Genomic DNA, 57,671 nt, shown 5'->3' on the forward strand with positions numbered 1-57,671 from the left:
TCACCGTCGCCGGCCCGGCCGTCAGGACATAGACCTTGTCGGCGAGCGCGACAGCCTCTTCGAGATCGTGTGTCACGAAGACGACCGAGGCCTGGCGCTCGGCCCAGAGCTTCAGCAGCTCCTCATGCATGACCGTGCGCGTCTGTACGTCAAGCGCCGAGAAAGGCTCGTCCATCAGCAGGATTTCCGGCTCATTGATGAAGGTCTGCGCCAGCGAGACGCGCTTGCGCATGCCGCCCGACAGCTGATGCGGATAGTGGTGCAGGAACTTTGAAAGGCCGACGCGGGCGAGCCAGTCCTTGGCCATCTTCTCAGCCTCGGCCTTCGACTTGCCGCGGAACAGCGGGCCGGCCATGACGTTTTCGATGACATTCTGCCAGGGAAAGAGCGCATCCGTCTGGAAGGCGAAACCGACGCGCCGGTCGATGCCGTCGACCGGGCCGCCCATCAGGCGGACTTCGCCCGCGCTCGGCTTGGCAAGGCCAGTGACGAGATTGAGCGTCGTCGACTTGCCGCAGCCCGTCGGCCCGACAACCGCGACGAATTCGCCGCGCTCGACGGTCATATTGAAATCGCGCAGTGCGGTCAGCGACTTGCCGGTCGGCGATACGAAACGGCGGCTGACATTGATGAGTTCGATCGCCGGGGTACGGCGTTCATCCTGTTGCATGGTGCTGATCCTGACGCGTGCCTTTAGGGCGTGCACGCAAAGCCCAGTGAACTGCGAAGTCTCTTAGACCGCCGCTTCCGGAAACTGCCGGAAGCGGCGTCATGACTGCTTACTTGACGTTCTTCACGAATTCCGTCGTGTAGGTCTTCGACAGGTCGATCGTCTTGCCCTTGACGTTCTTGGAGAACTGCGAGAGCACGGCGAGAACCGTCTTCGGACCATCTTCCGGCATCACGCCGTCGGCCGTAAACATTTCCTTGCCGGCGTCGAGAGCCTTGATGTAGCCTTCCTTGTCGCCGACGTAGAAGTCCTTCGGCATCTTCTCGGCAATTTCAGCGGCGGAATGCGAATGGATGAAGCGCAGCGTCTTGACGAAGGCGTTCGCAAGCTTCTGCACTTCTTCCTTATGGGCGTCGACCCATGCGGCATCCATATAGAGCGAAGCAGCCGGATAGGTACCGCCGAGCGCTTCCTCGGTACCCTTCAGCGTGCGCAGATCAACGAGGATCTTGGCTTCGCCGGTCTTCAGCAGGCGCGAGATCGTCGGCTCGGTGGTCATGCCCACCTGGATGGCATCCTGCTGCATGGCGGCGATGAAGGTCTGGCCGGCACCGACCGGAACCGGCGTGATGTCAGCCGGGGAGAGGCCCGCCTTCGACGCCATATAGAGCGTCAGGAAGTTGGTGGACGAGCCGAGGCCGGTGACGCCAGCACGCTTGCCCTTCAGGTCGGCGAAGGACTTGATATCCGGATATTTGGCCGAAACCAGCTCGACTTCGCCCGGTGCCTGGCTGAACTGCACGACGGACTTGATGAACTTGCCCTTGGCCTGCAGGTCGACACAGTGATCGTAGAAGCCGACGACGCCCTGAACGGCACCTGCCAGCAGCTGGTTTTCGGCGTCGACGCCGGCGGATTCGTTGAGAAGCTCGACCTCGAGGCCTTCATCCTTGAAGTAGCCGAGGGATTCGGCGAGCTTGGCCGGCAGATAGATCTGCTTTTCGTAGCCGCCCACCATGATGGAAATCTTGTCGGCAGCATTGGCGGCCGTGGCTGCAAGCGAAGCAGCAGTCATGACGAGGGAAAGGGCTACGGTATGAAAAAAGGTGCGCGATGGACGCATCAATGTCTCCTCCTGTTTTATTCTTGCGCCACACGACGCTCTGGAAAGGCGCTTCCTCCACGAAGCTCAGCGAGACTAGCGCGGGCAACCTTTCAGTCAGCTTTCAGTGCGCAACCCTGCGAGGGAACATTGTGATTTTATGAACGCGGATGCCGGCGGCTGGACTATACCGCCGGCGCCGGAAACGCTATCGCGCGCTATTTAGCGTTCTTGACGAACTCGGTCGTATAGGTCTTCGACAGATCGATCGACTTGCCCTGCACATTCTTCGAGAATTCGGAAAGTACAGCAAGAACGGTTTTCGGGCCATCTTCGGGCATCACACCATCGGCGGTGAACATGGCCTTGCCGTTTTCGAGCGCCTTCACATAGCCGTCCTTATCGCCGACATAGAAATCTTTCGGCATCTTGTCGGCGATCTCAGCGGCCGAATGGGTGTTGATGAAATGCAGCGTCTTGACGAAAGCGTTCGCAAGCTTCTGCACCTCCGCCTTGTGATCCTTGACCCACGACTCCTGCATATAGAGGGACGCGGCAGGATAGGTCCCACCCAGAGCGGCTCTTGTTCCGCCCATCGTGCGCATATCGATCAAAACCTTGGCCTCGCCGGTCTTCAAGAGACGCGAGACCGTCGGCTCGGTCGTCATGCCGGCCTGAATGGCATCCTGCTGCATGGCAGCGATGAAGGTCTGACCGGCACCGACCGGAACGGAGGTGAATTCGCCCAGCTTTAGGCCGGCCTTGATGGCCAGATACTGCGTCAGGAAATTGGTCGACGAACCGAGGCCGGTGACGCCCAGACTCTTGCCCTTGAAATCGGCGGCAGATTTGATTTCCGGATGCTTGGCCGACACCAGCTCGACTTCGCCCGGTGCCTGGCTGAACTGCACGACGGATTCGACGAATTTGCCCTTGCCCTGAAGGTCGATGCAATGATCGTAGAAGCCGACGACGCCCTGAACGGCGCCTGCCAGCATTTCGTTTTCCGCATCGACGCCTGCAGGCTCATTGAGAAGTTCGACGGTCAGCCCCTGTTCCTTGAAATAGCCAAGCCCTTCGGCAAGCTTGGCCGGCAGATAGATCTGCTTCTCATAGCCGCCCACCATGATGGAAATCTTGTCAGCGGCATTGGCCACAGTGGCAGCAAATCCGGCTGCAGCTATCGCAAGGGAAAAAATCGCGGAATATCTGAGAATGCTGGATGCACGCATGAAGTCCTCCTCTCCATTTGTGTACCGGCGCCGATTGATAACGGCACGGCACGCGCTTCCTCCTGAAGCGGAAAAGACATGCACGCCCAACCTTTCATTGAGCTGAAAGCAACTCGTCGCCCCATTTGGCAATTTACTTCAGGACGGCTGCGACTGTCGGCACCAGAACAATGTAAAAGCAGACAGCCGCACAACGGGAAGCGTCATTGCATCTTGGCATTTCTCGTATCGCGACTATTTTAGGTTCAGCGCTTTCGCTGAGAGGAACCATCGATGAGGATCATTGCCGCAGCCCTTATTCCGACGGTGATGGCGATAGCCGGGCCGGCATCGGCAATTTCCCGCTATGAGTCGCTCGGCAAGACTTGCGCATCGGTGCAGCAACTGATTGCCGCCGAACGCGCGGTGATATTGCGCTATCCATCGTCCCGTGGCGGCCCCGTTCTCTACGACCGCTATGTGGCTGGCCGCGGGCAATGCGACATCTCCGACTATGCCAGCCGCAGCTACGTCCCGACGAAAGATAACCCGGCCTGTCCTGTCTATAATTGCAAGCCGTCCTCGGTCTTCAATCCGCATTGACGCGAATCAGCTTTTCTGCGGTTTATGCGTGTACGGAGTCACAAAACGTAATATAAAAAGACTTTTAGTTGAGCTCCACCCACATTTAACGCACATTTCGCGGGCAGATAGAGCACGCGCCCTTTGTCGTTAAGGGCCAAAGTATGGTGTAATCCGCCAGCCCTATTTGAATAAGGAGATTGCGCAGTGAGTGCAAAAGTACCGAACCCGATCGACGCCTATGTAGGCTCTCGCGTCCGCACGCGCCGTCTTATGCTTGGCATGAGCCAGGAGCGGCTTGCCGAACAGATCGGCGTGACGTTTCAGCAGGTGCAAAAATACGAAAAAGGCACCAATCGCATCGGTGCCAGCCGACTGCAGGCCATTGCCGGCGTGCTCGCCGTACCGGTTGCCTTCTTCTTCCAGCAAGACAATTCGCAGCCGCTGAACACCGACGGCCTCGGCGCAATCAATGGGCTGGAGGATCTGTCGGATTTCCTGACGTCCAAAGAAGGCCTGAGCCTCAACAAGGCGTTCATGAAAATCAACGATCCAAGCATTCGCCAGTCCGTGCTGACATTGATCAAATCGCTGGCAAGTACTTCCGATGCGCTGCCGGACCACCTTCCGCGCGCAACGAACGCATCGGTCGGCTTGCGCAACTAAAGCATTTTGCGCAAAAGTGCGCAGCGGTTTTGCGAGGACGACATGCGCGAGATCAAGGCCCTTAAGCGCAAGGAGCGAATCCGAAGGATCGCGACTCTCTTTGGGTCCTGAACTCTCCCCGAAAATTCCAGTCCGTCTAGCCTGGCATCGGCGCGAAGCGGGCCGCCAAGATTGACATCCAGGCGGCACCAAAATCACGCTGATGGTGGAAGCATAGCGGATTTTGCGCGCAAATGGTCGACGCGAAGCGCCCTCCTACTCCTTGCATGCCGTATTTCACGCCTTGAAATTGCAAAAGCAAAATTTTGCAGCAATCACGCATCGTGTCACGCTGCATGTCACGCGCCAAGCTGCAAAACATCCGTTACGGTTTGCTCATGTTTCCGGCCAGACACGATTCGTCTGCCGGGAACGGGGGCAATAGAGGGTACGAAATGACAGCAGCACTTCCGATCGACGCAGCATACCAGGATCCCGACTCGCTCAAGGAACTGGCCTCAATCGCTCGGCTCATCACTTATGCACGGCAAAGCGCCAAAAACCTGAATGCGGAATTCCCGGTCTGGTGCCTGGACTTGGCGCTTGGGGCCGTGCTGCAGGAAATGTATGAAAATGGCTTGCCCAATCCCTTGTTCGAAGAGGGAACGGACACGGCAAACGTGGTGGCACACTGAATTAAAGTAATCCCGGCCTTTGCCGGATACGGAATGATGCCGGTATGGCTCAGCAGGCCATGTCGGCATTTTTCTTCGTGAACCAAGATCGTCGGGGACAGCCGACCAAAAGCATGTCGCGCAGAAGCCTGCAGCGGCTTTGCAACAATGACCTCCATAAAATCAAAACCCCACGAAAGAAGCGAATTCAAAAGATCGCGGCGCTTCAGCAGCCACCTTTGCGCGGCTGGACGCCAGCGGTAAAAATCCCGATGCAATGGCGCAAATGGCGCAACCGCGTTTCGCGATCCGGCCAATCCTTCGGACGACCCGGCCTCGAAATCATCGCATCGAAGATCATGCTCATAAGCATGCGCGCTCCGCTTGCCGCATCGGCAATTTCGATCAAGCCGCGCCGCTGCTGCTCGATAAGCCAATCCGCCAGCAACTGCTGTGATTGTCTGGCGCCATAAGTATGTAGCAGCCTGGCGATTTCCGGAGATTGCTGCGACTCACTGATGGCAAGTTGAATGAAGGCGTCCCGTTCGCGCTCCTGATCTTCATCGATGTCGATCATGAATATCAGTTCGAGCGCCTTGTCGAACGGCAAATTCTCGTCTGCAGGCCGCGGCAGGGCCAGCATCGATGCGCGATGCTCGGCGATGATGGCCGCGAAGAGATCGGTCTTGCTCGGAAACAACCTGTAGAGGGTCTGCTTCGAAATCCGGCACCGGGCAGCAACCAGATCCATGGTTGTGCCGCCGTAACCCAGCTCATAGAAGGTTGCGCGCGCCTCCGCGACGATCTCCGCGCGGCGCGCATCGTCGTTCACGGTTTTCGGCCGGCCGCGCGGGCGGCGCTTGGCAACCTGGTCGGCCTTGGCTGCTCGTTCCTTTGTCAGCACACCGTCTTGACCCCAACAGTCGAATACGATTGACATTTGAAGCAGTACAAATATTTTCTGTACGACTTGGTACTATAAATAAGGCAACAGGAAATAGCAACGTGCGAAAGCTCGCCCCTCCCACTTCTGTACCCGCATATCCGGTGATATCAGCCCGCCTTCCGGTTGGCCGCGGCTCGCTGACCGCCGTCGGAATTGTCGCCGCGATGTTGCTGGTGGGCTGCAACCAGCAGAATTCCGCCCAGAGCACTGCTCCCGCCGTCAAGACGGAAGTGAGCGCGATGTCGCTGCATCCGCAATCCGTTGCCATCACCGCCGAACTGCCTGGCCGCACCAGCGCCTACCTCGTCGCCGAAGTGCGGCCGCAGGTTGGCGGCATCATCCGCAGCCGCAACTTCAAGGAGGGCAGCGAGGTCCGGGAAGGCGATGTGCTCTATGAGATCGATCCGTCCTCTTATCAGGCATCGTATGACAGCGCCGCAGCCTCGTTGCAGAAGGCAGAGGGCGCCGTGCCCAGCGCCCAGGCCAAGCTCGACCGCTACAAGGGCCTGAGCGCCCAGAACGCGGTCAGCAAGCAGGATTTCGATGACGCGCAGTCCACGCTCGTCCAGGCACAGGCCGATGTCGCCTCTGCCAAGGCGGCGCTCGAGACCGCACGGATCAATCTCGATTATACCAAGATGAGAGCGCCGATCTCCGGCCGCGTCGATGCCTCCACCGTCACCGTCGGCGCGCTCGTCACTGCCGATCAGACCACGGCGCTGACCACCATTCGCCAGCTCGATCCAATCAATGTCGATGTCACGCAGTCGAGCACCAACCTGCTCGAATTCCGCCGCGCCGTCGCGGACGGCCGGCTGAAAACGAGCGGCGACAACGTTTCCGTGCATCTGACGCTTGAGGACGGCAGCCAATACAAGGAAAGCGGCAAACTGGAATTTGCCGAATCCTCCGTTGCGGAAACGGTCGGCACCATCACCGTGCGCGCCGTCTTCCCCAATCCGGATCGCATCCTGCTGCCGGGCATGTATGTGCGCGCCACCATTCAGGAAGGCATTGCCGAAAACAGCTTCCTCGTGCCGCAGCGTGCCGTGACCCGCAACACGAAGGGCGAGCCGATCGCCATGTTCGTGACCGCCGAGGGCAAGGTGCAGCAGCGGGTGTTGAAGGTGGAACGCAGCATCGGCAACAGCTGGCTTGTCAACCAGGGCGTTGCCGATGGCGATCGCGTGATCGTCGAAGGCGTCCAGCGTGTTCGCGACGGTCAGGAAGTCACCGTTTCTCCGGTAACGATTGACGATGCGACCGGCGAAGTGAAGCAGGCTGCCGCCGATAGCAAGCCGTCCGCGGAGCAGGCCGGCCTGGAAAAGACCGATATGAAAGCCGCCTCCGGCGTCCAGAAGTGAGGTTAGACGATGTCTCGTTTTTTCATCGACAGGCCGATCTTCGCCTGGGTGATCGCTATCGTCATCATGCTGGCGGGCACACTTTCGATCTTCACGCTGTCGATTTCGCAATATCCGCAGATCGCCCCGACGACAGTCAGCATCAGCGCCACCTATTCCGGGGCTGACGCCGCAACCGTCGAAAACTCGGTGACCAAGGTCATCGAGCAGGGCATGACCGGCATCGACAATCTCGACTACATGACATCGACCTCGACCTCGACGGGTCAGGCCTCGATCTCGTTGACCTTCACCAACAAGGCCGATCCTGACGTCGCGCAGATGCAGGTGCAGAACAAGCTGCAGCTCGTCACCGCCCAGCTGCCGCAGACCGTTCAAAATACCGGCATCACCGTTTCGAAATCGACCTCGAACTTTCTGATGGTCGTCGGCTTCGTGTCGACGGATGGCAAGCTCAACTCGAACGATCTTGCCGATTACGTCTCCAGCACCCTGAACGACACGCTGAAGCGCATCGAAGGCGTCGGCAATACGCAGATCTTCGGTGCCGGCTATGCCATGCGCATCTGGGTGGATCCGGACAAGCTTGCCAAATATCAGCTGATGGTGAGCGACGTAACGAGCGCAATCCAGGCCCAGAACTCTCAGGTCTCGGCTGGCCAGCTGGGTGCCTTGCCGCAGCGCAAGGGCCAGCAGCTCAATGCGACGGTCACCGCAAAGAGCCGCCTGCAGACGCCGCAGCAGTTCGAAAACATCATCCTGAAAAGCCAGTCCGACGGCTCGCTGGTGCGCATCAACGATGTCGCCACCGTGGAACTCGGAGCAGACAGCTATACGACGTCGACCACCTATAACGGTCATCCCTCCGCCGGCCTCGCGGTGATGCTCGCCTCCGGCGCCAACGCCATCAATACGGCCGAAGCGGTGCGGACAGCCATCGGCAATATGAGCGAGACCCTGCCGCCGAACGTGGAGATCGTCTATCCCTACGATACGACGCCCTTCGTGAAGCTTTCTATCGAGGACGTGGTCAAGACGCTGTTCGAAGCCATCGTGCTCGTCTTCATCGTCATGTTCGTCTTCCTGCAGAACCTGCGCGCCACGCTGATCCCGACGCTCGCCGTCCCGGTCGTCCTGCTCGGCACCTTCGGCGTGCTGGCGATGTTCGGCTATTCCATCAACACATTGACCATGTTCGGCATGGTGCTGGCGATCGGCCTTCTGGTCGACGACGCCATCGTCGTCGTCGAAAATGTCGAGCGCGTGATGGAGGAAGAGGGGTTGTCGCCGCGCGAGGCGACGATCAAGTCGATGCAGGAAATCACCGGCGCGCTGATCGGCATCGCCACGGTCTTGTCGGCCGTGTTCATCCCGATGGCCTTCTTCTCCGGTTCGGTCGGCATCATCTACCGGCAGTTCTCGGTGACGATCGTCTCGGCGATGGTGCTATCAGTCATCGTCGCGCTTATCCTCACGCCGGCCTTGTGCGCCACCATTCTCAGGCAGCCCAAACATGGTGCGAAGGAAAAGGGCGTGTTCGGCTGGTTCAACCGCAATTTCGAGCGGGGAACGAGAGGATATCAGCGCGGCGTGCACGGCATGATCCGGCTGAGCATCGTCTTCCTGCTGGTGTTCGTCTTGATCGGCGGCGCAGTGGCCGTCCTGTTCAACCGCCTGCCGAGCTCCTTCCTTCCGGAGGAAGACCAGGGCATTTTGCTGACGGCGATCCAGCTGCCTCCAGGCGCCACGGATTCCCGTACCTGGGCGGTGCTCGACCAGGTGAGAGATTACTATCTCAACAACGAGAAGGACTATGTCGAGGGCGCATTCGCGGTCGCCGGATTCGGATTCAGCGGCCAGGGCCAGAATGTCGGCCTCGTCTTCGTCAGGTTGAAGGATTTCGATCAGCGCAAGACACCGCAGTCGAAGGCACAAGCCATCGCCGGTCGCGCCATGGGAGCCTTTTCCAAGATCAAGGACGGTAGCGTCTTCGCGCTGGCACCGCCGGCAATCCCCGGCTTCGGCAGCTCGAGCGGCTTCGATTTCTTCATCAAGGATATCAATGGCGCTGGCCATGATGCGCTCATAGCAGCCCGCAATCAGCTGCTTGGGGCAGCCGCACAGAACCATAAGCTGCTCGGAACGCGCCCGAACGGCCAGGAAGACACGCCGCAATATTCCGTGAATATCGATCAGGAAAAGGCGAGCGCACTGAACATCGGCCTTTCGGATATCGACACGACGCTATCGACGGCCTGGGGCGGCACCTACGTCAACGACTTCATCGACCGCGGCCGCGTCAAGAAGGTGTATGTCCAGGCCGACAAGGATTTCCGCATGCAGCCCGAAGACCTGGGCCGCTGGTATGTGCGCAATTCCGGCGGCGACATGGTGCCATTCTCCGCTTTCTCGAGCGGCGAATGGACCTATGGTTCACCGCGTCTGGAGCGCTATAATGGCTCGTCCGCAGTCGAAATCCTCGGCTCCGCGGCGCCTGGCGTCTCCTCGGGCGACGCCATGAACGAGATCGACAAGATCATGGCAAGCCTGCCGCCGGGCTTCAGCCACGAATGGACCAGCCTGTCTGCCCAGGAAAAGCTTTCGGGTAACCAGGCAAGCCAGCTCTACGCGATTTCGATCCTGGTCGTTTTCCTGGCGCTCGCCGCCCTTTATGAGAGCTGGTCGATCCCGCTTGCCGTCATGCTGTCCGTCCCGATCGGCATCTTCGGCGCACTGCTGGCCGCAACCATCTTCGGTCAGTCGAACGACGTCTACTTCAAGGTGGGCCTGCTGACAACAATCGGTCTGGCGGCAAAGAACGCCATCCTGATCGTCGAATTCGCCATCGAGCAGCAGAACCAGGGCAAAAGCCTGATCGACGCAACGCTGGAAGCATCCCGCCAGCGCTTGCGACCGATCCTGATGACCTCGCTTGCCTTCATCCTCGGCGTGCTGCCGCTGGCGGTCGCCAACGGGGCCGGTTCCGGCAGCCAGAATTCGATCGGTATCGGCGTCATGGGCGGCATGATCTCGGCAACCGTACTCGGCATCTTCTTCATCCCGCTGCTCTTCGTCTCCGTCCGCCGTGTCTTCAAGGGCAATGTTCGGTCGACGGCAGCTCCGGAGGCCACCAACCCTGACGTGGCGCATTAAGGCCTCTCCACTCGCTCTCTCTCGAAAGAGAGCGAGTGGAGATCTCGATCAGGCACCGGATGTGTCGTCTTGAATTACCAAATTTGTCATCAATGATTAATGTGCAATCATTGATGACAGGGTATTTCTATGGCCAGTATGACGATCCGCAACATCGACGATCATTTAAAGACCCGGCTCCGCATTCGCGCCGCCGCACACGGGCGATCGATGGAGGATGAGGCGCGAGACATTCTGCGGGCGGCCTTGTTGACGGAAGAAAAGCGTCAGCCCAATTTGGCTGAAACAATCCGTCGTCGCATGGCTGCTAGAGCGTCGGACATTCAGACTGAATCATTGGGGATTCCAGTCGATTTCATTTCGTGATTCACTTCGTTCGGAGGTGATTTGCGATGACCAAAGCCTATTCACTTGATCTGCGGGAGCGCATTGTCCGCTTTGTTGAGGGTGGCCAATCACGACATGCGGCGGCTGGGCATTTTGGCGTTTCGGTTTCCTTCGCCGTAAAGCTGATGTCGGCCTATCGTCAGTCCGGTAGCCTGTCACCGAAGCCCGGAGGCGGCTGGCGCTACTCCAAGCTCGATCCGCATCGGGAGTTCCTGATGGGCCGGGTGGCTGAGAAAGACGACATCACCATGCCGGAACTGGCAGCCGAACTGGCCGGCCAGGGCACGACCGTCGCCCCCTCATCGATCTCGCGCTGGCTGATCCGCAATGGCTATCGCTTCAAAAACGTATGGCTCGCCCGTCTGCAAGTGGTCTGAAAGCGCCTGATCAATCTGCACCAACGTATCCGGTCTCAAGGCACGCCTTGGCCAAGATGGAGCTCCGCACGCCCTGATCCTCATAAACGCTTCGGCGAGATCCGCCATCTTTTTGATCGGGTTTTCAAGGCGTCGTCTAACTGTCAGGCCATCTTCCTCATTCCGCCCGCAGATACTCGCGAGGCAGCAGCGCCTCGATTACAAGGCGGCGGCTGTGTGTTCGAACGTCACACGTTTCTGCAAGACCGCCCAAATGATCCGGGCCATCTTTGCCGCCAATGCGACGACAACGACATTCGGATGGGCGCGCGCGATCAGTCGGCGCAACCACGATCCCGTTGCAGTCTGGGTTCGCGCCAAGTGCGGCATAGCAGCTCTAGCACCATGAATCAGCATTCGGCGAAGGTAACCATTTCCACGTTTGGTGATGCCCAAGAGCTTGGGTCTGCCTCCGGTCGTCATCTGTCGCGGTACCAGTCCCAACCAGGCCGCAAGATCTCGGCCGCGAGCAAAGGCTTGTGCCTGGTCGATCGCAGCAACAAAGGCGGTTGCGTTCAATGATCCTATGCCGGGGATCGATTCCAGTCTCTGACACGAGGCATCATCGCGGGAAAAGGCAGTGAACTCATCATCAAATGATGAGATGCGCTCGGAGAGATCGCGAAGATCCTGCCACATCTCTTTGAGCAAACGGCGGATCCGATCGGTCAACAAATCGCCGCTGCTTTCGATCACCTGCGGCAGGACGCTCTCAAGCTTCTTGCGCCCCTGAGGAACAGTGATGCCGCGTTCTAGAAGAATTGCACGCAGTTGATTGATGAGGGCGGTCCGCTCACCGACCAAACGATCTCTGGCGCGATGAAGGCTCTGCAGGTCGAGTTGTTCCTCGGTCTTGAGTTCGACGAACCGCATTGTTGGTCGGGTCGCCGCTTCAGCAATTGCCTCAGCGTCATGGTCGTCATTCTTCTGCGCCTTCACGTAGGGGCGCACGTATTCCGGCGACATGAGACGAACGACATGACCTTGCTTTCGCAGCACGCGGCCGAGATGATGAGCGCCGCAGCACGCTTCCATCGCGACGATACACCCGGGAAACTTTGCGGCCAGTTTCACAATGCTGTCACGGTGAAGTCGCCGGCGCAGAAGGACCTGACCGGCCGCATCAATCCCCGCCACGCTGCAGCTATTCTTACCGAGGTCGATTCCCAATAATGCGATCTGCATGACCCGTCCCTTTCTCGATTGATCCTGCGCCATTGTGCAGGAGGCTGGGTGGGCGAGCCATTCCATAAACGCTGCTGGCCAGCGAGCAAGATCGGCCGGACATCACAAAGGCGCGCGAGGAATGGACAACAAAGCGCCAACCGAAGATGCGCCTTGAGCCGCATCGGCTGGTATTCCTCGACGAAACCGGCACGACGACAAAAATGATCCGCCTGCGCGGCCGATGCCCGAAGGGCCAGCGTCTGCGCGCCAAGGCGCCGTTCGGGCATTGGAAGACGCAGACCTTCATCGCTGGCCTCAGATGCTTCGGGCTCACCGCGCCCTTCGTCGTCGACCGGCCGATGAACCGGCGCATCTTCGAGGCCTATGTCGAAACCCAACTGGCCCCGACCCTGTCTGCAGGCGATGTCGTCATTCTCGACAATCTGGCCGCCCACAAGAGCCCAAAGGCCGAAGCCGCCATCAGGGCGCGCGGGGCCTGGATGCTGTTCCTGCCGCCCTACAGTCCCGATCTCAACCCGATCGAGATGGCCTTCTCGAAATTGAAGGCACATCTCCGAGCCCGAGCCATTCGCACCATCGACGGACTCTGGCAGGCAATCGGCAATATCTGCGAGCTCTACTCATCAACCGAATGCCAGAATTACTTCAAAGCCGCAGGGTACACCTGAATGCACGATGCTCTAGTGGTGGGGTCCTGCTGGATATGGCTCCCCATGAACCGATCCGCCTGGTCGATCTCGATCCATGATCATTCTCGACACAAATGTCATTTCTGACCTATTGGCACCCATCGCCATCGCCAATGGTTGAAGCGTGGCTGGCCGCTCAGCCTTCTCTTTCCATCTTTACGACGGCAACGACGCAGGCGGAAATCCTTTACGGACTCCGGCTGCTGCCTATGGGCCGACACCGAAGCGAATTGGAAGCTGCTATTCTCCCCATATTCGAAGAGGATTTCGCCGGAAGAGCTTTACCCTTCGATAGCGAAGCCGCAGGAGCTTATTCCTTCATTGCAACATCGCGGCGTCGGGCCGGCAAGCCGATCAGCCAATTCGATGCTCAGATCGCCGCAATTGTAACGTCGCGAGGAGCAACCCTTGCCACCCGCAATGTGTCCGATTTCCTGGACACCGGAATAACTGTCGTCAATCCGTGGGACTATAAGGGCTGATCCGGTCCGTCCATACATCGCTAGAGCCGGATGATTTTAGGTCGAGCCGACCTAAAATCTGAATCTGCTCTGAAATCAACGAAATAGAGCGTTATGCCGTTCGAAATCGCCTCACACTTTTCAGCATCACGCTCTAACCGCTCAAGTTGATTGCGGCGATATTGGCGGTGCCGAAGCTTGCGCCTTCGGCGACCATTTCGCATGCAGCTTGGCAAGCATCAGGTAGATGATCGGCGTGGTATAGAGCGTCAGCACCTGCGACACGACGAGGCCGCCGACGATGGTGATCCCGAGCGGGCGTCGCAGCTCCGAACCGGGGCCGGTGGCGATGATCAGCGGGATGGCGCCCATCAATGCTGCCAGCGTCGTCATCAGGATCGGCCGGAAACGCTTCAGGCACGCCTGATAGATGGCCTCTTCCGAAGACAGGCCGAGTATGCGCTCGCCCTGCAGCGCGAAGTCCACCATCATGATGCCGTTCTTCTTGACGATGCCGATCAGCAGGATGATGCCGATGAAGGCGATGATCGTCAGCTCGGTACCGCTGATCGCAAGCGCCATCAGCGCGCCGAGGCCGGCGGACGGCAGCGTCGAGATGATCGTCAGCGGATGCGCCAGGCTCTCATAGAGGATGCCGAGGACGATATAGACCGTCAGCAGTGCCGCCAGCAGCAAGAGCGGCTGGCTGCCGGAAGATTGGGTGACGCTCGCCGAATCGCCGGCGAAATCAGCATGCAGCGTGTCGGGCAGGTGCATGTCCAGCACCGCCTTCTGGATGGCATCGTTGGCGACCTGCAGCGGCGTGTTGAGCGCCAGATTGTAGGAGATGGTGACGGAGGGATATTGACCCTGGTGATTGACCACCAGTGGCGCCAGCGTGCGGTCGATCGACGCCACTGCGCTCAACGGCACTTGCGTACCGCCGGAGGCGGGCACATAGAGCTTCGAAATGTCATGCGGATCGAGCGCATAGTTCGGGTCCGCCTCCAGCACGACGCGATACTGGTTGCGCTGCGTGTAGATCGTCGAGATCTGCCGCTGCGCGAAGGCATTGTTGAGCGCGGAATCGATAGACTGGATGTTGACGCCGAGCTGGGAGGCAAGACTGCGGTCGATATTGACGGTCGCCTGCAGGCCGTTGGGCTGCCTGTCGGTCGCGACATCGGTCAATCCCGGCAGGGCCTGCATCCGCTCCAGCACCTTGGGCGCCCATTCCACCAGCTCATCGTAATTCGCACCCCAGAGCGTGAACTGATACTGCGATTGCGACTGGCGCGCGCCGGCGCGGATATCGCCCGGCGAAAACAGGAAGGTGCTGAGGCCGGGAACGGCCATCAGCTGCTTGCGCAGCCTGTCTATGACCTCGGCTGTTGGCGCACGCTCCGATTCCGGCTTCAGCGAGATGAAAAGCTGGCCACGATTGATGGAGCTGGAAAAGCCGCCACCGCCGACGGAAGAGCCAATACCGGAAACGGCGGGATCCTTCGAAGCGATATCCGCCGCCTGTTGCTGCAGCTTGACCATGGCGGGATAGGAAATATCGGTCGCAGCCTGCGTTCCGCCCTGGATGAAACCGGTATCGTCCTGCGGAATGAAGCCCTTCGGAACCTTGACGTAGAGATAGCCCGACATGACCACGCAAGCGATGATGACGACCACGGAAAGGAAACGGTGGTGCAGCACCGCCCGTAGCGTCCGGCCATAAAAGCCGGTAATCGCACCCAGTGTGCCCTCGACGATGCGGCCGAACAGGCCAGGCCGGGCATCGATATCGTGCTGGCGCAGGCGATGGCCGCAGATCATCGGCGTCAGCGTCAGGGACACGAGCGTCGAAACGACGATGGTAAAGCCGAGCGTCAGCGAGAAGGTCTGGAAGAAGCGACCGACGATGCCGCCCATGAAGAATAGTGGAATGAAGGCGGCAAGCAGCGACAGGCTGATGGAAATGACGGTAAAGCCGATCTGCTTGGCGCCTTCGAGCGCTGCCCGCATCGGCTTCATGCCCGTTTCCAGATTGGCATAGATATTCTCGATCATGACGATGGCATCATCGACGACGAAGCCGACGGATACGGCAAGCGCCATCAGCGAGAGATTGTCGATCGACAGCCCGAAGAGCCACATCGCGGCAAAAGTGCCGGCGAGCGATAGCGGCACAGTGACGCCGGCAGCGACTGTGGGGGTAGTGCGCCGCAGGAACACGAAGACGACGGCCATGACCAGACAAATGGTGGCAAGCAGCGTCCACTGCATGTCGTTGACGCTGGCATGGATCGTCGTCGTGCGATCGGAAAGGATCGAGATATTCACACCGGCGGGAATGAGCCGCTGCAGTTCGGGGATCAGCTGCTTGACGCCATCGACGGTGGCGATGACGTTCGCATCCGCCTGCTTGGTGATGTTGAGCAGCACGGCTGGCTTGCCGTCATACCAGGCATCCGAGCGGCTGTTGCGCACCCCAGGCTCGACAGTGGCGATGTCGGAGAGGCGAACGGCGGTGCCATCCCCGCTCTGTACGATGATCCGTCCGTAGGCTTCCGGCGTCTTCAACTGGCTGTTGACGGCAACGGAGAAAGCGCCGCCGGCACCGTCGATCGAACCGAAAGGCCCGAGCACGTTGGCGTTGACGATCGCCGTGCGAACGGCATCGAGCGACAGGCCCATCGCCGAAAGCCGGTCCGGATCCAGCCGGACGCGGATGGCGGGTTGATCGGCGCCGCTCACGGTCACCCCGCCGACGCCATCGACCTGCGAGATGCGCTGCACCACAACTGTATCCGCCGCATCATAAATAGCGCTCGGAGAGACATTGTCTGAGGTCAGCGCCAGGATGAGAACCGGGGCCGCCGCCGGATTGATCTTGCGGAAGGACGGGAGAGTGGGCAGATCGCCGGGCAGGTCCGTCGCAGCCGCGTTCAACGCCGCCTGCACATCCTGCGCCGCACCATCCACGCTACGCGAGAGATCGAACTGGACGATGATCGTACTCGAGCCGAGCGAGCTGACGGACGTCAATTGCGTAACGCCGGCAATGGTCCCGAGATGACGCTCCAGTGGGGCGGCCACGCTCGCCGCCATACTGGCCGGATCGGCCCCTGGGCGGCTTGAGGAAACGACGATTGTCGGCAGATCGACGGTCGGCAGGCTCGCGACTGGCAGGAAGCGATAGGCAACGATGCCGAGGATCATCAGCCCGATCGCCAGAAGCGTCGTCCCGACAGGGCGTTTGATAAACGGCTCGGAGATGTTCATCTCTCGCCACCCGCCAATTCGTTCATCTCGGCGCTCGGCATGCCACTAGTGCGGCCGACGATCTTGGCGCGCAGGCGCTCGAAGGCGAGATAGATCACCGGCGTCGTATAGAGCGTCAGGAGTTGTGACAACACGAGACCGCCGATGATGGTGATGCCAAGCGGAATACGCAGCTCGGCGCCCGTGCCCTGCGCCAGTGCCAGCGGCAGCGCGCCGAAGAGTGCTGCGAGCGTGGTCATCATGATCGGCCGGAAACGCAGGATCGAGGCTTTCAGAATGGCCTCGCGCGGCTCCAGGCCTTCCTTGCGCTCCGCCTCCAACGCGAAGTCGATCATCATGATCGCATTCTTCTTGACGATACCCATCAGGAGCACGATGCCGATGAGCGCGATAATCGACAGATCCTGCCCGAACAGCATCAGCGCCAGCAGCGCGCCGACACCGGCCGAAGGCAGTGTCGACAGGATCGTCACCGGATGCACGGCACTCTCATAGAGCAGGCCGAGCACGATATAGATCGTCACGACTGCCGCCAGGATCAGCCAGGGTTCACCCGCGAGCGAGGATGCAAACTCTTCGGCATCGCCGGAATATTTGCGCTGGATATTATCGGGCATGCCGATATCCAGCTCCGCCGCCTTGATCTCGGCGACGGCATCGCTGAGCGACGCCCCCTTGGCGAGATCGAAGCTGAGCGTCACGGCCGGGAACTGCTCATCATGGCTGATGACCAGCGGCGCGGTCGTGAAACTCGCCGTCGTGAAGGCGTTGAGCGGCACCTGCGTGTCGCTGGCGCCGGCGACATAGAGTTTGTCGAGAGATTTCGGATCCGACTGATATAGCGGTGCCGCCTCCAGGATGACGCGATACTGGTTGGCCTGGCCGTAGATCGTCGCGATCTGCCGCTGGCCGAAGGCATCATTCAAAGTATCGCTGACAGCCTGCATCGATACACCGAGCCGCGAAGCAGTCTCGCGATTGACATCGACGAAGATACGCCCGCCGCCCATCTCCACTTCGGAGGCGACATCCGTCAGCTTCGGGCTTTCCTGCAGCCGCTGGACAAGCTTCTGCGCCCAGTCGACCACCGTATTCGTGTCCGTGCCCGTAAGGGTATATTGGTAGGGCGCACGGCTGGCCCTGGTGCTGATCGAGATGTCGCGCACGCTCTGGAAGGTGACGTGGATGCCGGGCAAGCCCGTCACCTCGCCGCGCATCCTCTCGATGATCTTATCGGCGGACGCGTTACGCTCACTCCGCGGCTTCAGCACGAGACTGAGATTGCCGGTGTTGAGCGTCAGATTGCTCGCGCTGGCGCCTATGACGGCAACGACGCCGGCAACATCCGGATCCTTGCGCAGCCGGTCGGTCACATCAGCCTGGATCTGCTTCATGATTTCGAAGGAGGTCGTCGGCTCGGCTTCGATGACGGCGGTGATGAGGCCCGTGTCCTGCGCCGGCAGAAAGCCCTTGGGGATGACGACATAAAGCGCGATCGTCGCAGCCAGCGTCACCACCGTCATCAGCAGCATGAGAGGGCTGCGATCCACGGCCCAGACAAGGCTGCGCCGATAGCCTTCAACCATCCAGTCGGTGAAACGGTCGGCACCGGCCAGAAAGCCGCCCTGATGCTCTTTCGGCTTGCGCAAGATACGCGCGCACATCATCGGCGTGAGCGTCAGCGAGACCACGGCCGACACGACGACGGCAATGGTGAGCGTCAGTGCGAATTCGCGGAACATGCGGCCGACAATGCCAGTCATGAACAGCAGTGGAATGAAGACCGCAACCAGCGAGACGGTCAGCGAAATGATCGTGAAGCCGATTTCGCCGGCACCCTTCAGCGCCGCCTGCATCGGATTTTCGCCCTCTTCGATATGGCGCGCGATGTTCTCGATCATCACGATGGCGTCGTCGACGACGAAGCCGGTGCCGATCGTCAGTGCCATCAGCGAGAGATTGTCGAGACTGAAGCCGGCGAACCACATGACGCCGAAAGTGGCAATCAGCGACAGCGGCAGCGCGACGCCGGCAATGAAGGTCGCCGTCATCGTCCGCAGGAAGAGCAGGACGACGAGGATGACAAGACCGATGCTGATAACCAGCGTCCATTGCACATCATGGATCGAAGCGCGGATGGTCTCGGTGCGATCATTGACGATATCAAGGGAGACGCCGGCCGGCATCGCCTGCTTCAGCTTTGGGATCTGCTTCAGCACATTCTCGACCGTCTGGATGACGTTGGCGCCCGGCTGACGCATGATATCGAGAATGACGGCGGGCTGGCCCTGATACCAGGCGCCGACGCGGTTGTTTTCCAGTCCTTCGACGACGGTTGCGACGTCCTTCAATTGCACCGGCGCGCTGTTGCGGTAGGCAACGATGACCGATTTATAGACGTTCGGATCGACGATCTGGTCGTTGGCGGCAAGCGTGAAGCTTTGCTGCGTGCCGTCGAGCGAACCCTTCGCACCGGCAACGCTGGCATTGGTGATCGCCGTACGGATGTCCTCCAGGGCAAGTCCATAGGAGGCAAGACGCGGCAGATCCGCCTGGATGCGGATGGCAGGCTTGACGCCACCCTGGATATTGACGTCGCCGACCCCCGACACTTCGCTCAGGCGCTGCGCCATCATGGTATCGGCAAAATCGCTGAGCTCGCGGATCGAATAGCTGTTGGAGCGCAGAGCCAGCGTCACGATCGGCGTATCGGCGGGGTTCACCTTCGAATAGGTCGGCGGATAGGGAAGCGTGCGCGGCAAGGTCGATCCGGCGGCATTGATGGCCGCCTGAACATCCTGCGCCGCGCCATCGATATCGCGGCCGAGATCGAACTGGAGCGTGATCTGGCTGATGCCAAAGGCGCTCGACGAGGTCATCGAAGCTAGCGACGGGATTTGGCCGAGCGGCCGCTCCAGCGGCGCCGTCACAAGCGCCGCCATCGTATCGGGATCGGCACCCGGAAGCTGCGTCGTCACTTGGATCGTCGGAAAATCCACCTGCGGCAACGGCGCGACCGGCAGGAAGAGAAAACCGAGAATGCCGCCCAAGAGCACCGCCACCCCGAGGAGCGAGGTGGCGATCGGTCGGGAGATGAAGAGCGACGAGACGTTCATTGTTGCTGCGTCGGCGTAGCCGAGGAATTGTTGGAGGCCGAGCCGCCGCCCGTATCCGCACCCTGTTCGCCAGCGGCGGCTGACTGACCATCCTGGCCGCGATGGCCATTATGACCGCCGGCACCGCCCTGCCCTTGGCCGCCTTGACCACCCTGGCCGTTGTGGCGGCGATGCGGACGTTCGCTCGCATTTGCGGTGCCTGAAGCAGCATTCTGTTGGTCGTTCTCTGCAACAGGCTGCCCGTTATTGTCGGTTGACGGAACAGCCGGCGACGCCTGATCCGGATTGGCCGAAATCTGCACCTTCGACCCATTCTGAAGCCGCGCGAAACCGGTCGTCACCACCTTGTCACCGGGCGTCACGCCATCGGCGATGACCGCAAGCGTATCGTCCTGCTGGCGCACCTTCACCGGCTTCATCGCAACAGTCTGGTCCTGGCCGATGATATAGACGAAGGTTCCGTTCGGGCCACGCTGCACGGCGCCGCTCGGAATGACGGTAACGCCCTTCAGCGTCTCCACAAGCAGGCGGGCATTGACGAAGGCACCGGGCCACAACGCCAGCTTGTCGTTGGGGAAATTCGCCTTCAGCTTGACCGTGCCGGTGGTGGGATCGACCTGATTGTCGACCACTCCAAGCGAACCATTGTCGACTACCGTCTCGCCATCGTTGCCCAAAGCCTGAACGGAAAGCGTTCCGGCCGCACTGGCCGCATTGACGCGGGCAAGCTGTTGCTGCGGAATGGAAAACAGCACGGAGATCGGCTTGATCTGCGAGAGCGTTACGATGCCGGTCGCATCGGACGAGCTGACGAGATTGCCGACATCGACGTTGCGGATGCCGGTGCGCCCATCGAAGGCTGCCCTGATCGTCGTATAATCGAGCGTTGCTTGCGCACTCTCGATAGCAGCCACATCCGCCTGGACCTGTGCGGTATATTGGGCCACCAGCGAAGTCTGCGTATCGACCTGTTGCTGCGTACCGGATGCGCTCTTCACCATCATCTGGTAGCGGGCTAGATCGCGCTGGGCACCCGCGAGCAAAGCTTCGTCCTGCGCCTTCTTGGCGATTGCCTGATCGAGCTGTGCCCTATAGACGGAATCGTCGATGCGGGCGATGACGTCGCCCTTCTTGATGTCCTGGCCCTCGACGAAATTGATTTCGACAATTCGTCCGCTGACCTGCGGGCGCACTGTCACTGTATTCAGCGCCTTCACCGACCCAACGCCGTTGATGTAGACGGGGACATCGGCGGTCGTCGCATCGGCAGCAAGTACGGGAACCGGTCCGCCGAACTGCGACATGCCGCGCCGTCTGCCGCTGCCGCCGCCCTGCCCCTGGCCGCCGCGGCGCTCACCTTGGGCTTGCTCGCCTGGCGCAGCCGCGCTCTGATAGCCGAGCAGCTTCTCTGCCGGCCCAAGCCAACGATCGCGGATCGCATAGGCGCCGTACCCAACCACGCCAATCACAGCCAACCACACGACGACCCGAAACGTCCGAGCCATTCACGCACCTTCCTTCAAAGCTCGGGGTGATCGACGATCCCCCGATATTCATGGCGCGACCTTAGCTTGCATCGCGCCGCTTAGGAATTTGGTATGGCCATTAAATTTTGTCCATTTTAGCGCCACTTAGCGTAACAAACTGTAACATTGGACGAAAAACTAGGGTTGTGGTTGCAAGGTGGATGCGTCTACCCGCACAAGCCGCTGCAGCGCCTCAAAGCACGCCCCAGCCACGGTAGCGACCACGGCCTGTCATCTCGCGCAGGCCGAGTTCGGCCACCAGATTGAGCGCACCTCTGGAGGTGACGCCGACATGACGCGCGATCATCTTCGCCGAAACGATGGGCCGCGACAGCACGATATCGATGACTTCGGGCAAGCTGCTGTTGGACCGCCGATCCTTGAGCCGGAGCTCCATCTGCAGCCGGGCAAGCGAAAGGCGATCGAGCTCCTTCAGACCTGAATCGGCCGAAAGTGCCATGGCTTCGAGAAAGGCTGTCAGCCGCGTGGTGCGATCTGGCGCACGCCGGCGGTCGTGACGGACGGCTTTCAGGCCGACATTCAGGCAAAAGAGATGGGATGTGACCTTGCCCCGGCTGCGCAGATAGGCGCTGACCAGCAAGCCGCCGAGCCAATGCTGCCGCCGCAGTGGCTCTATTCGCTCCCAGGCATCGAAAAGCACCGCCGCGCCGAGAGCGGGCGGCAGCAGATCCGCCTCGCGAATGACAGCGCGCCAGCTCTCCAGCCGCTCATCCTCATCCCAATCCTCATCACGGATGAGTGCAAGGGGATCGTCAACGTCAACGGTCGGCTGCCGAGCTTCCGGAACGCCGCCATTCAGGATCTTGTCGGATCGGGCGAGGATCGCGTCGATCTCGGCGAAATCAACGCCGAAATCGTCTTCCCCATCCACCGGCTCGTCCGGCTCCATGGCCGGGGCAGGCGTCGAACGCGGCGCAATGATGTCTTCGGTTTCGCCGACGTCACCGCGCAGGACGGCAAGACCCGCCGCCTCCAGGCCCCAGGAAGGATCGGCGGTCCAAAGGCGGCGCCTGCTACGCAGCACCGCATGGGCGATGGTCAACTCGTGCGTCGGTGTGCGCGTATCCATGCGCGCATCATGCAGGACGAGATCCTCCACATGCACGAGTTCGCCGCCGACCCAGAGCGCACCAGCGGCATCGAAAAAGTGCCCCCGCTCGCGAAAACCATCCGCCACCGCATGCCTCAAGACACGCTCATCCAGCCGCGCCAACATATCCTCCGCCTTGACGATGGCAGGCAGAAGCGTGGCAAGTTGCAGCGTGGTCAGATCATATCGCATTGGAATCACATCATTGCATCGATCTAACGGAACTTATCATCGCCGTCCGCGGCGAGATAGGAAGGCAACCCTGTGAACTGTGGATGGCAATCACTATTTTCCGTCTTGACCTTCCAGCGATGGGAAGGTTCATAAGGCTTTCCGACGCCCTTTCGGGCAAAGGAGTAAGACATGGCACAGCACAACGAGCACGATCACGGCCATCATGGCCACGGTCATCACCATCATCATGATGCCGACATTCAGGATGTGGTGATCCGCGATCCCGTCTGCGGCATGACCGTCGATCCCGATGCTGGCAAGCCATCGCTGGATTATCGCGGCCGTACTTTCCACTTCTGCAGTGACGGCTGCCGTACAAAGTTCCAGGCTGCACCGGAAAACTACCTCACGGCGAAAGACCCGGTCTGCGGCATGCCGGTGGACCGTGCCACCGCCCGCCACTTCCTAAAGCACGAGGGCGAAAAATTCTATTTCTGCTCGGCCAGTTGCAAGGCAAAGTTCGAGGCAAATCCAGCCTCCTATCTCGACGGTAACAAACCGGCGCCAAAGCCGGTGCCGAAGGGCACGCTCTATACCTGCCCGATGCACCCCGAGGTCATCAGCGACCATCCCGGCGACTGCCCGAAATGCGGCATGGCGCTGGAGCCGATGGGTGTTCCCGCCGCCGATCACGGCCCGAACCCGGAGCTTGCCGATTTCACTCGCCGGTTCTGGATCAGCGCCGCCCTATCACTGCCGCTGCTTGTTATCAGCATGGGTCCGATGATCGGCTTGCCCATTCGCGACTGGATCGGCGAACCTCTTGCCACATGGGTCGAACTTCTGCTCGCGACGCCGGTCGTGCTTTGGGCGGCGCTGCCCTTCTTCCGCCGCGCCTGGAATTCGCTCGTCAATCGCAGCCCCAATATGTGGACGCTGATCGGTCTCGGCGTCGGCACCGCCTATCTCTATAGCGTCATCGCCACGCTCGCCCCCGGCCTGTTTCCCATGAGCTTCCGAGGCCATGGTGAGAGCGTCCCCGTCTATTTCGAGGCGGCTTCCGTCATCGTCGCATTGGTCTTCGTCGGCCAGGTACTCGAGCTGAAGGCCCGCGAACGCACCGGCTCGGCCATTCGCGCGCTTCTCGATCTCGCCCCGAAAACAGCACGGCGCATCGGCGCCGATGGCAGCGAAACCGATGTGCCTGTCGACGAAATCCAGGCCGGCGACCGGCTACGCGTGCGCCCCGGCGAGCGCGTCCCTGTGGATGGCTCCGTCATCGAAGGGCAATCAACTGTCGACGAATCGATGATTACGGGCGAACCTCTGCCAGTCGAAAAGGCCACGGGCGACGCCGTGACCGGCGGCACCATCAACAGGAACGGCGGACTCATCATGCAAGCCGAAAAGGTCGGCGCCGAGACCACCCTCTCGCGCATCGTCGAGCTTGTCGCCAAGGCGCAGCGCTCGCGCGCGCCGATCCAGACGATGGTCGATCGCGTCTCCGCCGTTTTCGTGCCGGCTGTGGTCGCGGCCGCCATTATCGCCTTCGCCGTCTGGGCCTTTGTCGGGCCGGAGCCGAGGCTGGCGCATGCGCTGCTTGCCGCCGTCGCCGTGCTGATCATCGCCTGCCCCTGTGCGCTGGGGCTGGCAACGCCTATGTCGATCATGATCGCCACGGGCCGAGGCGCACATGAGGGCGTACTCGTGCGCGATGCCGAGGCGCTGGAACGCTTCGCCAAGGTGGACACGCTGATCGTCGACAAGACAGGCACGCTGACCGAGGGCAAGCCGAATCTGACCGACATCGTCCCCGCGACAGGCACAGACGAGGCCCGCCTGCTCTCGCTTGCTGCCAGCCTGGAGCGCGGCTCAGAACACCCGCTTGCCGAAGCGATCGTCGCCGGCGCCGAGGAGCGCAAGGCGCGATTCGTCGAGATCTCCGGCTTTGCGGCGGTGACAGGCAAAGGCGTCGAGGGCCACACCGGCGAAGCCGCGATCGCCCTCGGCAACGCGGCGATGATGTCCGATCTTGGCGTCTCGATCGAGGCCTTGAAGGCCGAGACGGAGCGCTTGCGCGGCGAAGGCAAGACCGTCATGTTCGTCGCCATCGACAGGAAGTTTGCCGGCCTCGTCGCCGTCGCCGACCGGATCAAGCCGACCACGGCCGCCGCCATCAAGGCGCTGCATGAGAGCGGCCTGACCATCGTCATGGCAACCGGCGACAACGGCAAGACCGCCGCTGCCGTCGCGAAGCAGCTCGGCATCGACGAAGTACGCGCCGACATGCTGCCGGAAGGCAAGAAGGCACTGATCGACGAACTACGCGCCAAAGGCCGCATCGTTGCCATGGCCGGCGACGGCGTCAACGACGCTCCCGCGCTTGCATCAGCCGATGTTGGCATCGCCATGGGCACGGGCGCCGACGTCGCCATGGAAAGCGCCGGCATCACGCTGGTGAAGGGCGATCTCAACGGCATCGTGCGGGCGCGCCACCTCTCGGAAGCGACCATCCGCAACATCAAGCAGAACCTTGCCTTCGCCTTTGGCTACAATGCGCTCGGCGTGCCGCTCGCAGCCGGCGTGCTCTATCCGGTCTTCGGCCTGCTTCTGTCGCCGATGATCGCTGCAGCGGCGATGAGCCTGTCCTCGGTCTCGGTGATCGCCAACGCACTCCGGCTGCGGTTGGTGAAATGAGGACATCGACCGCGTTTGTTCGCCTTCTCCGCACCCACGCGGCCCCTCACTCCTGCCCTCTCCCCGCCAGCGGGGAGAGGGGGCTTTGATCTAATAGCCTACGATCTGCCTGCAAATTCGCCGTCTGGCGCGGTCGTCCCTTCTCCCCGCCAAGCGGGGAGAAGGCTAGGATGAGGGGCATACTCGCAGGCGCGGCATCGGCAGATGCACCTGACTTGCCCGAATTCGCTTACCCAACCCGCTCCACAGCAATCGCCGTTGCCTCGCCGCCGCCGATGCAAAGGGCTGCGACGCCCTTCCTTGCACCCTGACGCTCGAGCGCATGCAGCAGCGTCACGATCAGCCGCGCACCGGTCGCACCGATGGGATGGCCGAGCGCGCAGGCGCCACCGTTGACATTGAGACGATCGCGAGCAATGCCGAGCTCCTTGGCAGCTGCCATGGCGACAACGGCGAAGGCCTCGTTGATCTCGAAGAGATCGACATCGCCGATCTTCCATCCGGTCTTATCGAGCAGCTTGCGGATCGCCGGGATCGGCGCGGTGGTGTACCAGGCCGGCTCCTGGGAATGCGTCGCATGCGCCTTGATCTCGGCAAGAATGGGCAATCCCTCGCGCTCGGCAACCGAGCGGCGTGTCAGGATAAGCGCGGCCGCACCATCGGCATTGGCTGAGGCGCTGGCCGCCGTAATCGTGCCATCCTTGCGGAAGGCGGGCTTCAGTGTCGGGATTTTTTCCGGCGAGACCTTTTGCGGATGCTCGTCCTTGGCAATGGTAATGGGGCCGCCCTTCGCCATGATGGAAACCGGGGTGATTTCGGCTTCGAAGGCGCCGTTCTCCGTTGCGGCACGGGCGCGCGATAAGGTCTCGACCGCATAAGCATCCTGATCGTCGCGGCTAAACTGATAGGCCTCAACCGCCAGCTCGCCGAAATCGCCCATGGAACGGCCCTTCTCGTAGGCGTCCTCGAGCCCGTCGAGCATCATGTGATCGAAGATGCGGTCATGGCCCATGCGATAGCCGCCGCGAGCCTTGGCCAGCAGATACGGCGCATTCGACATGGATTCCATGCCGCCGGCAACGGCGATCGAGACCGAACCAGCGAGAAGTAGGTCATGCGCCAGCATGGTGGCCTTCATGCCGGAACCGCAGACCTTGTTGATCGTGGTGGCGCCGACGGCATCCGGCAGGCCGGCCCCGCGCGCAGCCTGTCGGGCCGGCGCCTGTCCCTGCCCCGCAGGCAGGACGCAGCCAAACAGAACTTCATCCACTTTCTCCGCCGAAAGACCGGCACGCCTCAGCGCCGCGCGGATGACATGCGCGCCAAGCTCGTGCGCCTGCAAGGGCGAGAGATCTCCCTGGAAACGGCCCAGCGGCGTGCGGGTAGCGGAAACGATGACGATGGGATCGGGAGCGGACATGACATCTCCTCACGGACAGCAAACCATATCTTCGGACCATTCCTATCACGTTAGATGATGATCGTCATCTAAATATCGCAGAAAGTAGGATACAGCCAACGGCGCACATGATTGCCTTCCTCGCGCAGAGAGCTTAAGGATATCCATAGAATTTAAAGGGATATTCCATGCCGCTTTACATCAAGGACGATGCCATTGATCGATTGGCGCGGCGCTATCAGGCGCTGACCAAGGCCACGACCAAGACGGAAGCCGTGCGGCTTGCCTTGCAGAAGGCGCTGGATGAGGAGCTGACCAAGCCGGCGCTTGCCGACGTCGCGGTCACTTTCTGCCGCAATCTCAAACAGAAGGCCACCGCCAAAAGCGAAAGCGCCGGCATAGCGGAAGAGATTTGATGTTTATCGACGCTTCAGTGCTGTCGGCGATGATGACCGACGAGGAGGAGGCGCGTGCCTTCGCCATCCGCATGCAGCCGGCAACAGCGCGAATGACTTCGCCGCTTGTCGCGGCGAATGCCGCAATCCTTGTCTCCGATACTTTGGGATTGTCGCCGACCGAGGCCGGCGAAGCTGTCCGCACGTTTCTGCAGCTTATGAACGTTCAGCTGCTTGCTGTGCCGCCCCGCGCCGCCACCTTGGCGACGGAGGCCTACGAGCGCTATGGCCAAGGCGACCATATGGCGCGCCTCAGCCTTGACGATTGCATGACCTATGCCTGCGCTCGCTATTATCGCCAGCCGCTATTGTCGAAAAGCGACCGGTTCAAGCAGACGGATATCGAGCTGGCTTAAGACCAGCTCGAGCCATCACGCCGTTACGGGCAAAGCGAAGCGGAGCCTGCACTATAGGTGCTCGAACGAGCGCCGACGGAGTTAGGGGCAGCAGCGCATTGCAGGCGGGAAATGGAGTCGCCGGCGCGGATCGGACCTGTCACCGACGGATCGGTGTTGATGGTGCCGTCCGGGAGAATTGCGTCCTTGGAATGGTCGACATTGCCAACATCGGCCTGGAACGCCTCGACATTGACGCGCTTGGGATGATGCTTGTGAGCCTGCTCCGCCATGGCGGCGCTGGACATGCCGAGGACGAGAGCGGAGATGGCGAGGGTTCTGAGCAGCATGGGACTGCCTCCTGTGGGAGTTGACGCGGATTGCATATGGGAACTGGCAGCCCACATTACAGCGGCTTGCCTGTCAATATCGTTAAGAATTTGAAGGTTTTGATCAGGTCTTCACTTTATGGCGGGATACCTCTGCACCGGCATCGTGCGGCAGGCTGATAAAACGCAATGCGGAGATGCCACCGATAAGGCCAACGATGAGGAAAGCCCAGCGAAAATCGACAAGCGAAAGCGTTTCCCCACCATGAATCGTGCGCGAGAGATTGAGAACCGCAGCAGCGACGGCAACGCCAAGCAGCAGTGAAACCTGCTGCAGCATGCTCGACAATGTGGAGGCGGAGCTGCGCTGCGCGGCATGGATATCGGCAAACCCCAGCGTATTCAGCGCCGTGAAATTCATCGACCGCGAAAGCCCGGCGATGAATAGCAGACAATATATCAATAACTCCGGCGTCGACGGAGACAGAAACGCGCATCCGGCAATGCTGGCCGACGAGATCAGACCGTTGACCACGAGCACGTTGCGGAAGCCGAAGATTCTCAACATCTGCGTGGTGATCGCCTTCATGCCGAGATTGCCGGCGAAATAGAAGAGCAGATAGGTGCCGGCATCGATCGCCGTGCGCCCGAAGCCGACCTGGAAGAGCAGCGGGATCAGGAACGGCGTGGCGTTGATCGCCACACGGCTCGCCGTGCCGGCCGAAAGCGTCGACATGGCGAAGGTCTGCACCTTGAAGGCGGAGAGATCGAGCAAGGGCGCATCAACCGTCATAAAATGCCGGGTGGCGATGATGGAAAACACCACGCCTGCAGCGATCAACCCTATGCTGGGCGCCAGCCCCGTCGTGCCCTGCACCACGAATTCAAGGCCGGCAAGCAAGAATGTCAGCCCTGCCGCCGATTGCAGGAAGCCGACGAAATCGAGGCGGGCGACCTTTTCCTCCCGCTGATCCGGCACGAAGCGCAGGACGAGACCCAGACCGATAATGCCGATGGGGATATTGATCAGGAAGTTCCAATGCCAGCTGAGATAGGTGGTGATGAAGCTGCCGAGGACGGGGCCGATGACAGGCGCCGTCAGCGCCGGCCAGGTGATCATCGACATCGCATGCACCAGATCGGACTTGCGCGCGTTTTTCAGCACGATGATGCGGCCGACCGGCGTCATCAGCGCGCTGCCGACACCCTGCACGGCGCGGGCAATGATGAACTCGGTCAAATTCCCCGAAAGACCGCAGAACAGCGATGCCACGGTGAAGATGGTGATTGACGCCAGGAACACCCGCCGTGCACCATAGCGATCGCCGGCCCAGCCGGCCAGCGGCACGAAGGCGGCCATGGTGAGAAGATAGACCGTGATGCCGATGCTCATCGACACCGGCTCGACTCCAAAAGTTGTCGCCATCTGCGGCAGCGAGGTGGTGACAATGGTGCCGTCCAGGATCTGCATGAAGAAGGAGACGGCGACGACGAAGGCGATGATGCGGGACTGCCGGCCGAAACTTGCTTCGGAAGGCTCTTCTATGGTCCTGGCAACGGTCATGAGATGAAATTTCGGATATTGGCGTTCAAGGAAGCCGAGTACTCCCGGCAACAATCATACGATCATTGAATACGCCCATCATGGCGGCTTGCAAAGCCACAAACCCAGACGTCGCCATCAAAAATTGCCACGGTGACATAAGAACCGCGATTCGGGAGGGCCAGTGCAGGGTACTCACCCGCAAAGCGCCGAGAGCGTCAATCGTCCGAGTAACGCTGCTCCCGCCAGGGATCGCCATACATGTGATAGCCGTTCTTCTCCCAGAAGCCGGCCCTGTCGGCACCGATGAGCTCGATGCGGTTCAGCCACTTGGCGCTCTTCCAGAAGTAAAGATGCGGCACGACGAGACGCATCGGGCCGCCATGCTCGCCGGTCAGCGGCTGGCCCTCCCAGGCGGTGGCCAGAATCGCATCCTCAGCCGCGAAATCCGCAAGCGGCAGATTAGTAGTATAGCCGTCATAGCTCGTCAGCAGCACATGCTGCGCCTCCGCCGTCGGCATGGCGAGATCGAGGAGATCGCGTGTAGAAACCCCTTCCCAGCGATTGTCGTAGCGTGACCAGGTCGTCACGCAGTGGATATCGCTGACACGGGTGCTTTGCTCTATCGCCTGGAAAGCGGCCCAATCGAGGCTGAGTCGATTTTCCACGAAGCCGATTACATCGAGCCGCCAACTCGACAGAGAAATTTGCGGCTGCACGCCGAGATCCAGCACCGGCCAGTTCTTCACGAGATGCTGCCCCGGCGGCAGCCGCTCCGTCTCCGGCCGGCTGATACGCCCCGTCAGAAACTTGCCCTCCGCCGCCCAGCGGCGCTTGGAAGTCGTAAGCTTGCTATCGGCGGGGATCTGATCGTCGCTCATGCAGCTATCCTCTTTCTACTAGATAGAAATAGGATGACCGAGCTGGACAGGTGTCAAGTCAAGGAACGGCAGATAGCTGACTATATTGCCGCGATGGCGATATGGAACAGCTGCGCCTTACCCGAGATCGAGTGCCCCCCGGCGCTGTCGTTGGAAATCAAAAGGCAATCGCCAGCATCAAGCGCCATGCCATCGATTTCGGCATTGCCGCGATGGCAAAGAACCAGATTGGTCCCGGTCTCGAAAGCGACCTCCCTATGTTCATCTATAGCAACCCGCCGCACGGAATGCGTAAAACGGCCCCGCCGCGTCATCACATTGAGATCGGTAATCGTGCCGTCGATCAGCGTCGCCGAAGTCGGCGCATCGGCAGCAAAGGGCAGCGGCTCGCTCGCCTGCGTCAGACGCTCGGGCGCGCGCCCCTCAATGAAGAGTGTCATGCCCTCACCCTCGAGAATGGATAGTGTGCGATCAATGCCGGGAAAGACCGAGAACGGCCCATCTGTGGCAACAGTCGCCATGCTGACGCGCCAGTCGAAGTCGGCAAGCCCGGCGCCGTCGGGCGAAACGGCGATCTCCACCGTTTCGCCGCCGCCGTTTTTCCAGGGCATGCGCTTGTGGTCACTGGCGCGCAGCAGCTTCATCTTAGTTCCCCAGGATGGCCGGCAGGCGCAGGCCCTGCTTCTTGGCCCAGTCGAGCGCGATGTCGTAACCGGCATCGGCGTGGCGCATGACGCCGGTCGCCGGGTCGTTCCAGAGAACGCGCTCCAGGCGCTTGGCCGCATCATCCGTGCCGTCGGCGCAGATGACCATGCCGGAGTGCTGGGAAAAGCCCATGCCGACGCCGCCGCCATGATGCAGCGATACCCAGGTGGCGCCGGACGCGGTGTTGAGCAGGGCGTTCAGGAGCGGCCAGTCGGAAACGGCATCCGAGCCGTCCTTCATGGCTTCCGTTTCGCGGTTCGGCGAGGCGACCGAGCCGGAGTCGAGATGGTCGCGGCCGATGACGACGGGCGCCTTCAGCTCGCCGTTCCTGACCATTTCGTTGAAGGCAAGTCCGAGGCGGTGGCGATCGCCGAGACCGACCCAGCAAATGCGCGCCGGCAGACCCTGGAAGGAAATGCGCTCGCGCGCCATGTCGAGCCAATTGTGCAGATGTTTGTTGTCGGGCAGCAGCTCCTTCACCTTGGCATCAGTCTTGTAGATATCTTCCGGATCACCCGAAAGGGCAGCCCAGCGGAAGGGGCCGATGCCGCGGCAGAAAAGCGGGCGGATATAGGCCGGCACGAAGCCCGGGAAAGCGAAGGCGTTTTCGAAACCCTCTTCCTTGGCGACCTGGCGGATGTTGTTGCCGTAGTCGAGCGTCGGCACGCCGGCATCCCAGAAGGCGACCATGGCTTCGACATGCACCTTCATAGAGGCACGGGCGGCAGCTTCGACGGCCTTCGGATCGCTCTCGCGCTTGGCCCTGTGTTCGGCGACCGTCCAGCCGATCGGCAGATAGCCGTTCAGCGGGTCGTGAGCGGAGGTCTGGTCGGTGACGATATCCGGGCGCGGGCCACCGGCCTTCATGCGCTTCACCAACTCAGGGAAGATCTCGGCGGCATTGCCGAGCAGGCCGACGGACTTGGCTTCACCAGCCTTCGTCCACTTGTCGATCAAAGCAAGCGCTTCGTCGAGCGTCTTTGCCTTCTCGTCGACATAACGGGTGCGCAGGCGGAAATCGATGCGGGTTTCGTCTGATTCGACGGCAAGGCAGCAGGCGCCGGCCATGACGGCCGCCAGCGGCTGTGCCCCGCCCATGCCGCCGAGACCACCCGTCAGGATCCACTTGCCCTTGAGATTGCCGTTATAGTGCTGGCGACCGGCTTCGACGAAGGTTTCGTAAGTGCCCTGCACGATGCCCTGCGTGCCGATATAGATCCACGAGCCGGCCGTCATCTGGCCATACATGGCAAGGCCCTTCTTATCCAGCTCGTTGAAGTGATCCCAGGTCGCCCAATGCGGCACGAGGTTGGAGTTGGCGATCAGCACGCGCGGCGCATCCTTGTGGGTGCGGAACACGGCAACCGGCTTGCCGGACTGCACCAGCAGCGTCTCGTCTTCGTTGAGCGTCTTCAGCGTCGCGGCGATACGGTCGAAGTCGTCCCAGGTGCGGGCGGCGCGGCCGATGCCGCCGTAGACGACCAGCTCGTTCGGGTTTTCCGCAACGTCCGGATCGAGATTGTTCATCAGCATGCGCAGCGGCGCTTCGGTCAGCCAGCTCTTGGCGTTGAGCTCCGGACCACGAGGCGCGCGGATTTCGCGGATATTATGGCGTGGGTTGGTCATGTCACATCTCCAAGGAGGGCAGGATGTTGGTTGAAATCGAGGCATTGAGCACGCCGGAGCCGATAAGCTCGCTGGCGGCTTTCAGGTCGTTCGCCATGTAGCGGTCCTCTTCCAGCGACGGCACGGCGGCGCGGATCGAAGCAATGGCAAGGGTCAGTTCCGGGCTGGTCGTCAGCGGCGCGCGCAGCTCGACGCCTTGGGCGGCGGTCAGCGCCTCGATGCCGATGATGCCGAAGAGGTTTTCGGTCATTTGCAGCAGGCGGCGCGCGCCATGACAGGCCATGGAAACATGGTCTTCCTGGTTGGCGGAGGTCGGGGTCGAGTCGACGGAGGCCGGATGCGACATCTGCTTGTTTTCGGACATCAGCGCCGCCGAGGTCACTTCGGCAATCATCAGGCCCGAGTTCAGGCCTGGCTTCTTGGCGAGGAAGGCCGGCAGGCCGTAGCTGAGCGCGGGATCGACGAGCAGCGCAATGCGGCGCTGTGCGATCGCGCCGATTTCGCAAACGGCGATCGCAATCTGGTCGGCAGCAAAGGCAACCGGCTCGGCATGGAAATTGCCGCCGGAAACGACAGAATTGTCAGACAGGACAAGCGGATTGTCGGTGACGGCATTGGCCTCGACTTCAAGCGTGCGGCCGACAGAGCGCAGGAGGTCGAGGCAGGCGCCATCGACCTGAGGCTGGCAGCGGATGCAATAGGGATCCTGCACACGCTCGTCGCCTTCGATATGGCTTTCGCGGATCACGGAACCGGCCAGCAGCCCGCGAAGGGCTGCGGCGGTATCGATCTGACCCTTATGGCCGCGCAGCGTATGAATATCGGGATGGAATGGGGCGGAGGAGCCCATCGCAGCATCCGTCGACATCGCGCCGGTGATGAGGGCGGCCTGGGCGGCACGATGGGCGCGGAAGAGACCCGCAAGCGCAAGACCGGTCGAGACTTGCGTACCGTTGATCAGCGCCAGCCCTTCCTTGGCGGCGAGCACGACCGGCGTCAGGCCGGCCTTTTCGAGCGCCGCCGCGCCGGAAAGCCGCTCGCCGGCATAAAAGGCTTCCCCATGCCCCATCATGACGGCGGTCATATGCGCGAGCGGCGCGAGATCGCCCGAAGCACCGACGGAACCCTTTTCGGGAATGACGGGGACGACGCCCTTTTCGAGCATGCCTTCGATCAGCCGCACCAACTCCAGCCGCACGCCGGAGGCACCGCGCCCGAGCGAAATGAGCTTCAGCGCCATGATGAGGCGAACGACGTTTTCAGGCAGCGGCTGACCGACGCCGCAGCAATGCGAGAGGATGAGATTGCGCTGGAGCGTCGCGACATCGGCGCTGTCGATCTTGATCGATGCCAGTTTGCCGAAGCCAGTGTTGATGCCGTAAACCGGCGCATTGCCGGCAGCGATTTCGGCAATACGGGCGGCCGCCTTGGCGATGCCGGCATCGAAGGACGCATCGAGCTTAGCCGGCTCACCGCTCCAATAGATCGTCGCCAGCTGCTGCAGCGAGACGGAACCCGGATGGAGAACGACAGTCATCGGTTGAACCTCTTTCCCTTAAAGACATGTGCATGGAGGGGATTGAAGCCGATGCGGTAGACCAGCTCCGCCAGGCTTTCGACATCCCAGATGGCAAAATCGGCCGACTTGCCGGCCTCGAGCGTCCCCGTTTCGCTCAGAAGACCAAGGGCACGCGCGCCTTCGCGGGTGGCGCCGGCGATGCATTCCTCGACCGTCAGGCGGAAAAGGGTGGCCGCCATGTTCATGGTCAGCAGCAGCGAGGTCAGCGGCGAAGTGCCGGGATTGGAGTCGGTCGCAATGGCGATCGAGACGCCCGCTTCACGCAGGGCCTGAACCGGCGGCTTCTGTTTCTCGTTGATGGCATAGAAGGCGCCGGGCAGCAGCACGGCAACCGTACCCGCCGCAGCCATCGCCTTGACGCCATCCTCATCGAGATATTCGACGTGATCGGCTGATAAAGCACCATAGGAGGCGGCAAGCTTGGCACCGCCGAGATTGGAAAGCTGTTCGGCATGCAGCTTCACCGGAATACCGAGCGACTTGGCAAGATCGAAGACGCGCGCGATTTCCGCCGTCGAAAAGGCGATGCCTTCGCAGAAGCCGTCGACGGCATCGACAAGACCTTCGGCATGGGCCTGGCTGAGGCCCGGCAGCACGACGTCAGTGATATAGTCGCCATTACGACCTTTATACTCCGCTGGCGCCGCATGCGCGCCGAGATACGAGGTGACGACGCGAACCGGGCGGACTGTCTCCAGCTTGCGCGCGGCCCGCAGCATCTTCAGTTCGGATTCAATGTTGAGGCCGTAACCTGACTTTACTTCGATTGTCGTTAGGCCTTCGGATAGCAGCGTATCGAGGCGCGGCAAGGCCACAGCGACAAGCTCATCCACCGACAGCGCCCGCGTTGCATTGACGGAGGAGACGATACCGCCGCCGGCACGGGCGATTTCTTCGTAGCTCGCGCCTTCCAACCGCATTTCGAATTCGCGGGCGCGATTGCCGCCATAAACGATATGCGTATGGCAATCCACGAGCCCGGGTGTCACCCAGCGCCCTTCGAGGTCGATGCTTTCGGCGCCCGATGTATCGGGCAGATCGGCCTCGCTGCCGGCAAAGACGATACGGCCGCCCTTGGTCAGGATCGCGCCCTTCTCGATAGTACCGAGCCGGGCCTCGCCCTCTTTCAAGGTTGCAAGGCGAGCGTTGCGCCAGACGCGGCTTGCCGTATCGCCGTCCTTGCCATCTTCGGAAAAATTATTCCCACCCATCAGCTTTACGCCTTTCCTCGTTGGCTCATAATGTATATACATAATCGAAAGGCTGACAAGAGGGATTTTGGACTCCATGTCCGAAAGGAAAGGGTGAGACCATGACGAGACTTCATGCACGCTCGGCACTGCTTGGCGACGGATGGCACGAGAATGTAAGGCTGACCCTCGAAGGCGGCCGCATCGCCGAGATCGCGACCGATGTCGCTCCCGAAGCCGGCGACGACAGGCAGGATGTTCTGGTTCCGGCGATGCCGAACCTGCACAGCCACGCCTTCCAGCGCGCCATGGCCGGCCTTGCCGAAGTCCGCGGCCCGGCCAATGACAGCTTCTGGAGCTGGCGCACCGTCATGTACAAATTCGCTTTGTCGATGACGCCGGACCATGTCGAGGCCGTCGCCGCACAGCTCTATATGGAAATGCTCGAAGCCGGCTTCTCCCGCGTCGGTGAATTCCACTATTTGCATCATGACAAGGATGGCAGCCATTATGCCAATATCGCCGAGCTGGCCGAGCGCATTGGCGCCGCCAGCTCCGAAACCGGCATTGCGCTGACGCTGCTGCCCGTCTTCTACGCTCATTCCGGCTTCGGCGGTGCCGCTCCCATCGACGGCCAGCGCCGCTTTATCAATTCGATCGAGAGCTTCGAAGCCCTTATGGCCGGCTGCCGCCCCGTCACGAGCCGCCTGCCTGGCGCCGAACTCGGCATCGCGCCGCACAGCCTGCGGGCCGTGACACCGGAAGAGCTGGCAAAGCTCGTGCCGATCGCCGGCGATGGGCCGATCCACATCCATGTCGCCGAGCAGGTGAAAGAAGTGGAGGATTGCATCGCCTGGTCGGGTGCCCGGCCGGTGCAATGGCTGCTCGACAATGCGCCCGTCAATGAGCGCTGGTGCCTGATCCATGCCACGCACATGACCGAGGATGAGACGCGGCGCATGGCTAGAAGCGGCGCGATCGCCGGCCTTTGCCCGATCACCGAAGCCAATCTCGGCGATGGCGTGTTCCCGGCACCGCTATTCTTGAAAGAAGGCGGCCACTACGGCGTCGGTTCCGATTCCAATATTCTCATCTCCGTGCCGGAGGAGTTGCGGCAGCTCGAATATTCGCAGCGCCTGGCGCTACGCGCCCGCAACGTCATTGCCACGACGGGCGGTTCGACCGCCCGCATGCTGTTCGACGGCACTCTGGCGGGCGGTGGCGCGGCTCTCAAGGCACCGGCCGGCCTCGCCGTCGGTAATCACGCCGATATCGTTTCGCTCGATGTAAGTGCGGTACCCTATCTCTCCGGCGACCGTATTCTCGATCACTGGACCTTCGCCGGCGGCGTCACCGTGGACGGCGTGTGGGCCCTGGGTAAAAAGCAGGTGGACGGGGGCCGACATCTGAGGAGAGAGGCAATCACCACGCGATTCCGCAAGGCGATGGCTGAACTTATCGGTTAAAAACCGCTTTTCCTCCCATCGATTGACCCCTAAATAACTTGCGGGAAATTCCATGTCTCACACGGAACAGATGGGTGGCATGACCACGAGCAAAGAGGCGACCCTCCATCAGCGCATCTTGAGCGATATCGAAGGCCGGATCGTTTCCGGCGCCTGGCCTCCAGGGCATCGCATCCCGTTCGAGATGGACCTGGCGGAGCAGTATGACTGCTCGCGCATGACGGTAAACAAGGTGCTGACCCAGCTTGCGCGTGCCGGCTTGATCGAGCGGCGAAAGCGCTCGGGCAGCTTCGTCACGCATCCGCAGGCACAATCCGCCGTGCTTGAGATTCACGACATCAAGTCCGAGGTCCTGTCACTCAATCTGCCCTACTCGCACAGGCTGATAAAGCGTGCCGAGCGGCGTGGGCGGCCGGAGGACGCGCGCAGGCTGCAGTTCGTCGGCTCTATCCCGGTGATAGAGATCACCTGCATCCACTATGCCGGTCCGCGCCCCTTCTGCCTGGAAAATCGCGTCATCAATCTCGACGCGGTGCCGGAAGCGGCGAAGGCAGACTTCGAAACGCTGCCGCCAGGCCCCTGGCTCCTCAACCAGGTGCCGTGGAGCACCGCCGAACATCAGATCCGTGCCATATCGGCCGAAGGCGACGCCGCCGCCAATCTCGATATCCAGAAGGGTGCGGCATGCCTCGTCGTCGAACGGCGCACCTGGAGCGCCGCCGGTCCGATAACCCATGTCCGCCTCACCTATCCCGGTGATCGTCACAGCCTTGTGGCGCGCTTTACGCCCGCAAGCTGACCATTCCCGGCGCCAACTTAGGGGCGCTGCGGCGACTCTGTCGGCGGCGGAATGAGGCTATCGGATTGCCGGACAGGCTGGGCAGGATCGACCAGCAGGATACTGAGCGCAATCAGAACCAGTGCCAGAATCAGGAGGATTCCGATCAAAAGCGGACGAATCGCGGTCATTTCGTTCTCCAATCTCCCCAGCCCAGCGACAAGCGCGATAGGGAATTCGAGATAACCAGCGCAGTCTAACGGTAAACGTTAAGCAATGCTTGATGTTCTGCGAAAAAATGGGCTTTTTCCAGGAATTTCTGCCCGCGCCGAACGGGATAGCAATCTCACGCTTGTTTGAATGGCGGGTGATGGAAGCGGCGCATAGGATCGCGATGTAGATGGCTTCGAAGCCGCCCCGCGGCTTCCGTCGACCAATTCCAACCTTCTTACCAAGCACGACCGGCGCATCGCGCGGCCGATATTTCAAGGGAGACCCCACCCATGGATCGCAAACGTCTGATCGCGGCTGCGCTGATGCTCTCCGTCCCCATGCTTGCCGCGTTGCAAAGCGCCGAGGCTGCCGAGCGTGTAAGGGTGCGTGGCACCGTGGAAAGCCTCGATGGCGACACGCTCAAGGTCAAGTCCCGCGACGGCAAGGACGTGACAGTCGCGCTGAGATCCGGCTGGAACGTCGGCGGCGTCGTCAAGGCCGCCGTCAGCGACATCAAGCCCGGCGACTTCGTCGGCATCGCCTCGCAGCCGACCGACAGCGGCATCAATGGCGCGATCGAAGTCGTCATCTTCCCGGCCTCGATGAAGGGAACCGGCGAAGGCGATCGCCCCTGGGATTCAGCGCCGAACAGCTCGATGACCAACGCCACGGTCGCCAATGCCGTGACGTCCGTCAGCGGCCCGACATTGACCCTCACCTACAAGGGCGGCGAACGCAAGATCAAGATTCCGGATGGCACGCCCGTAGTAACACTGACATCGGCAACGAAAGCAGATCTGAAGCCCGGTGCCGGCGTCTTCATCACCGGCGAGCAAACCGGCGAAACCACCGTCTCCGCCGACCGGGTTGCCGTCGGCCTCAACGGCACCGTGCCGCCGATGTGATCGCTCCGATCCAGTAACTCCTTTTCCCTTGTCGATGTCGGCGAACGACTGATACGCCGTGTCGTCGGCTCGACGCCATATGACGACGGCCGATAGTTATTCGCCGACATGCAGCATGGCCTCGGCCAACGAAATGTCCGACTTGATCTCCCGCGTCGACATCGACGTCACGGTATGCCGGACGCCCGGCAGCCGGTTGAGCTCCTGCCGAAGCAACCGGTCGAGCGCCGCCATATCGGTCGCCAGAATATGCAGGAGATAATCCGCCTCGCCCGTTGTCGCATGACAGCGCCAGATCAGCGGATGGCGGCGTACGGCGGCTTCGAAGGCATCGAAGCGCTCGACATCGATCGACACCTGCACGAAAGCCTCCAGCCCGAAGCCGAGCTTGGCCGGGTCGAGAAGCGTCCTGTATCCCCGGATCATACCCGCTTCCTCCAGCGCTTTTACGCGCTTCCAGCATGGCGTCTTGCTGAGACCGGCCAGATCGGCAAGCGCAGCAAAGGAGAGGCGGGCATCAGCCTCCAGCGCGGTAATGATCTTACGATCTACGGCATCCAACTCCATCGTTCTCTCCATAGCCACAAAGATGATCGATCGTACTCTATTTTTTCCAAAATGGATGACAAATAGGAACAATGTTCAAGCTGAATTTCGTATCCTTGAAAGCGAGCAAATATGCTGGACGGCCGAAGGCCGGAACAAAGGGGACGAAGATGCAGAAGAAAGACTATTACGCGCGCATCGAGGCGCCCGAAATGCGCGACTACGGCGTCTACCTACAGTGCGACAAGCTGCTCGCCTGTCAAAAGCCGTTGAACGGCATGGTCAACGGCGACGAACTGCAGTTCCAGATCGTCCATCAGGTCGAAGAACTCTGGATGAAGCTGATGGCCTATACGCTGGTCGATGTCATCGGCTTCATGGAGGAGCGCAACACGCATCGCGTCGTGACCCTTATGGGCCGCGTGCACCGGATCATGCGCATGATGACGACCCAGCTCGATCTTCTGGAAACCATGTCCCCGAAGGAATATCAGCAGATCCGCCTGCAGCTCGGCAATGGCAGCGGCCAGGAATCGCCCGGCTTCGGGTTTCTGCTGCGCATGCCACCGGATCTCTGGCACGCCTTCAAGGCGAACTATCTCGATGCCGCCGGCCTGACGGTCGCGGATATCTATGACGATAAATACGATCACGGCGACAGCTACGTGGTGGCCGAAGCGCTGGTCGAGTATGACGAACTGTTCCAGAAATTCCGCGCCAATCACATCTATCTGATTCAGCGCTCCATCGGCCTCGGCTCTAAATCGTTGAAAGGTCGTCCCGTGGAGCTGCTACAGGCCGGCACGCGCCATCGCTTCTTCCCCGATCTGTGGGATATTCGCCACGAAATGACCGATCGCTGGGGTGGCCAATATGGCGTCGTCCGCGATTCCATTTCCAAGCACGACGCGGCCGAATAGGTTCTGACCGGCGACCGTCTTCCGCCGCTTCGGTGGCGGAGGGCCGCCCGGACAAGATTAAGCGAGCTGCGCCAAGCCTCAGCACTCACGCTCTAAGACGCATCGGCCCGCCATGGGCAAAAGACACCGTCTCGCCGCTCGCAACCTCCTGGTTGATCCAACCTTCCCTTCACAGACGCAGGCATTACCAGCGCCGCCCACCCCGACACCCGTCTCCTAAAGCGCGTCGCGATCTTTCAGAGTCGTTTCCCGCGCTTTAGGTTTTTGATTTTGTGCATGTCGTTGTCGCAAAACCGCTGCACACTTTTGCGCGACATGCTTTAGGCAAACGACCGGCAGGCCACAGCCTCGGCTGGAAGCGATGCAATGACCATTGAAATATAGCCTATTGCATAATTTTGTTATCGGTCATATTTATTTAGTGGTCTCATAGCACGATCCTCCCGGAGCCCCGCATGACGCAAGTTCAGGAAGCTGCAGTACAGGGGCGCGCATGGCAGTTTGCCAGCCGCGACGAGGACGATCGTCCGAGCCTTCCCGAAGTCAATGCCACGGTTAAGGTTCCTCATGGCGGCAGCTGGATTCGGCGCCTGATTGCTTTCGTCGGCCCCGGTTACATGATCTCCGTCGGCTATATGGACCCCGGCAATTGGGCGACCGATCTCGCCGGCGGCGCGCAGTTCGGTTATACGCTTCTCACCGTCATCATGCTGTCGAACCTGATGGCGATCCTGCTGCAAGCGCTTTCCGCAAGGCTCGGCATCGCCACCGGCCGTGATCTCGCCCAAGCCTGTCGCGATCACTATCCACGGCCGGTCAATCTGGCACTGTGGTTCGCCTGCGAGCTCGCCATCATTGCCTGCGATCTTGCCGAAGTCATCGGTACGGCGATCGCATTGCAGCTGCTCTTCGGAATTCCGCTGATCGGCGGCGCGCTGATCACCGCGCTCGACGCATTTTTGTTGCTGCTGCTGATGAGCAAGGGCTTCCGCTACCTCGAAGCTTTCGTCATCGCGCTGCTGACCGTCATCGCCATCTGTTTTGCCATCCAGATCGCCGCGGCCGCACCGCCGGTGGCCGCGATCCTCCAAGGCTTCATCCCCTCGCCCGAAATCGTCACCAATCACGAGATGCTCTATATCGCCATGGGCATCATCGGCGCGACGGTCATGCCGCACAATCTCTATCTGCATTCCTCCATCGTCCAGACCCGCGCCTACAAACGCACTGAAGAGGGCCGTCGCGATGCGATCAAATGGGCAACCATCGACAGCACCGTCGCCCTCATGCTGGCGCTCTTCGTCAATGCCGCGATCCTGATCGTCGCAGCTGCCGCCTTCCACACCAGCGGCCATTCCGACGTCGCCGAGATCGGTCAGGCCTACGAGCTGTTGTCGCCGCTGCTCGGCCTCGGTATCGCCTCCACCCTTTTTGCGATCGCGTTGCTCGCATCCGGCCTCAACTCGACCGTAACGGCGACGCTTGCCGGCCAGATCGTGATGGAAGGCTTTCTCCGGCTCAGGATTCCGCACTGGGCAAGGCGACTTTTGACCCGCGGCCTCGCAATTATTCCGGTTGTGTGCGTGACCGCCATTTATGGTGAAAAGGGCACTGCGAACCTGCTCGTGCTGAGCCAGGTCGTGCTATCAATGCAATTGCCCTTTGCCGTCATTCCACTGGTCCAATTTGCCACGAATCGCGAGAAAATGGGCAGTTTCGTCATCCCCAGAAGCGTCGCGGTTCTCTCGTGGATAGTTGCCGCGATCATCCTGGCACTGAACTTCAAACTGCTCTACGACACCATCTTCGGTTGACGAATCATCTTGAACGCGCAAATCTCGCCCTGTGGATGATCACGGCAGTTAACCGACTCGTAATATTTGCCTAGATTTTGCCATGATTTGCCCTAGTTTGGGCCCACCGCAATCTGCAGGGTTCCTCACTTCATGGCCGAAAGTCCATTGCGCGTTCAATTTCCTGCAGAGGCTGCGATCCAGGCGCGGCCGCATCACGATTTTCATATTCCCTTTCTGCCGCGCTCTGCCCATCTTCGCCACCTGATCGTCATCGGTCTCGCAGGCACTGCCTCCTTCGGCCTGCTCGCCACCGTGCTCTATCCCCTGCTGGCGCGTCACACGATCGAACGGGCGACGCCGGTGCGCACGGCCCAGCTCGCGCGCTCTCAACCAGCCATGCGCAAAGCCAGCCGGCTGGCTGCAAAACAGCGCTTCGACGGCGCCCGCTTTGCGCAGGTGGCCGAAAAATTATCCAGCGGCGAAACCCGCATTTTCACCTATCATCGCACGACGCTGGTCTTCAAATCCGACGAAACCGCCCTGGCACGTGACGGCGGGGGCGCCATGAGTGCCTCCTATGGCGACGAACGCGCCGACAATGTGGCATTTTCGCCGCCTTCGCTTTCCGATATCCGCCACGGCATCTATCCGCAGACCACGCATTACGATGCCGTGCGCCGCTCTCGCTTTCCGGTTCGCGGCGTGCCGCTGAACGTCAGCGTAGCGCGCGCGACGACCGGCGAAGCCGGGCGCGAGTTCCACAGGCTCGTATCCATGCCGAAGGACAAGCAGGATCTTCAGGATATCCTGGCGTCTGCCGGCCTCGGCAGCGACGCCGGCGACGAGCTGCAGCGCGCCCTGGAGACCGATACCGTTTCCCCCGGCGACAGCCTGGAACTGCTGCTTGAGAAAAAAGGCCCCAATGCCCGCCCGAAGCTGATCATGGCGCGCCTCAGCGGCGACAAGACGCCAGAGCGCGTCGTTGCCCGCGATGATGCCAATGGCTTTGTTCCGATGGCCAATGACAGGCTGTTTTCCACGCTCTACAGCGAAAGCCAGGCCGAAGCTCCATCCTCGACGGAGGTCGCCGCGGTCGATTTGAAGGGTGTCGACGAGAGCGACGAGCGGGCAGTCAGCGACAAGCTCGAAAGAGCCGGCCTCACCAAGGAATATGCCTCGCAGCTCATCAAGCTCGCCAAGGCCAAGGGCATTTCGCTCACCAGCATCGATGATGCTCCCGACAGCGTCGACCTGCTCTTCCGCAAGGCGGAAGATGGCCGCACCGAACTGATGTTCATCGAATTCCATGCCGACGGCGACACGCATCGTTTCTATCTGCATAAGAATGAAGGCGAAGGCCCCTCGGAATTCTACGACGAGAGCGGCCACTCGATCGCGAAGTCGCTTGTGCACCGGCCCGTGCCGAATGGCACGCTTGGTGACGGCTTTGCCTGGCGCATCCATCCCATTCTCGGTGTGAAGAAATTCCACAACGGCGTCGATTTCCGTGCGCCGATGGGAAGCCCCATCCAGGCCGCCGGCGACGGCGTCGTCGAAAAGATCTCCTGGGAAACCGGCTACGGCAAATATGTCCGCATCCGCCACGACGGCGGCTACGAGACCACCTATGCCCATATTTCGGCAACGCCGTCGGATCTTCGCGTCGGCCAGCGCGTCACCCAGGGCCAGGTCATCGCCTATGTCGGCTCGACGGGCTACTCCACCGGCCCGCATCTCTATTACGAACTGCGCGTCAACGGCCGTTACGAAAATCCGCTGACAGCGCAATTGCCCGCCGGCACCAATCTAACCGGCAAGTCGCTCGACAGCCTGCGCTCACAGGTCAACCACGTCGAGAACATCATGAGCTACCTCGACGTTCCGCCGGCTCGCGGCAATCCCTCCGCCCCCTTCGCCAACTTCGAGCAGGGGCCGAGCTTCGGGCCGAATTCAGGATCGGATTTCGGACTGAATTTGGGACCGGGCTTTGGGCCGAGCCATTTCGGCGCGCCGTCTCCATAAGCCAGCCAGAAATCCGCACGAACGTCCTTCCCGATCCTTGCAAACCCGATTCCCGCGGGCGGCAATGGCGCCTCGATGACGAATGCGATAACAATCCTTCTGTATTTCGCCATGGAGAAGATATCGCCGCGCGCCATCTGACGCGATGCCGGATATCCTCACATGGTAACCTGCAAGGAGCAGAAATTGGCGCGCAAGCCGTTGCCGGAACCAAAACCCATGCTGCCGAATGAAAGCAGGCGTCTGCGCGCAGATGCGCGACGCAACTATGGCAAGTTGATCGAAGTTGCAGCACAAGCTTTCGCCAGCCATGGCACCGCCGCCTCCCTGGAAGACATAGCTCGCCGCGCGGATGTCGGCATTGGCACGCTCTATCGCCATTTTCCGAGCCGGGAACACCTGGTGGAAGCGGTTTATCATCACGAAGTCGAAGCACTGTGCGATGCCGCCGAAGAACTTTCACGCGAGCGCCCACCGGATGAAGCTCTGGAGGAATGGATGCATCGCTTCGTCGGTTACATCGCGACGAAGCGGGGCATGGCCGACAGTCTGCGCATCCTTTTCAACAGCAATTCCAAGCTCTTCGCCGACAGTTACGGCAAGGTGCCGGTCGCGCTCGCAAGTCTCATCGACCGCGCAGTCGCCGCCGGCGCGATCCGCACCGACGTCGACAGTACCGACGTGCTGCAGGCACTTTCCGGCACCTATTCCATGCCCGATTCACCGGAATGGTATGACCGATCCCGCCGCCTCGTACGCCTCCTCATGGATGGCCTACGCTGGGGGGCCTTGAAAACGCCGGGGTCGCAAGGGACCTGATAATCGGCAGGATGCTTCCTATATCCCTTTGAACTGAGATTGTCAGGCGAGTTTGGTTCTGCTGCAGTTTCGTGCATGGCCCCGCATCGCGGGGAGAGGGCTAGGGTGAGGGGTAGACCACATAAGCGGCAGCAGAACCAAACTCATCTGACATTCACCAAAGTTGAGGAGAGCCAGAATGTCCGAAAGAGCAGTCAAGATCCCCGGTCCCGATCATCCAATCACGATCGAGGAAAAGCAGGCCCATGTCATCGTCTCCGTCGCCGGCAAGGTGATCGCCGATACGCATGAGGCCCTTTCGCTCAAGGAAGCATCCTATCCAGCCGTCATCTATATCCCGCGCAGGGATGTCGACATGTCCTCGCTGGAAAAGACCAGCCACGAAACCTACTGCCCCTACAAGGGCGAATGCTCCTATTACAGCATTCCGGCCGGCGGCGAGCGCTCGGTTAATGCCATATGGAGCTATGAAAACCCCTATCCATCCGTCAGCCGGATCAAGGATTACATGGCCTTCTATGCCGATCGCGTCGATTCCATCGATGTGAGAACCTAAAGAGCCAGGCCGCTCGCGGCGTCGAAGACATAGACCTGCTCCGGGCTCACCGAGACATTCAGCGGCTGCCCATAGCGCACCGGCGCCTCGCCATCGACAACAGCCGTCACCTGTTCGCCGGCAAGGTCGAAGAGCACGTGTGTCTGGGCGCCGGTCGGCTCGACCAACAGCGTCTGACCGGTAAGGGGCGAACCGGCACTTGCAAGGCTCAGATGCTCGGGCCTCAAACCAACCTTCACGCTCTGGCCCGCCTTCACCTTGCGTTCCCCAGCGATGCGGATCGGCGTGCTGTCCTTCAGCCGCACGGCAGGAACGCCCTCGACGCCTTCGACCACGCCATCGAGAAAATTCATGGCCGGCGAGCCGATGAAGCCGGCGACGAAGAGATTGGCCGGCTTGCGATAAAGTTCGATTGGCGTGCCTTGCTGCTCGATGCGGCCCTGGTTCAACACCACGATCCGGTCGGCCAGCGTCATCGCCTCGATCTGGTCATGGGTGACGTAGATCGAGGTCGTCTGCACCTTCTGATGCAGTGCCTTGATCTCGGAGCGCATCTGCACGCGCAGCTTCGCATCGAGGTTGGAGAGCGGCTCGTCGAACAGGAAGACGGCGGGATTGCGCACGATGGCGCGGCCCATGGCGACGCGCTGGCGTTGACCACCGGAAAGCTGCGCCGGCTTGCGGTCGAGCAGCTTGGTGAGATCGAGCATGCGTGCGGCTTCATTGACCCGCTGTTCGATCACCTGCTTGGTCTCGCCCGAAAGCTTCAGGTTGAAGCCCATATTCTCGGCGACCGTCATATGCGGATAAAGCGCGTAGGATTGAAAGACCATGGCGATGTTACGCTCGCGCGGCGTCATCGAGTTGACCACCTGCCCGCCGATCGACACATCGCCATCGGTGATTTCCTCCAATCCGGCGATCATCCGCAGAAGCGTGGATTTGCCGCAACCGGAGGGGCCGACGAGCGCGATGAACTCTCCGTCCTCGATCGAAAGCGAGATATCGTGGATGACGGTCAGCGCCCCATAGGCCTTGTGGATGTTATGCAGTTCGACGGATGCCATGTTGTTTGCGCTCCAGTAAGGCTCAGGATTTCACGGCGCCGGCAGTCAGACCGGCAATGATGTGCTTCTGCGCCAGGAAGAAGACGATGACCGTGGGCAGGATGGTCAGCGTGATGAAGGCGAGCACCAGCTCCCATTCCGTGCCGAATTCGCCGCTATAGACCATCATGCCGAGCGGCCAGGGATAGATCGAATCCGAGTTCAGCATGATCAGCGGCAGGATATAGCTGTTCCAGCTGCCGACGAAGGAGATGATGCTGACGGTCGCGATGATCGGCCGCGAAAGCGGCAGCGAGATATGCCAGAAGAAACGGATATAGCCGCAACCGTCGACAAAGGCCGCCTGGAACAATTCTTCCGGAAGGTTTCGAAAATAATTCCGGAAGAGCAGGATGCTCATACCGAGGCCGAACGCCACCTGCGGCAGCACGACGCCCCAATAGGTGTTGAGCAGGCCGAGATCGCGGATGCGGATGAAGAGCGGCAGGATGGCGGTGGCGGCCGGAAACATCAGGCCAATGAGGAAATAGTTCAGCAGGAAATTCGAGCCGAAGAATTTCACATGCGCGAAAGCGAAGGCGGCCATGGCCGAGACCGACAGCGTCAGGAACACTGTCAGCACGGCGATGATCAGAGAATTCATCATCTGCCGCCAGTAGCGGTCGCCGAACAGAATGCCGGTATAATTCTCGAAATGCCACTCGGCCGGCAGACCAAACGGGTTGGTGCGGAGATCGCCGAGCGTCTTGAAGCCGCCGAGCGCCGTCGTCAGCAGCGGGATCAGCACGATCGCGGCAATGATGGTCAGCGACACATAGAGATAGATCTTTGTGCCGGTGGTCAGTCGAACGGATGAGGCCAGATCAGTCATTGCGCATAAATATCCGTTTATAGCCGAAGGCGAGGGTGACGCAGATCACGAACAGAACGACGCCGACGGCGCTGCCGAGTCCGACCTGCATGCGGGTGACGCCGAAATTGTAGAGGAAGGTCACCATCGTCTGGGTCGAGTTGAACGGGCCGCCGCCGGTGAGCGGCATGATCATGTCGAAGAGCTGCAGCGATCCTACGACAGCGAAGAAGACAGACAGACGCAGCGTCGAGCCGAGCAGCGGCAGCGTCACGTAGCGGAATTTCTGCCAGCCGGTAGCGCCGTCGATCTCGGCCGCCTCGAGCACGCTCTTGTCCAGCGACTGCATACCGGCGATGAAGAGCATCATGTGAAAACCGAAATATTTCCACACGATCACGCCGAGCACGGCATACATCGCGAGATCCTTATCGGCGAGCACGTAGGGCGTTGGCGTGCCGAGGAAATGCGCGATCGCGGCAAACAGGCCGTAGTCGCCGTCATAGACGAAGCGCCAGATCAGACCGGCAGCCACTTCGGCCAGCACGTAAGGCAGAAAGAAGATCAGCCGGAAAAGCACTACGCCGCGAATGCGGTGCGCCAGCATCGTCGCGAGCCAAATGGCAAGCGGCACCTGGATGGCGATCGACACGACGATGATCAGCGCATTGTTCTTGAGCGACGTCAGAAAGGCGCCATTCTTGAAGAGAACCTGGAAATTGCGCAGCCCGACGAACTCGGTCGGCGGGCCGTAGCCGTTCCAGCGATAGAGGCTGTACCAGGCAGCTTCACCCATCGGCAGGATGACGAAAATGGTGAAAAGCAGCAGCGCCGGTGGCAGGAACAGCAGAATGACGGGCAGGCGGCCACGCGCCGCCGGCGACTTTCGTTTCGCTGCGGGTCTTACTCTTGCGACGGAAGGCATGGCGGTCGTGGCGCTGACATCGGTCATGGGCAGTCTCGACAGTTGCAATTCAAAGAAGAACCGGCGCCGGCACAAGGGAGAGGCCGGCGCCGGAGGGCGCTAGAGCTGGTCCTGCTCGAAGGCATCCTGGACCTGCTGCGCGCCATCCTTCGGCGAAATCTGGCCGGAGACGATGCCGACGGCCACATCGTTGACGACGCGGCCGACCGAGGGGCCGAGATCCTGGTCGAAGAAGTTCTGATGCCAAGTCGAATGCGCCAGCTGGTCGGCAGCCTCGTGCATCAGCGGACCCTTGACGCCATCTTCCGCACCGACGGCAACCGGGATGATCATGCCGGCTTGCGCCATGGTGCGCTCGTTTTCGGCATTGGTGAGATAAGCGAGGAAATCGAGCGCCTCGGGCGGGGCTTTCTTGGTGACAGCCCAGCCGTTCAGCCCGCCGAGCGTATCAGTCGGAAGGCCGGCACCGCCGGTCACGGCCGGGAAGGCGAAGCGGCCGATATTGTCATCCGCCAGACCCTTGCCGTCACCGGAATTGGTGCGCTGGTTGGCAACGGTATTTTCGAAGCCGAGGATCATTGCAGCCTTGCCGTCGCCGAAGACGCCGAGCGCCTGCGGCCAGGTGGTGCCGAGATAGCCGGGCTGGAAAGGTTCGAGCTTGCCGAGCTCTGCAAGCTGTTCGCCGGCCTTGATGATAGCCGGATCGTTGAAGCCGTTGCCCTTGCCGTTCTTGGCGTCGTTGAAGACCTGCTGACCGCCGTCGCGCATCACCAGATAGCTCCAGTAGAAATGGATCGGCCATTTCTCTCCGCCGCCGCCGGCGATCGGCGCAATACCGGCAGCCTTGATCTTCTTGACTGCGGCCAGATAATCGTCCCAGGTCTTGATAGAGCTCGCATCGACGCCAGCCTTGGCGAACAGCGCCTTGTTATAGAAGAAGGAAACCGTGCCGAGCTTATACGGAACGGCGCTGATTTTGCCGTCGAAGGTCAGGCCCTTGATGGCCGCCTGATTGTAGCTCTTGAGCCAAGCGCCATCCTTGGCGTTCATTGCCGAAGTCAGATCCAGCAGCGCGCCGGTCTGCTGCTGCTGCTTCAAGACACCACCGCCCCAGCTGAAGAAGAAATCGGGCGCGTCCTTCGATTGCAGCAATGTCGGCAGCTTCGCCTTGAACGCCTCATTGGCCAGGAACTGCATCTCTATCTTTGTGCCGGGATGCTTGGCCTCATACTGATCCGCGATCTTGCGCCAGACGGCGACATAATTCGGATCGGTTTCCAGATGCAGCCATTTGACGACGGTATCGGCAGCAGCGCCCGTCGCGCCGGCGAGAATCGCCAGTCCAGTCGTGGCGGCGACAGCCGCGATGCGAAGGGCTTTGGCCCCGCGTAGATGGATCATGATTTTCTCCTCCCAAGGGAACCAAGAGCCTCAGATATTTTTTCCCTTATGCGGAATAATTCAACGGAGCTTTGCTGAAATGTCAACCGCCAACGCTAAATTTTCGGCAGACCGTCTGCAAAATGGCTTGACATTGGGCAATGGCCATAGGCTATTTAATTCGCATTCCGTTAAAAATATCAGGCCGCAGCCGAGCGGGTCCGTCATTCGGCGCCATTCTCATGAAAACAGCAGATCCCGAGCTTATGCGGGCGATAAACCGCTTCAATGTGCTGGATACGATCCGGCGGGCGGGCTCCATCGCACGTATCGAAATCAGCGACCGCACCCAGCTTTCCACGACCACAGTCTCGGCAATCACGGCCTCGCTGCTGGATGACGGGCTGATCCTGGCCCGCACCGAAGGCGACCTGCGCGAGGCGGCCAGCCGCGGCCGGCCCCGCGTCATGCTGGAGCTCAACCCGGATGCCGCGCGCGTCGTCGGTGCGAAAATCGCCGCCAATCGCATGGTCTTCGTCGTGACGGACTTTTGCGGCGAGGTTCTCTCGACGCTGACACTGGCGCTGCGCGTCGACCGCCAACCGATCGGCGTTATCGCCGATCTCCTCGAGGATGGCGTGCGCCGCTGCGTCGTTGACGCCAATCTGGCGCTGGACGAGATCGATTCCGTCTGCCTCGGCCTGCCCGGTGTCGTCGAGCACCGCACCGGCCATGTCCGCACCAGCCCGATCTTCCGAGAAGCCGGCGTCGATTTCGCCAAGGAAATGTCGGAGCGGCTGGGCGTGACCACCATCGTCGAAAGCGATGCACATGCCATCACGCTCGCGCACCACTGGTTCGGCAAGGCGAGAGACCTGGACGACATGGTACTGGTATCGCTAGAGCAGACGCTGGGCCTGGGTGTTCTGCATGGCGGCCAGCTCTTTCGCGGCGCCGGCGGCCTCAGCCACAACCTTGGCGACCTCGTTCTCGGCATGGGACCACAGGGCATCATTCGTTTGGCAAGCCTTGCCGGCGAGAGCGCCATTCTCGGCGATCAGCCGAGCGGCCGTTTTGCCGAAGCCATCCGCCTCGGACGCGGAATGGCGCATGCCAAGACGCTGATCGATGCCGAGGATGTCTCGCTCATCAGCGCGGCCATTCGTGCCGGCGAGGCCTGCGGCATGGCGCTCGCCAACATCGTCACGCTGTTTGCCCCGCCGCGCGTCATTCTCGTGGGTTCGAGCCTGGCGCTCGGCCAGCCCTTCCTCGACAGCCTGCGGGAGGCCTATTCACTGGCTATTCCACCGTCGATCAGGGGTGTGACCGAACTGGTTTTCGACCAGTCGACCGACGAGACCTGGGCGCAGGGCGCCGCCGTCGTGGCACTGCGCGAACTCTACGAATCGCCCTGGGGAACGACGGGGCCGGCACCGGCCCTGTGATTTCGCAAGACAGCAAAGACAATTCATCTGGAGGAATCTTATGAACAAGGTCGGCATCGGCATCATCGGCTGCGGGAACATTTCCGGCGCCTATCTCACCGCCATGAAATCCTTTCCCATTCTCGACATCAAAGGTGTCGCCGACCTCAATCGCGAGCTCGCCGAGGCAAAGGCCGCTGAATTCGGCTTGAAAGCGGTCGACATCGCCACGTTGCTGGCGGACCCATCGATCGAGATCATCGTCAACCTGACCATTCCGAAGGCGCATGTCGCCGTCGGCCTGCAGGCGCTCGAAGCCGGCAAACACACCTATTCGGAAAAGCCGCTCGGCATCAATTTCGCCGAAGGCAAGAAGCTGGCGGATGCCGCTGCCGCCAAGGGGCTGCGCATCGGCGCTGCCCCCGATACCTTCCTCGGCGGCGGTCACCAGGCGGCGCGCGCCATCATCGACGAGGGCGCGATCGGCATCCCGGTCGGTGGCACCGCCACCTTCATGTGCCCCGGCCATGAGCGCTGGCATCCGAATCCGGCTTTCTATTATGAAGTCGGTGGCGGCCCGATGCTCGATATGGGTCCCTATTACATCACCGATCTCGTCAATCTGCTCGGTCCCGTTTCCCAAGTCGCAGGCTTTGCCGTCACGCCGCGCAAGGAACGCATCATCACCAGCGAACCTCGTAATGGGGAACGCATCCCCGTGCATGTGCCGACACACGTCGCCGGTGTCATGGCCTTTGCCAATGGCGCGGTCGTCCAGATCGGCATGAGCTTCGATGTCGCCGGCCACAAGCATGTTCCACTCGAAGTCTACGGCACCGAAGGCACGCTAATCGTGCCCGATCCCAACCGCTTCGGCGGCCCGGTGGAGTTTTTGAAGAAGGGCGGCGAATTTGCCGAGCGCGAGATCACCGCGCCCTATGCCGACGGCAATTACCGTTCGCTCGGCGTCGCCGATCTGGCGCACGCCATCCGCTCGAACCGTCCCCACCGCGCCAATGGCAGCCTCGCGCTGCATGTGCTCGAGGTCATGGAAGCCTTCCAGACGGCTTCCGATACGGGTCGCACGGTCGCCATCACGACGCAAACGGAGCGTCCCGCCCCTCTGTCCGAATCCCTGGTGGATGGGCAGATCGGCCGCTAACCAAGTAATTTCAGGAGGATTATCATGCGTGAAGCACTTATCGTCTGGGGCGGCTGGAGCGGCCACGAACCGCAGGAATGCGCCCACATCATCCGCGACATGCTGGAAGAGGACGGTTTCAAGGTCTATCTCGAAAACAGCACCGAGGCCTTTGCCGACCCTTCGATCCATGATCTTAGCCTGATCGTGCCGATCGTCACCATGTCGAAGATCGAGAAGGAGGAGGTGAAGAACCTCGCCGCTGCGATCGAAAGCGGCGTCGGCATAGCCGGCTATCATGGCGGTGCTGGCGATAGTTTCCGCGAGAGCGTCGAGTACCAGTTCATCATCGGCGGCCAATGGGTCGCCCATCCCGGCAATATCATCGACTATACGGTCAATATCACCCGCCCGGACGATCCGATCATGGAGGGGATTACCGATTTCCCCTACACGTCGGAGCAATATTACATGCATGTCGACCCCTCGAACGAGGTGCTGGCGACCACCACCTTCACCGGCGATCATGCCTACTGGATCGACGGCGTCGTCATGCCGGTCGCATGGAAGCGCAAATACGGCCAGGGCCGCGTTTTCTATTCCTCGCTCGGCCATCAGGCCAAGGAATTCGACGTCCCGCAGATGAAGACCATCTTCCGCCGCGGCGCCAACTGGGCGGCGCGCTAAGTCCCGTCCATTTCGAAAACTGCCGCTCCTCATAATGCTTGAGGGGCGGTTCTGCGTCGGTAAACGATGACGGCGCGAGCGCGCACATGGCAGATTTCATCGCTTCGAGCAAATGATAAGCAGGCAGGGCAGACGCCCGTGAATGGAGCTTGGGCATGAGCTCCATCCCGCATCCTGCCATCGATCACCTTCCCTATTCACCGCCGGATATTGCAGATCCTGCCTCGCACTCAGTGCCAGGCTCCGAAACGCACGACTGTTCGGACGGGCGATCAGGCTCCGTCCGGCCATGATGCGAGTGGACGCATCGAAAGGGACACCAGCCTCCATTTGCAATTCCAATCGATTGCTTACCGGATTGAGAATAAATCGCTAAAGCACGCCAGAGATGAGATTCATGAAGCGAAACTGAAACGCGGTCAATTTTCGTTTGACATTCCTTTATCTTCATTTATCGTCATTCTTGTTTCGGTTTTCGCGTGAGGGATGCAAATCGAAACAAGGGGAGGAATAATTGTCCGAAAATCAGATCAATACGGAAAACGGCTTGGTTTGCGGCATCGGCCGCACCTCCATTGACCTCGCGCGGCACCATTCAAGCCGATGCGATGTTTCCGCAGGCAGATCGGCACAATCCACCTCCCGACAACCATAATTTCAGCAATAGACACCGCCCGGCGACGGCATTTCCGGACGGATCAGTCTCTTCGCGATCCTCGCGGCAGCATCGATATGCGGCGCATGGAAGGAATCTATCGTGCTTGAACTCAGGGGCGTATCGAAGTCTGTCGGCGGCGAAACCCATATTGCCGAAACAAATCTGACGCTGCAGCGCGGCACGTTGAACGTGCTTCTGGGGCCAACGCTGTCTGGCAAAACGTCGCTGATGCGGCTGATGGCCGGCCTCGATAAGCCGACCACTGGCACGATCCACGTCGATGGCAAGGATGTCACCGGCCAGCCGGTGCAGCGCCGCAACGTCGCCATGGTCTACCAGCAATTCATCAACTATCCCGCCATGACCGTTTATGACAACATCGCCTCGCCGATGCGGTTGAGCGGCAAGAGCGCGGCGTCCATCGACAAGGAAGTAAAAAAGGCAGCCGATCTTTTGCGCCTCGGCCCCTTCCTTGATCGCCTTCCCTTGAGCCTTTCCGGCGGCCAGCAACAGCGTACGGCACTTGCCCGCGCCATCGTCAAGAATGCCGGCCTCGTGCTGCTCGACGAGCCGCTCGCCAATCTCGACTACAAGCTGCGTGAGGAGCTGCGCGCCGAATTGCCGAAAATCTTCGCCGAATCCGGTGCCATCTTCGTCTACGCCACCACTGAACCCTCCGAAGCGTTGCTCCTTGGCGGCAATACGGCGACCCTGGCGGAAGGCCGCATCACGCAATTCGGGCCGACGATCGATGTCTTCCGCAATCCTCGCGACCTGATTACCGCCACCACCTTTGCTGATCCGCCGCTAAATACAATCGCGCTCGATAAACGCGGCCGGGAATTCCTGCTCGACAGCAATATTCGCCTGCCCGTACCAAGGGGCTTGGAGGATCGGCCGGATGGCCGCTACACAATCGCCTTTCAGCCGCATCATCTCGCGCTCGCGCCGCAGACGCCGGAAGCCGTCGCCGCCCCGGCGCGTGTCATGGTGACCGAAATCACCGGCTCGGAGAGCTTCATTCATATCGATTTTGCCGGTCAGCGCTGGGTGATGCTGACACAGGGCGTGCAAGATATCGATGTCGACGATGCGATCGATGTCTACATCGATCCGCGCCACATCATGGTCTTCGACACCGATGGCGCCGCCGTCACCCCCGCCCTGCAACAAGCCGCCTGAGGAGAGACTATGGCCCGCATCGATCTTGACCACATCAGGCACGCCTACAACGATCATCCTAAATCCGACGCCGACTATGCGCTGAAGGAAGTGAACCACAGTTGGGAGGACGGCAGCGCCTATGCGCTGCTCGGCCCTTCCGGCTGCGGCAAGACCACGCTTCTCAACATTGTTTCGGGCCTGGTGCAGGCTTCCGAAGGCCGCATCCTCTTCGACGGCAAGGATGTGACGCGGCTGTCGACCCAGGAGCGCAACATTGCGCAGGTCTTCCAGTTCCCGGTCGTCTACGACACGATGACGGTCTACGACAATCTTGCCTTCCCGCTGCGCAACCGGCATGTCCCGGAGACAGAGGTCAAGCGCAAGGTCGATGAGATCATCGAGATGATCGGCCTTTCCGACAGCGCCCACCGCAAGGCGCGCGGCCTGACGGCCGATGCCAAGCAGAAGATCTCGCTCGGCCGCGGTCTAGTGCGCTCGGATGTCAACGCCATCCTGTTCGACGAGCCGCTGACCGTCATCGACCCGCATATGAAGTGGGTGCTGCGCTCGCAGCTGAAGCAGCTCCACCGCCGCTTCGGCTTCACGATGGTCTATGTCACCCATGACCAGACGGAAGCGCTGACCTTCGCCGACAAGGTCGTGGTCATGTACAATGGCGAAGTGGTGCAGATCGGCACGCCAAACGATCTCTTCGAGCGCCCGCGCCATACTTTCGTCGGTTATTTCATCGGTTCGCCCGGCATGAACGTCATGCCTGTCGAAATCGAAGGCAATAGCGCGCGTATCGGCAACCGTATGATCGCGCTGCCCGGCGCGCCGAAAGAAAAGCGGGCCGGCCGTTCCGAACTCGGCATTCGCCCCGAATTCGTCCGCATCGGCCGCGAGGGCATGCCCGCCACAGTTACCAAGGTCGAGGATCTCGGCCGCCGCAAGGTGGTCCGCGCCAAACTCGACGGCCAGGAGATCGTGGCGGTCATCGGCGAGGACCAGACGGTGCCGGCCGAGCCGCACATCGCCTTCGATCCCGCCGGCATCAATATCTACGCCGACTCCTGGCGCATCGAGATGGGAGCCTGACGATGGACAAGACCTGGAACAACAAAGCCTGGTTCATGCTCATTCCGGTTCTGCTGCTCGTCGGCTTTTCCGCCGTCATTCCGCTGATGACCGTCGTTAACTATTCGGTGCAGGACACCTTCGGAAACAATCAATTCTTCTGGGCGGGCACACAGTGGTTCGAAGAGATCCTCCATTCCGGTCGTTTCTGGGATTCGATGATCCGCAACCTGATCTTCTCCTTCGTCATCCTGGCGATCGAGGTGCCGCTCGGCATCTTCATCGCGCTCAACATGCCGAAGAAGGGCATCGGCGTTCCCGTCTGCCTCGTGCTGATGGCCTTGCCGCTGCTGATCCCCTGGAACGTCGTCGGCACGATCTGGCAGGTCTTCGGCCGCAGCGACATTGGCTTGATGGGCTATGTCCTCGTCAATCTCGGCATCGACTACAATTACGTCTCCGATCCGGCGGACGCCTGGGCGACGATCATCATCATGGACGTCTGGCACTGGACGAGCCTCGTCGTGCTGCTTTGCTATGCCGGCCTCGCCTCCATTCCGGATGCCTTCTACCAGGCGGCCAAGATCGACGGCGCCTCGCGCTGGTCCGTCTTCCGCTACATTCAGCTGCCGAAGATGAACCGCGTGTTGCTGATCGCCGTGCTGCTGCGCTTCATGGATAGTTTCATGATCTACACCGAACCCTTCGTCGTGACGGGCGGCGGCCCCGGCAATTCCACGACCTTCCTGTCGATCGATCTCGTGAAGATGGCGCTCGGCCAGTTCGACCTCGGCCCGGCCGCGGCCATGTCGCTGATCTATTTCCTGATCGTGCTCCTACTGTCCTGGGTCTTCTACACCGTCATGACCAATTACGATGCGGGAGAAAGCCGATGAGCGGCAAACCCCTCTCCACCACGGCCGATAACGCCGCGATGCACAAGATGGCCGCTTCCGACGCCGCCGCGAACGCGACTGCTGCGACAAGCGCGCGGGTTGCCCGCCGTCACGGCGAAAAGGGGCGGTGGGCGTGGCTTGTGCCGACGCTTTATATCGTCTTCCTGCTGTTACCGATCTACTGGCTCGTCAATATGAGCTTCAAGACCAATGAGGAGATCGTCAGCGGCCTAACGCTCTATCCGCACCAGCCGACGCTGCGCAACTACACGATCATCTTCACCGATCCGTCCTGGTACAAGGGCTACATCAACTCGATCACCTATGTCGTCATGAACATGGTGATCTCGGTCGCCTGCGCCCTTCCCGCAGCCTATGCCTTCTCGCGCTACCGCTTCCTCGGCGACAAGCACGTCTTCTTCTGGCTGCTGACGAACCGCATGGCGCCGCCGGCGGTCTTTGCACTGCCCTTCTTCCAGCTCTATTCGGCCTTCGGATTGATCGATACCCATATCGCCGTCGCGCTGGCGCACTGCCTCTTCAACGTGCCGCTGGCGGTCTGGATCCTCGAAGGCTTCATGTCCGGCGTGCCGAAGGAAATCGACGAGACGGCCTATATCGACGGCTATTCGTTCCCGCGCTTCTTCATCAAGATCTTCATTCCCCTGATCGCAAGCGGCATCGGCGTCGCCGCCTTCTTCTGCTTCATGTTCTCCTGGGTGGAACTGCTGATCGCCCGCACCTTGACCACGACCGACGCCAAGCCGATCGCCGCCATCATGACGCGCACCGTCTCGGCCGCCGGCATGGATTGGGGCCTGCTTGCCGCCGCCGGTGTCCTGACCTTGGTTCCCGGCGCGCTCGTCATCTATTTCGTCCGCAACTACATCGCCAAGGGCTTCGCGCTCGGCCGCGTCTAAAGGAAAACCGCCATGAATACAGACTTTTCCTGGA

At 60.8% G+C, this 57,671-nt stretch carries 50 protein-coding genes and 2 pseudogenes (2 of these 52 only partly in view); 28 read left to right on the forward strand and 24 right to left on the reverse strand.

Annotation, left to right across the window (positions count from 1 at the left end):
* The 3 genes from JJQ51_RS08890 to JJQ51_RS08900 all read right to left on the reverse strand — a co-directional run.
* Positions 1-670: the 5' portion of an ABC transporter ATP-binding protein gene (locus tag JJQ51_RS08890; protein ID WP_113249660.1), read on the reverse strand. 149 nt of this gene lie to the left of the window's left edge; the window shows 670 of its 819 coding nt (coding positions 1-670); the start codon lies at positions 668-670; its stop codon lies beyond the left edge, outside the window.
* A 109-nt stretch (positions 671-779) separates the two neighbouring features.
* A complete protein-coding gene (locus JJQ51_RS08895) occupies positions 780-1,793 on the reverse strand; it encodes an ABC transporter substrate-binding protein (protein ID WP_269244593.1) in 1,014 nt (337 codons plus the stop codon).
* A 197-nt stretch (positions 1,794-1,990) separates the two neighbouring features.
* A complete protein-coding gene (locus JJQ51_RS08900) occupies positions 1,991-3,004 on the reverse strand; it encodes an ABC transporter substrate-binding protein (RefSeq protein ID WP_269244594.1) in 1,014 nt (337 codons plus the stop codon).
* Positions 3,005-3,277: 273 nt separating this feature from the next.
* On the opposite strand from JJQ51_RS08900, the gene JJQ51_RS08905 reads away from it, so the two are divergent.
* Together JJQ51_RS08905 and JJQ51_RS08910 are read left to right on the forward strand one after the other, a co-directional pair.
* Positions 3,278-3,586: a hypothetical protein gene (locus tag JJQ51_RS08905; protein ID WP_113352964.1), complete on the forward strand. Its 309-nt coding sequence runs from the start codon at positions 3,278-3,280 to the stop codon at positions 3,584-3,586.
* Positions 3,587-3,772: 186 nt separating this feature from the next.
* Positions 3,773-4,231 carry a helix-turn-helix domain-containing protein gene (locus tag JJQ51_RS08910; protein WP_113331585.1) on the forward strand — a complete coding sequence of 153 codons (459 nt, stop codon included), beginning with the start codon at positions 3,773-3,775 and terminating at the stop codon, positions 4,229-4,231.
* A gap of 136 nt (positions 4,232-4,367) precedes the next feature.
* On the opposite strand, the gene JJQ51_RS08915 is transcribed toward JJQ51_RS08910, so the two are convergent.
* Positions 4,368-4,568 carry a hypothetical protein gene (locus tag JJQ51_RS08915; protein WP_162748826.1) on the reverse strand — a complete coding sequence of 67 codons (201 nt, stop codon included), beginning with the start codon at positions 4,566-4,568 and terminating at the stop codon, positions 4,368-4,370.
* Positions 4,569-4,665: 97 nt separating this feature from the next.
* Between JJQ51_RS08915 and JJQ51_RS08920 the strand changes: the two genes are divergently transcribed.
* Positions 4,666-4,905: a hypothetical protein gene (locus tag JJQ51_RS08920; protein ID WP_092719326.1), complete on the forward strand. Its 240-nt coding sequence runs from the start codon at positions 4,666-4,668 to the stop codon at positions 4,903-4,905.
* 205 nt (positions 4,906-5,110) lie between these two features.
* Here JJQ51_RS08920 and JJQ51_RS08925 read toward each other — a convergent pair whose 3' ends face one another.
* Positions 5,111-5,788, reverse strand: a complete 678-nt coding sequence (locus JJQ51_RS08925) for a TetR/AcrR family transcriptional regulator (RefSeq protein ID WP_233788632.1) — start codon at positions 5,786-5,788, stop codon at positions 5,111-5,113.
* A 101-nt stretch (positions 5,789-5,889) separates the two neighbouring features.
* On the opposite strand from JJQ51_RS08925, the gene JJQ51_RS08930 reads away from it, so the two are divergent.
* The 4 genes from JJQ51_RS08930 to JJQ51_RS08945 all read left to right on the forward strand — a co-directional run bounded on the left by JJQ51_RS08930 (position 5,890) and on the right by JJQ51_RS08945 (position 11,111).
* Positions 5,890-7,194, forward strand: coding sequence for an efflux RND transporter periplasmic adaptor subunit (locus JJQ51_RS08930; protein WP_269244595.1), 1,305 nt, complete (start codon positions 5,890-5,892; stop codon positions 7,192-7,194).
* A gap of 9 nt (positions 7,195-7,203) precedes the next feature.
* Positions 7,204-10,347: an efflux RND transporter permease subunit gene (locus JJQ51_RS08935; protein WP_145635868.1), complete on the forward strand. Its 3,144-nt coding sequence runs from the start codon at positions 7,204-7,206 to the stop codon at positions 10,345-10,347.
* Positions 10,348-10,476: 129 nt separating this feature from the next.
* A complete protein-coding gene (locus tag JJQ51_RS08940; RefSeq protein WP_269244596.1) occupies positions 10,477-10,713 on the forward strand; it encodes a FitA-like ribbon-helix-helix domain-containing protein in 237 nt (78 codons plus the stop codon).
* Positions 10,714-10,739: 26 nt separating this feature from the next.
* Positions 10,740-11,111 carry a helix-turn-helix domain-containing protein gene (locus tag JJQ51_RS08945; protein ID WP_269244597.1) on the forward strand — a complete coding sequence of 124 codons (372 nt, stop codon included), beginning with the start codon at positions 10,740-10,742 and terminating at the stop codon, positions 11,109-11,111.
* A gap of 198 nt (positions 11,112-11,309) precedes the next feature.
* On the opposite strand, the gene JJQ51_RS08950 is transcribed toward JJQ51_RS08945, so the two are convergent.
* Entirely contained in the window at positions 11,310-12,335 is a 1,026-nt protein-coding gene (locus JJQ51_RS08950; RefSeq protein ID WP_269244598.1) for an IS110 family transposase, read from the reverse strand.
* 68 nt (positions 12,336-12,403) lie between these two features.
* Here JJQ51_RS08950 and JJQ51_RS08955 point away from each other — a divergent pair.
* Positions 12,404-13,006, forward strand: a pseudogene (locus JJQ51_RS08955) (IS630 family transposase); the annotation flags it as partial.
* Positions 13,007-13,082: 76 nt separating this feature from the next.
* Positions 13,083-13,509 (forward strand): annotated as a pseudogene (locus tag JJQ51_RS08960) (type II toxin-antitoxin system VapC family toxin).
* A gap of 141 nt (positions 13,510-13,650) precedes the next feature.
* Here JJQ51_RS08960 and JJQ51_RS08965 read toward each other — a convergent pair.
* The 4 genes from JJQ51_RS08965 to JJQ51_RS08980 all read right to left on the reverse strand — a co-directional run bounded on the left by JJQ51_RS08965 (position 13,651) and on the right by JJQ51_RS08980 (position 22,706).
* Positions 13,651-16,761 (reverse strand): efflux RND transporter permease subunit, encoded by a 3,111-nt coding sequence (locus JJQ51_RS08965; RefSeq protein ID WP_113353744.1) that lies wholly within the window; start codon positions 16,759-16,761, stop codon positions 13,651-13,653.
* Positions 16,758-19,877, reverse strand: a complete 3,120-nt coding sequence (locus tag JJQ51_RS08970) for an efflux RND transporter permease subunit (protein WP_269244599.1) — start codon at positions 19,875-19,877, stop codon at positions 16,758-16,760. Before JJQ51_RS08970 ends, JJQ51_RS08965 begins: the two co-directional genes overlap by 4 nt.
* Positions 19,874-21,382, reverse strand: coding sequence for an efflux RND transporter periplasmic adaptor subunit (locus tag JJQ51_RS08975; protein WP_183809623.1), 1,509 nt, complete (start codon positions 21,380-21,382; stop codon positions 19,874-19,876). Before JJQ51_RS08975 ends, JJQ51_RS08970 begins: the two co-directional genes overlap by 4 nt.
* Before the next feature lie 214 nt (positions 21,383-21,596).
* A complete protein-coding gene (locus JJQ51_RS08980) occupies positions 21,597-22,706 on the reverse strand; it encodes an RHE_PE00001 family protein (protein ID WP_113353747.1) in 1,110 nt (369 codons plus the stop codon).
* Between the two features lie 171 nt (positions 22,707-22,877).
* On the opposite strand from JJQ51_RS08980, the gene JJQ51_RS08985 reads away from it, so the two are divergent.
* Complete coding sequence (locus tag JJQ51_RS08985) at positions 22,878-25,385, forward strand: heavy metal translocating P-type ATPase (RefSeq protein ID WP_269244600.1); 2,508 nt, start codon at positions 22,878-22,880, stop codon at positions 25,383-25,385.
* Positions 25,386-25,614: 229 nt separating this feature from the next.
* On the opposite strand, the gene JJQ51_RS08990 is transcribed toward JJQ51_RS08985, so the two are convergent.
* Positions 25,615-26,805 (reverse strand): acetyl-CoA C-acyltransferase, encoded by a 1,191-nt coding sequence (locus tag JJQ51_RS08990; RefSeq protein WP_269244601.1) that lies wholly within the window; start codon positions 26,803-26,805, stop codon positions 25,615-25,617.
* Between the two features lie 167 nt (positions 26,806-26,972).
* On the opposite strand from JJQ51_RS08990, the gene JJQ51_RS08995 reads away from it, so the two are divergent.
* Positions 26,973-27,200, forward strand: coding sequence for a type II toxin-antitoxin system VapB family antitoxin (locus JJQ51_RS08995; protein WP_113353750.1), 228 nt, complete (start codon positions 26,973-26,975; stop codon positions 27,198-27,200).
* Entirely contained in the window at positions 27,200-27,595 is a 396-nt protein-coding gene (locus tag JJQ51_RS09000) for a type II toxin-antitoxin system VapC family toxin (protein WP_113353751.1), read from the forward strand. Before JJQ51_RS08995 ends, JJQ51_RS09000 begins: the two co-directional genes overlap by 1 nt.
* Before the next feature lie 23 nt (positions 27,596-27,618).
* On the opposite strand, the gene JJQ51_RS09005 is transcribed toward JJQ51_RS09000, so the two are convergent.
* From JJQ51_RS09005 to hutI, 7 genes are all read right to left on the reverse strand, one after another.
* On the reverse strand, positions 27,619-27,924 hold the full coding sequence (locus tag JJQ51_RS09005) for a hypothetical protein (protein WP_112341489.1): 306 nt from the start codon (positions 27,922-27,924) through the stop codon (positions 27,619-27,621).
* Between the two features lie 103 nt (positions 27,925-28,027).
* Positions 28,028-29,467 (reverse strand): MFS transporter, encoded by a 1,440-nt coding sequence (locus tag JJQ51_RS09010; RefSeq protein WP_113353752.1) that lies wholly within the window; start codon positions 29,465-29,467, stop codon positions 28,028-28,030.
* A 197-nt stretch (positions 29,468-29,664) separates the two neighbouring features.
* Positions 29,665-30,327, reverse strand: coding sequence for a sulfite oxidase-like oxidoreductase (locus JJQ51_RS09015; protein WP_113353753.1), 663 nt, complete (start codon positions 30,325-30,327; stop codon positions 29,665-29,667).
* Positions 30,328-30,407: 80 nt separating this feature from the next.
* Positions 30,408-30,971, reverse strand: a complete 564-nt coding sequence (locus tag JJQ51_RS09020; RefSeq protein WP_113331568.1) for a HutD/Ves family protein — start codon at positions 30,969-30,971, stop codon at positions 30,408-30,410.
* Between the two features lies 1 nt (position 30,972).
* On the reverse strand, positions 30,973-32,658 hold the full coding sequence (gene hutU / locus JJQ51_RS09025) for a urocanate hydratase (RefSeq protein ID WP_113331567.1): 1,686 nt from the start codon (positions 32,656-32,658) through the stop codon (positions 30,973-30,975).
* A gap of 1 nt (position 32,659) precedes the next feature.
* A complete protein-coding gene (gene hutH / locus JJQ51_RS09030) occupies positions 32,660-34,195 on the reverse strand; it encodes a histidine ammonia-lyase (protein ID WP_113331566.1) in 1,536 nt (511 codons plus the stop codon).
* A complete protein-coding gene (gene hutI, locus JJQ51_RS09035; RefSeq protein ID WP_113331565.1) occupies positions 34,192-35,448 on the reverse strand; it encodes an imidazolonepropionase in 1,257 nt (418 codons plus the stop codon). The genes hutH and hutI overlap by 4 nt, the downstream gene beginning before the upstream one ends.
* Before the next feature lie 101 nt (positions 35,449-35,549).
* Between hutI and JJQ51_RS09040 the strand changes: the two genes are divergently transcribed.
* Positions 35,550-36,893 (forward strand): formimidoylglutamate deiminase, encoded by a 1,344-nt coding sequence (locus tag JJQ51_RS09040; protein WP_269244602.1) that lies wholly within the window; start codon positions 35,550-35,552, stop codon positions 36,891-36,893.
* Between the two features lie 79 nt (positions 36,894-36,972).
* Complete coding sequence (hutC, locus tag JJQ51_RS09045) at positions 36,973-37,692, forward strand: histidine utilization repressor (RefSeq protein WP_113331602.1); 720 nt, start codon at positions 36,973-36,975, stop codon at positions 37,690-37,692.
* Between the two features lie 17 nt (positions 37,693-37,709).
* Here the strand turns inward: hutC and JJQ51_RS09050 are convergent, their stop codons facing one another.
* Positions 37,710-37,862: a hypothetical protein gene (locus JJQ51_RS09050; protein WP_173002556.1), complete on the reverse strand. Its 153-nt coding sequence runs from the start codon at positions 37,860-37,862 to the stop codon at positions 37,710-37,712.
* Between the two features lie 312 nt (positions 37,863-38,174).
* Between JJQ51_RS09050 and JJQ51_RS09055 the strand changes: the two genes are divergently transcribed.
* Entirely contained in the window at positions 38,175-38,789 is a 615-nt protein-coding gene (locus tag JJQ51_RS09055) for a hypothetical protein (RefSeq protein ID WP_113331563.1), read from the forward strand.
* 96 nt (positions 38,790-38,885) lie between these two features.
* On the opposite strand, the gene JJQ51_RS09060 is transcribed toward JJQ51_RS09055, so the two are convergent.
* Positions 38,886-39,356 carry an Lrp/AsnC family transcriptional regulator gene (locus tag JJQ51_RS09060; protein WP_113331562.1) on the reverse strand — a complete coding sequence of 157 codons (471 nt, stop codon included), beginning with the start codon at positions 39,354-39,356 and terminating at the stop codon, positions 38,886-38,888.
* A 149-nt stretch (positions 39,357-39,505) separates the two neighbouring features.
* On the opposite strand from JJQ51_RS09060, the gene JJQ51_RS09065 reads away from it, so the two are divergent.
* The 5 genes from JJQ51_RS09065 (at position 39,506) to JJQ51_RS09085 (ending at position 45,448) form a co-directional block, all read left to right on the forward strand.
* Positions 39,506-40,255: a tryptophan 2,3-dioxygenase family protein gene (locus JJQ51_RS09065; protein WP_069611656.1), complete on the forward strand. Its 750-nt coding sequence runs from the start codon at positions 39,506-39,508 to the stop codon at positions 40,253-40,255.
* Between the two features lie 455 nt (positions 40,256-40,710).
* Positions 40,711-42,069 (forward strand): Nramp family divalent metal transporter, encoded by a 1,359-nt coding sequence (locus tag JJQ51_RS09070; protein WP_113421200.1) that lies wholly within the window; start codon positions 40,711-40,713, stop codon positions 42,067-42,069.
* Positions 42,070-42,201: 132 nt separating this feature from the next.
* The gene (locus JJQ51_RS09075) at positions 42,202-44,073 is read left to right on the forward strand and encodes a M23 family metallopeptidase (protein WP_152095758.1); all 1,872 of its coding nucleotides are present in this window, start codon (positions 42,202-42,204) and stop codon (positions 44,071-44,073) included.
* 162 nt (positions 44,074-44,235) lie between these two features.
* Entirely contained in the window at positions 44,236-44,892 is a 657-nt protein-coding gene (locus JJQ51_RS09080; protein WP_113353759.1) for a TetR/AcrR family transcriptional regulator, read from the forward strand.
* Between the two features lie 178 nt (positions 44,893-45,070).
* Positions 45,071-45,448: a DUF427 domain-containing protein gene (locus tag JJQ51_RS09085; RefSeq protein WP_113421202.1), complete on the forward strand. Its 378-nt coding sequence runs from the start codon at positions 45,071-45,073 to the stop codon at positions 45,446-45,448.
* On the opposite strand, the gene JJQ51_RS09090 is transcribed toward JJQ51_RS09085, so the two are convergent.
* From JJQ51_RS09090 to JJQ51_RS09105, 4 genes are all read right to left on the reverse strand, one after another.
* Positions 45,445-46,515: an ABC transporter ATP-binding protein gene (locus JJQ51_RS09090; protein WP_113331557.1), complete on the reverse strand. Its 1,071-nt coding sequence runs from the start codon at positions 46,513-46,515 to the stop codon at positions 45,445-45,447. The genes JJQ51_RS09085 and JJQ51_RS09090 overlap by 4 nt on opposite strands.
* A 22-nt stretch (positions 46,516-46,537) precedes the next feature.
* The gene (locus JJQ51_RS09095) at positions 46,538-47,386 is read right to left on the reverse strand and encodes a carbohydrate ABC transporter permease (RefSeq protein WP_015341575.1); all 849 of its coding nucleotides are present in this window, start codon (positions 47,384-47,386) and stop codon (positions 46,538-46,540) included.
* Complete coding sequence (locus JJQ51_RS09100) at positions 47,379-48,317, reverse strand: carbohydrate ABC transporter permease (protein WP_113331556.1); 939 nt, start codon at positions 48,315-48,317, stop codon at positions 47,379-47,381. The genes JJQ51_RS09095 and JJQ51_RS09100 overlap by 8 nt, the downstream gene beginning before the upstream one ends.
* Before the next feature lie 72 nt (positions 48,318-48,389).
* Positions 48,390-49,691 carry an ABC transporter substrate-binding protein gene (locus JJQ51_RS09105; protein WP_145321946.1) on the reverse strand — a complete coding sequence of 434 codons (1,302 nt, stop codon included), beginning with the start codon at positions 49,689-49,691 and terminating at the stop codon, positions 48,390-48,392.
* Between the two features lie 221 nt (positions 49,692-49,912).
* Here JJQ51_RS09105 and JJQ51_RS09110 point away from each other — a divergent pair, with 221 nt between their 5' ends.
* From JJQ51_RS09110 to JJQ51_RS09145, 8 genes are all read left to right on the forward strand, one after another.
* Positions 49,913-51,115, forward strand: coding sequence for an ROK family transcriptional regulator (locus tag JJQ51_RS09110; RefSeq protein WP_113353764.1), 1,203 nt, complete (start codon positions 49,913-49,915; stop codon positions 51,113-51,115).
* Positions 51,116-51,155: 40 nt separating this feature from the next.
* Positions 51,156-52,256 carry a Gfo/Idh/MocA family protein gene (locus tag JJQ51_RS09115; RefSeq protein WP_269244603.1) on the forward strand — a complete coding sequence of 367 codons (1,101 nt, stop codon included), beginning with the start codon at positions 51,156-51,158 and terminating at the stop codon, positions 52,254-52,256.
* 24 nt (positions 52,257-52,280) lie between these two features.
* Positions 52,281-52,922 (forward strand): ThuA domain-containing protein, encoded by a 642-nt coding sequence (locus JJQ51_RS09120; protein ID WP_113331552.1) that lies wholly within the window; start codon positions 52,281-52,283, stop codon positions 52,920-52,922.
* A 757-nt stretch (positions 52,923-53,679) separates the two neighbouring features.
* Positions 53,680-54,762, forward strand: a complete 1,083-nt coding sequence (locus tag JJQ51_RS09125; protein WP_113353766.1) for an ABC transporter ATP-binding protein — start codon at positions 53,680-53,682, stop codon at positions 54,760-54,762.
* 9 nt (positions 54,763-54,771) lie between these two features.
* On the forward strand, positions 54,772-55,842 hold the full coding sequence (locus JJQ51_RS09130) for an ABC transporter ATP-binding protein (protein ID WP_113421208.1): 1,071 nt from the start codon (positions 54,772-54,774) through the stop codon (positions 55,840-55,842).
* Positions 55,843-55,844: 2 nt separating this feature from the next.
* Entirely contained in the window at positions 55,845-56,717 is an 873-nt protein-coding gene (locus tag JJQ51_RS09135) for a carbohydrate ABC transporter permease (RefSeq protein ID WP_113331545.1), read from the forward strand.
* A gap of 47 nt (positions 56,718-56,764) precedes the next feature.
* Positions 56,765-57,637, forward strand: a complete 873-nt coding sequence (locus JJQ51_RS09140) for a carbohydrate ABC transporter permease (protein ID WP_233788642.1) — start codon at positions 56,765-56,767, stop codon at positions 57,635-57,637.
* A gap of 12 nt (positions 57,638-57,649) precedes the next feature.
* Positions 57,650-57,671: the 5' end (the start) of a DUF2160 domain-containing protein gene (locus JJQ51_RS09145; protein ID WP_113331541.1), read on the forward strand. 266 nt of this gene lie beyond the right edge of the window; only the first 22 of its 288 coding nucleotides appear in the window; it begins with the start codon at positions 57,650-57,652; the stop codon falls past the right edge of the window.

Origin of the sequence: Rhizobium sp. AG207R (assembly GCF_027109195.1) — a bacterium.
Taxonomy (GTDB): domain Bacteria; phylum Pseudomonadota; class Alphaproteobacteria; order Rhizobiales; family Rhizobiaceae; genus Rhizobium; species Rhizobium dioscoreae.

Bases quoted from the DNA above. Each gene is read 5' to 3' on its own strand.
- JJQ51_RS08895 (WP_269244593.1), bottom strand. From the start codon at position 1,793: ATGCGTCCATCGCGCACCTTTTTTCATACCGTAGCCCTTTCCCTCGTC.
- JJQ51_RS08900 (WP_269244594.1), bottom strand. From the start codon at position 3,004: ATGCGTGCATCCAGCATTCTCAGATATTCCGCGATTTTTTCCCTTGCG.
- JJQ51_RS08905 (WP_113352964.1), top strand. From the start codon at position 3,278: ATGAGGATCATTGCCGCAGCCCTTATTCCGACGGTGATGGCGATAGCC.
- JJQ51_RS08915 (WP_162748826.1), bottom strand. From the start codon at position 4,568: ATGCAGCGTGACACGATGCGTGATTGCTGCAAAATTTTGCTTTTGCAA.
- JJQ51_RS08920 (WP_092719326.1), top strand. From the start codon at position 4,666: ATGACAGCAGCACTTCCGATCGACGCAGCATACCAGGATCCCGACTCG.
- JJQ51_RS08935 (WP_145635868.1), top strand. From the start codon at position 7,204: ATGTCTCGTTTTTTCATCGACAGGCCGATCTTCGCCTGGGTGATCGCT.
- JJQ51_RS08940 (WP_269244596.1), top strand. From the start codon at position 10,477: ATGGCCAGTATGACGATCCGCAACATCGACGATCATTTAAAGACCCGG.
- JJQ51_RS08945 (WP_269244597.1), top strand. From the start codon at position 10,740: ATGACCAAAGCCTATTCACTTGATCTGCGGGAGCGCATTGTCCGCTTT.
- JJQ51_RS08950 (WP_269244598.1), bottom strand. From the start codon at position 12,335: ATGCAGATCGCATTATTGGGAATCGACCTCGGTAAGAATAGCTGCAGC.
- JJQ51_RS08965 (WP_113353744.1), bottom strand. From the start codon at position 16,761: ATGAACATCTCCGAGCCGTTTATCAAACGCCCTGTCGGGACGACGCTT.
- JJQ51_RS08970 (WP_269244599.1), bottom strand. From the start codon at position 19,877: ATGAACGTCTCGTCGCTCTTCATCTCCCGACCGATCGCCACCTCGCTC.
- JJQ51_RS08975 (WP_183809623.1), bottom strand. From the start codon at position 21,382: ATGGCTCGGACGTTTCGGGTCGTCGTGTGGTTGGCTGTGATTGGCGTG.
- JJQ51_RS08980 (WP_113353747.1), bottom strand. From the start codon at position 22,706: ATGCGATATGATCTGACCACGCTGCAACTTGCCACGCTTCTGCCTGCC.
- JJQ51_RS08985 (WP_269244600.1), top strand. From the start codon at position 22,878: ATGGCACAGCACAACGAGCACGATCACGGCCATCATGGCCACGGTCAT.
- JJQ51_RS08990 (WP_269244601.1), bottom strand. From the start codon at position 26,805: ATGTCCGCTCCCGATCCCATCGTCATCGTTTCCGCTACCCGCACGCCG.
- JJQ51_RS08995 (WP_113353750.1), top strand. From the start codon at position 26,973: ATGCCGCTTTACATCAAGGACGATGCCATTGATCGATTGGCGCGGCGC.
- JJQ51_RS09000 (WP_113353751.1), top strand. From the start codon at position 27,200: ATGTTTATCGACGCTTCAGTGCTGTCGGCGATGATGACCGACGAGGAG.
- JJQ51_RS09005 (WP_112341489.1), bottom strand. From the start codon at position 27,924: ATGCTGCTCAGAACCCTCGCCATCTCCGCTCTCGTCCTCGGCATGTCC.
- JJQ51_RS09010 (WP_113353752.1), bottom strand. From the start codon at position 29,467: ATGACCGTTGCCAGGACCATAGAAGAGCCTTCCGAAGCAAGTTTCGGC.
- JJQ51_RS09015 (WP_113353753.1), bottom strand. From the start codon at position 30,327: ATGAGCGACGATCAGATCCCCGCCGATAGCAAGCTTACGACTTCCAAG.
- JJQ51_RS09020 (WP_113331568.1), bottom strand. From the start codon at position 30,971: ATGAAGCTGCTGCGCGCCAGTGACCACAAGCGCATGCCCTGGAAAAAC.
- hutU (WP_113331567.1), bottom strand. From the start codon at position 32,658: ATGACCAACCCACGCCATAATATCCGCGAAATCCGCGCGCCTCGTGGT.
- hutH (WP_113331566.1), bottom strand. From the start codon at position 34,195: ATGACTGTCGTTCTCCATCCGGGTTCCGTCTCGCTGCAGCAGCTGGCG.
- hutI (WP_113331565.1), bottom strand. From the start codon at position 35,448: ATGGGTGGGAATAATTTTTCCGAAGATGGCAAGGACGGCGATACGGCA.
- JJQ51_RS09040 (WP_269244602.1), top strand. From the start codon at position 35,550: ATGACGAGACTTCATGCACGCTCGGCACTGCTTGGCGACGGATGGCAC.
- hutC (WP_113331602.1), top strand. From the start codon at position 36,973: ATGACCACGAGCAAAGAGGCGACCCTCCATCAGCGCATCTTGAGCGAT.
- JJQ51_RS09050 (WP_173002556.1), bottom strand. From the start codon at position 37,862: ATGACCGCGATTCGTCCGCTTTTGATCGGAATCCTCCTGATTCTGGCA.
- JJQ51_RS09055 (WP_113331563.1), top strand. From the start codon at position 38,175: ATGGATCGCAAACGTCTGATCGCGGCTGCGCTGATGCTCTCCGTCCCC.
- JJQ51_RS09060 (WP_113331562.1), bottom strand. From the start codon at position 39,356: ATGGAGTTGGATGCCGTAGATCGTAAGATCATTACCGCGCTGGAGGCT.
- JJQ51_RS09065 (WP_069611656.1), top strand. From the start codon at position 39,506: ATGCAGAAGAAAGACTATTACGCGCGCATCGAGGCGCCCGAAATGCGC.
- JJQ51_RS09070 (WP_113421200.1), top strand. From the start codon at position 40,711: ATGACGCAAGTTCAGGAAGCTGCAGTACAGGGGCGCGCATGGCAGTTT.
- JJQ51_RS09075 (WP_152095758.1), top strand. From the start codon at position 42,202: ATGGCCGAAAGTCCATTGCGCGTTCAATTTCCTGCAGAGGCTGCGATC.
- JJQ51_RS09080 (WP_113353759.1), top strand. From the start codon at position 44,236: ATGGTAACCTGCAAGGAGCAGAAATTGGCGCGCAAGCCGTTGCCGGAA.
- JJQ51_RS09085 (WP_113421202.1), top strand. From the start codon at position 45,071: ATGTCCGAAAGAGCAGTCAAGATCCCCGGTCCCGATCATCCAATCACG.
- JJQ51_RS09090 (WP_113331557.1), bottom strand. From the start codon at position 46,515: ATGGCATCCGTCGAACTGCATAACATCCACAAGGCCTATGGGGCGCTG.
- JJQ51_RS09095 (WP_015341575.1), bottom strand. From the start codon at position 47,386: ATGACTGATCTGGCCTCATCCGTTCGACTGACCACCGGCACAAAGATC.
- JJQ51_RS09100 (WP_113331556.1), bottom strand. From the start codon at position 48,317: ATGACCGATGTCAGCGCCACGACCGCCATGCCTTCCGTCGCAAGAGTA.
- JJQ51_RS09105 (WP_145321946.1), bottom strand. From the start codon at position 49,691: ATGATCCATCTACGCGGGGCCAAAGCCCTTCGCATCGCGGCTGTCGCC.
- JJQ51_RS09110 (WP_113353764.1), top strand. From the start codon at position 49,913: ATGAAAACAGCAGATCCCGAGCTTATGCGGGCGATAAACCGCTTCAAT.
- JJQ51_RS09115 (WP_269244603.1), top strand. From the start codon at position 51,156: ATGAACAAGGTCGGCATCGGCATCATCGGCTGCGGGAACATTTCCGGC.
- JJQ51_RS09120 (WP_113331552.1), top strand. From the start codon at position 52,281: ATGCGTGAAGCACTTATCGTCTGGGGCGGCTGGAGCGGCCACGAACCG.
- JJQ51_RS09130 (WP_113421208.1), top strand. From the start codon at position 54,772: ATGGCCCGCATCGATCTTGACCACATCAGGCACGCCTACAACGATCAT.
- JJQ51_RS09135 (WP_113331545.1), top strand. From the start codon at position 55,845: ATGGACAAGACCTGGAACAACAAAGCCTGGTTCATGCTCATTCCGGTT.
- JJQ51_RS09140 (WP_233788642.1), top strand. From the start codon at position 56,765: ATGGCCGCTTCCGACGCCGCCGCGAACGCGACTGCTGCGACAAGCGCG.